Below are 56,060 nucleotides of genomic sequence, written 5' to 3'. Positions count from 1 at the left end.
CATGCCACGGAATTTGCGGACCAGGGCGTCGGCGGCCGCGGGGTTGCCCCACAGGCCCGCCGGGGAGATCGCGGTGACGGTGCGGGCGCGGCCGCGGGCGGCGAGTTCCAGGGCTATCCAGCCACCGAGCGAGTTGCCGACGATATGTGCTGTGGGCCAACCGGTTTCGTCGAGGAGTGCCTCGGCCCAGTCGGCCAGTCCGGCGACCGTGGTGGGGTGGGCGGCGGCGGGGCCGCCGTAATGGCCGGGGAGGGTGGGGGCCAGGATGTCGTGGTCGGCGCGCAGGTCGTCGATGACGGGGAGCCAGCACTGCCAGGTGAGCAGGACGCCGTGCAGGAGCAGCAGCGGGGCGCCACGGCCGGTGCGCAGTAGTGGTTTGGGAGTCGGGTCCACTGTGCTGCCTGCCGCCATGGGCGTGACGATACCTGCCGGAACCGCCGGTCGCCGCAATCGATTCGCGGACAGTGACGATGCCCATTCGGGCCCCGATCACGCCCCGTTGAGGAACTTCTTCCAGTGCGTGCCGAAGGGATGCTTGGCACTGACCGAGCCGAAACGCACCTTGCCGTGCACGACCAGGTGCAGTGGGCCGATGGGCGGGCCGGTGCGGACCTTGGTCTCGGCGCTGCCGCCGATCAGCTCCAGGCCGTTCAGGTCGACGGTGGCGTCGGGGGGAACGATCAGTTCGAGCGAGCTGAAATAGTCGTTGACCCGGATCTCCACCACCTGGGTGGACATGACGGCCTGGGTGAAGTCCAGTTTCACGCTGCCCGCGAAGGAGTCGATCAGAATGGTCTGCGGCACATGCCAATTGCCGTGCCGTTTGACGCCGGACAGGCGGCTGCGGATCACATTGCCGGGTGCGATCGAATGCGCCATGCGCGGCGCGTACTGCGGACGCGCGGTGTACCCGTACTGCGGCCGGGGCGCATAGGTGAATTGCGGCGCTTTGGGCGCGGGCTGCCCGGCGAGCCGGATACCCGGCAGGTCGACCAGTACCACATTGAGTTCACCGCGGGTTTTGGCGGCGAGCGCGGTATCCATGCGCTCGGTGAATTCCCCCAGTGACAGCATGCCGAGTCCGACCGCGCGCTGCAGTAGTCGTCCGACGTGTTCGCGTTCTACATCCGATACCCGCAGGTCGCGTTCGCCCACCACGGCGGCCTCGACGCTGGAAATCGATTCTGGACCTCCCATGTATTCGAGGCTACGAGCCGGTGGGCGGCCGCGCATCAGGGCAATCCCTGATCCCGCGCCCCTATTCGCCGTCCAGGCCCTGTTCGATGGCGTAGCGGGTGAGCTCCACGCGATTGCCGAGCTGCAGTTTGCGCAGCGTGGATTGCACATGGTTCTCGACGGTGCGATGGCTCAGGCTCAATCTGGTGGCGACCTGCTTGGCGGACAAGCCCTTCGCGACCATGCGCAGCACTTCGGTTTCACGATCGGTGAGGGCGGGGCGATGCGGTTCGTCGCGATCGGGCGGCGTATTGGCGATGCGCCGGTATTCGCCGAGCACCAGGCCCGCCAGGCCGGGGGTGAAGACCGCCTGACCCGCCGCGGTGGCATGGACGGCATCGACCAGTTCGGTGGCGGAGGCGCTTTTCACCAGGTAGCCGATGGCCCCGGCTTTGATGGCGTCGAGCACGTCATCGCGTTCGGCGGAGGCGGAGAGCACCAGGACGTGGGTGCGCGGGGAGACGCGCAGGACTTCGGCGGTGGCGTCCGCGCCATTGCCGTCGGGGAGTTGCATATCCATGAGGACGACATCGGGTTGGACGGCGGCGGCGCGGCGGCCCGCGGTGGCGACGCCGTCGGCGGTGGCGAGTACCTCGAATCCGGCTTCGGCGAGATCACGGGCCACGCCCTCGCGCCAGATCGGGTGATCGTCGACCACCATGATGGAGATCCGTTCGCCCGCGGCCTGTTCAGACACTCTCGCCTCCCGATTCGGACATGCTGCTGCGATGGGCTCCCATTATCGATCCTGCCGGGGTACCCGGAATTCCCATTCGGCTCCGGAGCCTTCCTCGCCCTCGAAGAGCAGTTGCGCGGTGCCGTTGAGAGCGGCGATGCGGCCGATAATGGAGCGTGAAACACCCATGCGGCCTTGCCCTTCGGCTTCCGAGAGTCGTCCGGGAAGGATGCCGGGGCCGTCGTCGCGCACGCTGACAATGAGTTCCTCGCCGGTATCCTCCAGCAGCACATAGGCTTTCGCACCGGATCCGGCGTGCTGGACGACATTGGCGAGGGCGGCGGCCACCGCGGCGGAGATCTCCCGGGCCTCGAATCGGCCGATGGGTACGGGTTCGCCGGGGGTGGAGATGAGTACGGATGGGGTGGCCTGCGCGGTGAGCAGTGGTCGCAGATCCTGTTCCACGCCACCGGTATCCGCGCGCCCGCCCTGTTCGGAGAGCAGCACCCGCAGGGCGACCTCCTGCTCCCCCGCGCGCTGCGCCAATTCCGCTGTGGGCCCGCCGATTTCCACGCCACGCCGCTTGATATAGCTGAGCACCTGCAGGACGCCGTCGTGCACTTCCCGTGCGAGTCGTTCGCGTTCCTGCGCGGCCGCGGTGAGTCGTACCGCGCGCTGTAATTGCTGCTGTGCACGGCGAGCGGTGTTGGAGGCCAAGCCGATTGCGAGTCCGACCGATACCAGCACGGGTGCGGTGGCATCGCGCCACAGGTCCATTTCCCACTGCGCCCGCGCGCTGACCATGGCGGTGGCGATCAGCAATCCGGAGCAGACGCCGCCGAACGGTCCCCACATGATCGCCGCGGACATCACGGCATTGGCGGCCCACAATGTGGTCGGCAGCGTCTGATGCCCGTGATACCAGTCGTATTCGGCCACCAGCCGGGTCGCGAAGATGAGTGCGATAACGACCAGGTGATCGCCGATCACCACCGCCGTGCGCACTTCACGGACATTGTGAATTCGCCACTGTGACAGCAGAATCGCGGATACACCCGACCACACCGCCATGAGTGCGATGAGCACCCAGCTCAGTCGCTGATCGGTGTAGTGCGGTACCGAGGCGAACTGCTGCCCGATGGCGTACAGCAGGGTGACGAGCCGAAAAGCCTGCGCGGCCCGCCACAGTGGCGCGGTCGCGGCGTCGGATGCGCCGGGTTCAGTCCGCGGAGTCACCGGTGGCACTCGCGGGAGGCTCGTCGGCTGCCGGCTTGTCATCCGATTTGCCTGTGGGAGCGGTTAATTGGAAGCGTCCCTCATCAGGCGAGTCCGGTTCGGCGCTGTACATGGGTTTGTGTGGGTCACCGGTGTGCAGTTCCTGATAGAGCTCGTCCGGGGAGTCCGCGAGCAGTGAGCGGATCGCGGTGTTCAGGACCGCCACGAACGGTACGGCGAGCAGACCACCCGCGATTCCGGCCAGCACCACACCCGCCGCGATGGCGAGCACGACGGCGAGCGGGTGGATGCGCACCGCGCGCCCCATCAGAAGTGGTTGCAGCACATGCCCTTCCAGCTGCATGACCGCGATGGTGATGCCGAGCACGATGAAGGCGGTGACGAAACCCTTGGTCATGAGCGCGATGAACACCGCCACCGAGCCCGCGATGAAGGAGCCGATAATCGGGATGAACGCGCCGATGAAGACCAGCGAGGCCAGCGGAAGTGCCAGCGGCACACTGAGAATCGCCAGACCGGAGCCGATGCCGATGGCGTCGACGGCCGCCACCAGGACGGTGGCGCGCACGAATCCGGTGAGGCTGCCGAAGCCGAGTCGCCCTGCGGTGCGGACGCGTTCGCGCTGCCGGGTGGGAATGATCTTGGTGACGAAGGTCCAGATCTGATCGCCGCCGTAGACGAAGAAGATCAGGATGAACAGCGTCAGGAAGGTCCCGGTGAAGAACTCGCCGATGACGGTCGCGGTGGTCAGCGCCCCATTGGTGAGCGTGTCCTGATTGGATTCGATGGTCTTGACAATGGTGTCGCCCGCATTGCGAATCTGCTCGTTGGACATGTGCAGTGGACCGTTGATCAGCCAGTCCTGGATCTGGTGCACCGAGGTCTTGAACTCGTCGGACAGCTGCGGCACACCGGTGACGAACTGTTCGACGACGAAGGTCATGATCCCGGCGAGCAGTCCGATCGATCCGACCAGCGCGACGAACACACCGAGCGAGCGTGGCACCCCGAGCCGCTGCATCCAATCCACCAGCGGCGAAAGCAATGCCGCCCCGAGCAGTGCGATGGACAAGGGAATCGTCACGGTGGAGAGCCGGTGCGCCATCCACGCCACCGCGTAGATCGCCGCGAGAATAATCAGCAGCCGCCAACACCATTCGGCACTCTCTCGAACCAGCGGGTGCACCGCATCAGCAGCGGGCCGCCGAGTCTTGCCCGGTCTACCGGATTGGCTGGACTCCGCCTGCACGTCACTCACGCCGCGAGCCTACTGCTCCTGCGCCTCTCCGCACCTTCGGCGCACGGCCTGGGAGCCGTTCACCGTTGGCGACGAGCGGCGGTCGGAGCCCAACCGATTCCGGACGTACCCCGGGAGTTACCCCAACCGCACGAGATCGGTTGTCACGTTCGGTCTTCAACCCGGGTTCGCTCGAAATCGGTCCGGTCCGAGCAGCTTCTACGCTTCCGCAATGGTCAGCGGATTTCCAGCCGTGCGCCAAGATCATGCGGGAGGCGGGGGAGCTAGATTGGTGATCGTGTCAGCGCCCCTGGAAGCGGTCAAACAGACCATGCGAACTCGCTGGCCGCTGTACCTCGCATCGATGCTCGCGGCCAATGCGTTCGGTGCCGTGCTGGTGTGGGCGTTCATCCAGTACGGGCTGCCCGTTCCGGAAGACGGCTCGAGTGCGACACGGCAGACGGGATTGCTGCTTCCGGCACTCGTATTCATTGTCGGTGGATTGCTGAGTTTGACCGCGTCGGCGCTGATGCTGCGGCCGGTGATGCGGTGGCAGGTGCGGGGTGGGCCGCCGAGTCGGCAGGAGCAGATGGCGGCGTTGCACGCTCCGCTGCGGCAGTCGATCGTGCATCTGGTGTTGTGGCTGGTGGGCGGTGCGGTGCTGGCGTCGGTGATCATTGTGCGCACACCGCAGCTGGCGGCGGCGGTAATCGTCACCGAATGTATGGCCGCCACCATTGTTTTCGGCTTCACGTACATGTTGGGTGAGCGCATTCTGCGGCCGGTGGCGGCGGAGGCGCTGACCGTCGGGGCGTTCGATCACACGCTCACCGCGGGCGTCGGCACCCGGATGGCCATGACGTGGGGTATGGGTACTTTCGCCCCGGTAATCGCGATTGTGCTGTTGTGTGTCACGCAGATTTCCTCGCGCGTTCAGTTTTCCGCGCAGTCGCTGGCGGTGTCGATTCTGCTGTTGTGCGGTGTGGTGATCATGCAGGCGCTGGCGCTTTCCATGCTCACCGCGGCGAGTATTTCCGATCCGATTCGCCAGCTCAGCCAGGCCATTGATCGCGTGCAGGAAGGCGCGCGCGATGTGCAGGTGGAGGTTTTCGACGGTTCGGAAATCGGGCTGCTACAGGTTGGCTTCAACCGAATGATGGGTGAAGCGGCGAAACGTCGCGAACTACAGGAACTGTTCGGCCGCCATGTCGGTGAGGACGTGGCGCGGCGCGCACTGGAGTACGGCACCGAACTCGGTGGTGAAACACGATTTGTGGCGGTGTTGTTCGTCGATATGGTGGGCTCCACCGCGACCGCCGCGGAACGTCCGCCGACCGAAGTGGTCAGCCTGCTCAATGAGTTCTTCCGCATCGTGGTGGATGTGATCGACCGGCACCACGGATTGATCAATAAATTCATGGGTGATGCCGCACTGGCCATCTTCGGCGCTCCGCTGGACCGCCCGGATGCGCCCACCGCGGCCCTGGCCGCCGCCCGTGAGCTGCGCGAAGCCCTGCGTGAGGTGCCCGGACTGGATATCGGTATGGGTGTTTCGGCGGGTCTGGCGGTGGCCGGGAATATCGGTGGCGCAAATCGTTTCGAGTACACCGTGATCGGCGACCCGGTCAATGAGGCTTCCCGCCTCACCGAACTCGCCAAGGACCGCCCGGAACGCGTGCTCACCTCCAGTAGCGCACTGTATTTCGCCGATGCGAACGAACAGCGCCATTGGGAAACGGGAGAAGAAGTTCAGTTGCGTGGCCGCCGCCGGAAAACACGTCTGGCCTGGCCTAAACAAACTGTCGACCCCACGGATGCAGACGAGGCCACCGCCGGTTCGTTAGGGTGAGGTTGTGACGGCCCATGGTGAGCTGGCCGGCGAACCTGCGCCGCCCGCGGAGAACTCGCGCCGCGGCAGGTTCTGGTGGGCCAAATGGGTTCTCGGTGCCGCGCTGCTGAGTCTGCTGATTTCCGAAGGTTTTTATCTATATCCGCGGCTGCACGAATCGTGGAAGAACCTCACCGAAATCCATTGGGGTTGGGTGGTGGCCTGCGTGTTTATGCAGGCGTTTTCCATGAGCGGATTCGGCCGTATCCAGAAGCAACTGCTGCACGCCGGCGGGGTGGAGGTGAGCCAGCGTAAATCGGTGACCGTGGTGTACGGGGCCACCGGTATGGCGCTGACGCTGCCCGCGGGACAGGTGTTCTCCACCGCGTTCACCTACCGGCAGATGCGCCGCTGGGGTGCGAGCCCGATTGTGGCGTCCTGGCAGCTGGTCATGTCCGGGGTGGTGGCGACCGCCGGGTTGACGCTGCTGGGCGTGTTCGGTGCGGTGCTGGGCGGGGATCGGATCGGTCCGACGAAGGTGATCCTGTCGCTCGGCGCGGTGGCGGGACTGGTCTGGGCGTTCAATTATGTGTCCCGGCATCCGGGGACCATCGAGTCGGTGCTGCATCGAATCCTGCATCTGATCAACAGGATTCGGCACAAGCCGGTGGATGCCGGCAAGGAGAAGGTCGGCGAGATCCTGGATCAGCTGGAGTCGGTGGATCTGGGCAAGAAGGATGGCGCGCTGGTCGCCGGGTGGGCGCTGGTGCATCGGCTCGCCGATGTGGCCTGCCTGGGCGCGGCCTGTTACGCGGTGGGCGCGGATCCCCGGCTGGCGGGGCTCATGCTGGCCTTCGCGGCCGGAAAAGCGGTGGGCACCATCCCCTTCGCGCCCGGCGGCATCGTGTACGTGGATGCCACCCTGATCTATTCGCTGACCGCGGCGGCGGGACTGCCCGCGGCGCAGGCGGTGGCGGCCGCGTTCCTGTATCGGCTGGTCAGCTTTATTCTGGTGGCGATTATCGGCTGGATCGTCTTCCTGTTCCTGTTCCGTAAGCCGCAGGCCGATGACGCCGAGTACGAGAAGGAATTCGAGCAGCGCGGTGGCACCCCGCTGATCACCGATCGCCGCCGCCCGAATACTCCGCCCGCCGAGTCCTGACCGCCGGGAGTGTCCCTGCGCGGGCGCGCCCGGGCGGCCCGTTAACCTGTGGCCCGTGAAGAAACTGGTGCCGTTCGGAGTCGATGCCGTGCTGGTGATCGTGTTCTGCGCGATCGGCCGGCGCAGTCATGACGAGGCGGTGCTCGCCGGCATGCTGCGTACGGTGTGGCCGTTCGGCACCGGCCTGGTGCTGGGCTGGGTGATCGCCATCGCGGTCGCCGGGCGCGAAGGTGCCGGTGCCGCAAAACCTTTCGACGGTCGCGCGGTGTGGCCGACCGGTGTGATCGTCTGGCTCAGCACGCTGATCGTCGGCATGCTGCTGCGCGTGGTGAGCGGGCAGGGCATTGCCTTCAGCTTCATCATCGTGGCCGCGACCGCGCTGGCCCTGTTCCTGCTGGGCTGGCGGGTGGCCATGAAGGCGCTGCGCTAGTCCGGAGTCGCCAGTGCCTGCAGTAGCCGCGCCGCCATGCGCGAGGTGGCGTCCGCGCTGTCCACATCGTCGATGTGAATGGCGAAGGCCAGATCACCCATGGTGGCGATGAGCCAGCCGTTACTGCCCGCGGTGGCCGCGTACGCCTGCACACCCTGATACCGGTTGAGGCTGACCAACTCCGGCGCCCCGGCGCCCTCGCGGAGCATGGTGCGCAGCCGGTCGGTGACATCGCCGGGCAGTGCGGGCAGGTCGGCCTCGGTGGTGGCGGGCACGCCGATGGTGATCATCGGCTTGGGCACCTGGCCGTTGGCGATGGCGGCGGCCGCGATGGCCATCCCCCACGGACTGGCCAGCAGTGAGTCGGCGGCATTACCGCGCCCGACCTGTTCGGCGGCGTTCTTTCCGGAGGGCAGGCGACCGGTGGTCTCGTCCAGGCCGGGCACCTTGAAGTCGAGGCCGACGCCGAGCTGGCTCGCCGCCTCGGCCGCGTCGCCGACCGAAACATCCTGTGGCGCTTTCTTCTTGGTGAGCGCGGCCATGTTCTTGAAGAGTTCGATCATGCCGCCGACCGGGTACAGCCCGGTGAAGGCGACCGATCCGTGCTCACTGGCCTGACTGTTCTGCGCGACCGCGACGACCGCACCGCTGGACGGTTGAATCGCCACGATGGAGGACGGCGTGCCGACGCTCACCACGGCGTCCTCGGCGGCGCGCTGCAGCCGCTGATCCATGGTGCCCGGAATATCGGGTCCGGGTGGGCCCTGTTCACCGGCGAGCTGGGTGACGAGAGTGCCGTCGGGTTCGAAGAGTTGGACGCCCCAGCCGGCGCGCTGATCATTGTTGTCCTGCCACACCTTGCGCATGGAGTCCAGCAGCGGCGACCAGACGCGGCGGTCGGCGGAGATGAGCCGGGGCTGCTTCTCCAGCACCACACCCGGGATGGCGGCCATCCTGGGTTCGAGGATCGCGAAGTCACCGTCGCGCAGGTTGACCGCCACGATGGGCTTGCCCTGTGAGGCCGACAGTTGTTGCAGCAGTACCGGTCCGGTGATCAGTGGGGCAACCGGTTCGATGGCGGCAGCCAGGGCATTGCTGGAGCCGACCACATCACCGGTCTTGGTGGGATCGAGTTTGACGACATTGATGGTCTGCTCGGTCATGAGCGGCGTGCCGACAATATCGTTCACGTGCGGGGCCGGTGCGGCGTAGGTGCGCACGAGTTTGACGCTGCGTTTGCTGTCGAGCTGCGGAACGATCAGGGTCGGGTCCCACGAAATGCGCCAGCCCACGCTGAGTTTGCGGATGGTGCCCGGTATGTCGTACTTCCAGTCGCGTTTGTCGCCGAAGTTCCAGGCCGCGGTCATGCTGAACATGCCGGTATTGGCGTCGAGCGCGATGAACTGGGTCACGTGGTAGTCAGATTTGCCCGGTTGGAGTCCGCTGAAAACTTGCTTCAGCGTTGCCGTGGCACCGTTCGGGTAGGACGTCAGCCGTGCCGCGCCCTCATAGTCCTGTTTGTCGAGCAAGGTGGTGAATCGCTCGACTACCGCCTCCGCACCCGTCGATCGCTCCCGGAAAGCGCACGACCCCATCGCAATCGCGACGGCCAGCACCACCGCGAGCACGATCGCGCCACGAATCCGGAAGCGGCGGGATCCCCACACATCCATATCGCCCACTCTTCACTCTTGCCACATCAGCAACAGGACCACGGTACCGCGTTCAAAACACTCGCGGTGCCACCTTTCCACGAGGCGTATACGCATTGAGCACCACCATAGTGCCGATTTCGGTCAGCAGGGACCAGTTACATGATCACCGGTCGGTTACGACGCCCGGCATATTCGCGCCTTCGATGACTACCCCGTGACGCGGTTGCGCAACCGCGCTGGGCATTGTCCCGAAGCCTGTTCTCCGAGAGCGGAATCCAATCCGACGGAATGAACGTAACGTTGTAATCAGTATTACAAACACCGGACAGCAAGTGAGAGTGACCGATATGAAGTACGGACACCGCGGCCGCGAATTCGGCCGCCCCGGCGGCTGGCAGCAGGCCGATCTCCCCGATGCCGCGGACGCCGCGGACTGGTTCGCCGGAAGATTGCCAGCCGACTGGTTCACCGGACCCGCAACCCTGGAAATCGATCGCGACGAAATCGTCGTGGTCGGCGAACTCCCCCTTCCCACCGCCGAAACCGCCGACGCCGACGCCCCTGCCGAGGCTCCCGCCGAAGTACCCAGGGCCACCCGCGAGGGCCTGGTCTCCCGCTTCCGGGAATCCACCCGCCCCGCCCGCATGCAGATCGCCCAGGAGGCGCAGGCCCGCTACGGCCGCAGCGTCGCCTGGGGTGTGCGGGTCGGCGATGAACGAATCCTCTTCACCCACCTGGCCGTTCCGGTCATGACCCGGCTCCGCCAGCCCGAGCGCAAGGTGCTGGACACCCTCATCGACGCGGGCGTGGCCCGCTCCCGCTCCGACGCGCTGGCCTGGACGGTCAAGCTCGCCGGCAAGCACGCCGAGGAGTGGCTCGAAGAACTCCGCGGCGCCATGCGCAAGGTCGACGACCTGCGCTCGGAGGGCCCGCGCGGGCTCTGAGCCGCAATGCGGTGGCAAGGCAATAGGATCGGACCCATGGCTGACACCGTGGGTCCGATCCTGGTTTTGAACGGTCCTAACCTCAACATGCTCGGCATTCGGCAGCCTGAGGTGTATGGATCGGACACGCTCGAAGACATTGTCGAGTTGTGCAACAGGACGGCCGCCCGGTTCGGCCGCGAGGTCAATACGTTCCAGTCGAATTCCGAAGGCGCACTGATCGACCGGATCCACGCCGCCCGGCGCGAGGAATCCGGAATCGTCATCAACCCCGGCGGCCTCACCCACACCTCGGTCGCCCTACGCGACGCCCTGGTCATCCCCGAGGTGCCGATCGTGGAGGTGCACATCAGCAATGTGCACGCCCGCGAGGAGTTCCGCCACCACTCCTACGTCTCCCCCATCGCCACCGCCGTCATCGCCGGCATGGGCATCCAGGGTTACGCCGCGGCGATCGAATTCCTCGCCACCCGCTGACCGCACTCAGCTCTGGTTCACGCGCTGCACCATACGAATCGCGACGAACCCGGACCCGAGAATCGCGATCACGCCGAACCCGAGCTTGAACCACCCGTGCCGTGCCGAACTCGCGCGGCATGCTTTCCGCCGGGGTCCGCACCTCAGTCGCGCCCGCGCAGCACCCGGTACACCGGTACGGCCTCGCCCTTCGCATCGGTGGCGGCAATTGCTTTGCGCCACAACGACTGTGCGGAACGCGAGAGCGTCGCGTCCACGCCTGCCTCTTCGCTGGCGTCGATAATGTGTTGTGCGCCCGCGTCCATCATGACCAGCTGGGAGCGTTCGCCCCAGCCACCGGCCTTGGCGGCGGCGGAGAAATCGGCCATGAAGTAGGGGAACGCCTCATTGGAGCGCAGCGCGAACGGCAGGAAGTGGTCGATGTCGTTGCCGGAGTTGGCGATCAGTGCCAGTGCCTGGTCGAAGGCCAGCATCCACGGATGGAAGATGATCAGGAGCGCCTGGTAGAAGACCTGTGCCAGACCGTCATCCGCGCCCAGGTACTCCTGGGGGCTGAGCGGGCGTAGCAGTTCGGCGTGCGTGTCGAAGACCGTGCGCGGGCCGCTGTAGAAGATGTACGAGGCCGGGTGCTCGATATTGTCGCCCGCCGACATGACGCCGCCGGAGAGGAATTGCGCGCCGTGCGAGCGCACCCAGGCCGCGCCCTTGCGGGTGATCTCGGGGGAGTCCGAGGACAGGTTGGCGATCACCTTGCCCGCCAAATGGGCTGTGGCCGAACCGAGTACGTCGTACATGGCGGCATAGTGGGTGAGGCTGAGCACAGTGAGCTCGTTGGCGTCCAGGGCCTCGGCGACAGTGGCGGCCGGCTTCGCGCCGAGCTCGACCATGGCATCGACCCTGGCGGGGCTGCGATTCCAGACGGTCACCTCGACACCGGCCTGCAGGAAGGCACGGACCATCGCCTGGCCCATGGGCCCCAGGCCGATGACGGAGACGGAATCGCGCTGATCAGACATGATGTGTCCCTTCGAATTCCCGCCGGATCGGTTTCGGCGGCGGATTCGATGGTGGCCACGATCGGTAGCCTCGGGAAGACCGCACGTTCGGGTGGGGTTGCTTACCTGAAGGTTGGAAATACGGTCGGGAGGGGCGCATTGAACGAGTCCGGTGACGCGGATCACGCGGTCTGTGGCATGTCCATCGCCATTGATGTGGTCGGCGGGAAATGGAGGTTGCACCTGATGTGGGTGCTGGGTGATGGCCCGGTGCGCTTCGGCGAAATCCGGCGACTGCTCACCGGCGTGAGCGAGAAGGTGCTCGCCGAGAACCTGCGCCACCTCGAGGCATCCGGGGTGGTGCATCGCGAGATCTACCCGGAAGTCCCACCGCGCGTGGAGTACTCGCTCACACCGCTCGGCGAGCGGCTGAATCTGGCGCTGCGGCCGCTCGAGCAGTGGGGCGATGAGCATCGCGGCGAGATCCTGGGCCGCCCGCTCACCGCGACGGCATGAGAGCTGGAGCCTCCACAATCCAACGGCGAGTGTGCAATCGGGGCGCGGGCCTGCGGCGTGTCACCGCCGTGAGTGCACACTCGCGCGAGAGCTACCGGGTGAGGCGCTCGCCGATGCACTCCAGGAGGGCGGCGGCATCGCTCATGCAGCGGGCGGGGTCGGGTTCCAGGTCGGTGAGGGCATAGGCGGCGGCAAAACCGTTGTCGCGCAGTTGCTCCGGCGTGAGCTGGAGCCGCCCGGACACGGCCACGACCGGGATTCCGGCGCGGTGCGCGGCCTGAGCGACGCCCATCGGGGCCTTGCCGTGCAGGCTTTGCGCGTCGAGTGAACCTTCGCCGGTGACCACCAGATCGGCTCCCGCGAGCTGTGCCGGGAAGTCCACCAGGTCGAGTACCACGTCGATACCCGAGCGCGGGACCGCGCCGAGCACGGCCATGGCCCCGAAACCGGTGCCACCCGCCGCACCGGCACCGGGCTTGTCCGCCCATTCGTGGCCGATGAGTATCGCCCAATTCGCCAGGGCCGCTTCGAGAATCGCGACCTGTTCGGGGCTCGCGCCTTTCTGCGGGCCGTACACCGCCGCGGCACCGTTCGGACCGAGCAGCGGGTTGTCCACATCGCTGGCGAGGGTGATGCGGGTATCGGCCAGTCCCGGATGCAGTCCGCTGCGATCCACTCGATCGTCGTCGCCGAGAAACGTTCCATTGCAAGGTAATTCGGTGCCGAATGCATCCCTGATACGCAGTCCGAGTGCCTGCAGCATGCCCGCGCCGCCGTCGGTGGACGCGCTGCCGCCGAGGCCGAGCACGATATCGCGTACGCCGTTGTCCAGCGCGTGCGCAATGACCACGCCGAGTCCGTACGTGCTCGCGCCCAGCGGATCAGGTTGTCCACCGGGCAGTTTCACCAGACCGACCACGGCCGCCAACTCGATTACGGCGGTGTCGCCGCGCCTGGCGTAGGCCGTGTATACCGGTTCGCCGGTCGGACCGGGGGCCTCCAGCGGCACCCGCTCCCACCCCGCCGCGAGAAAGGCGTCGACCGTCCCGTCCCCGCCGTCGGCGACCGGCAACTGTCGCACCAGCGTGCCGGGCGCGGCGCGTTCGATGCCCGCCGCCAGGGCAGCCGCCACCTGAGCAGCGGTGAGTGAGCCTTTGAATTTGTCCGGGGCGAGGATCACCCGGCGCGGTCCGGCATGTGTCACCCCCACAGTGTGATCACTATTCGCCGTAGTGGCAGGTCCAGCCGCGACACGCCGGAGCACCGGATTACAGATACGGACAAATAGCCTGGGCAAACGGGTTAGCGTCGCACCATGTCGAGTGAGTCGAACGCGTCCGTCGAGGTCCGCAAGAATGCCGCACTTGATCGCTTCGAGCTGTATGTCGATGGCATGCTCGCGGGTGTGGCGGCGTATCAGGACACCGCCAATGAGCGCGCCTTCATACACACCGAGATCTATCCACAGCATGAGGGCCTGGGATTCGGCCGCAAGCTCGTGCAGGGTGCGCTCGATCAGACCCGCGATACCGGCTACGGCATTCTGCCCATGTGCCCGATGGTGCACCATTTCGTGGAATCCCGGCCGGAGTACCTCACGCTGGTGCCGCACTGGTCGAGGGAGCGGCTGAATCTGCCTCAGTAGGCCGTGACCGCCCCGTCCAATGCGCTCTGCAAGTCGTCGTGGACCAGGCGGGTGATCTCGGCGGGCTTACTCGGGAGCGCGGGTACCGGCATGCCGAAGTAGAAGCTCGCCGATTTGGCCTCCTCTTTGGTGGGCTCGACCGTGGGGTCGGGGCGTGGCCCGTAGCTGAGTCCGAGGCTCACCAGTACCGGGTCGGCCCCGAGCTTCTTGGCGCGGAAGGCGATGTGCCCGATACCGCTTCCCACCGTCTGCACCCGGGTGGGATCGACGTCATTGCAGGTGCCTTCGGGGAAGACCGCGATCCCGTCCCCGCGCGCCATCCGCTCGGCGCAGATATCGATCATGCGCTGTCCGGCGGCGTTCACCGCGCGCAGTCCGTGGTCCTTACCGCGGAATACCGGTATGCCACCCATCATGTCGATGCGCGATCGCAGCTCGGCGTCCAGGAACAGTTCGTCCTTGGCGAGCACCCTGGTCCGCCCGATCACCGGCCGCAGCGCACTGCGCCACGCGGCCGCCGCGACCGTGTACGGATCCAACTGGGAGAGGTGATTGACCGCGATCAGCAATGGCCGCTTCTGGGAGATCAACTCGCGCAGCCGTTCCCGAGCCCCCGGCGCGTACGAGATCCGCGGCCGATACCTGCGCCCCAGCAACCAGTACGCCGCCTTGGCCTTCAACAGGTTCTGCTGATGATCCCGATAGAAGTCGTACACCGCATCGCTGTTCTCGAGGACGACCTCCGGAGCTCCCATGCCGCCAGCTAACCATCAACGATCAGATACAACCAGCCGATGGTTCGCGGCCCGTCCGGGTTCTGGACTGAGTGGAGCGGGGGAGCGCAGCGGAGGAGCGGAGGGAGGGAGGGAAGGTTCCGGACTCTCACGGCATCCACCTCCCTGCGCCTGCCCGCGAACCCGCCCGCAGCGCAGCGGAGGGCAAATTAAACACAGCAATTGTGCTGTGCCGGTGCGATGATGGCTTGGTGGCACGCGCAGAGGAACACGGTGACCGTTCTCGACGCGAATTCCGGCATGAGGACCAGGTGGTTCGCCCTGGCACTCTGCTGGTGTCGGCGACGGACCTGGTGGAACCATCCTTCCGGCGCACCATTGTGTACATAATCGAACACAATGACGCGGGCAGTCTGGGTGTGGTGCTGAACCGCCCCAGCGATACCGCGGTGCACGATGTCCTACCGAATTGGGCGGATCTGGCCGCGTCCCCGCGCGCATTGTTTCTCGGCGGCCCGGTGAAACGCGATGCGGCCCTGTGCCTGGCGACGGTGAAGGTGGGCACCTCGTTCGCCGGAACTCCGGGCCTGCGCCGAGTGGACGGCCGGGTGGCCCTGGTCGACCTGGATTCGGATCCGGACACCATCGCCCCACTCGTGGAGGGCCTGCGTATCTTCGCCGGCTATGCCGGCTGGACCTTCGGGCAACTCGAAGGCGAATTGGATCGTGGCGACTGGATCGTGCTTTCGGCGCTCCCGACCGACCCACTCGCGGGCCGCGTCGATCTCTGGGCGCAGGTGCTGCGCCGCCAGCCGATGCCGTTATCGCTGCTCGCGACGCACCCTATCGAATTGGAACGAAACTGATCTGAACCGCGGCACGGTCTGTGTCGTGAAGGGTGCGGAGGTGACCGATGCCCGACGATCAGGCGGCGCTACTCCGTGTTCTCTACGAGGAGCACGCGGCCGCACTGTGGCGGTACACGTTCGGCCTGGTAGGTGATGCCGGGCGAGCCGAGGACATCGTTCAGGAAACGCTGCTGCGGGCTTGGCAGCGCCCGAATGTGCTGGATCAGTCCACCACCTCGGCGCGGGCCTGGCTCTTCACGGTGGCCCGTAACCTGGCGGTGGACGAGCATCGCAGTGCGCGCAGTCGGCGCGAGTTCCGGACGGACCATCCGCCGGAGGTGCCGACACCGGATCAGTCGGATCGTGCCCTGGACGGCTGGCTGGTCGCCGACGCCCTGGCGCGATTGAGCATCGATCACCGTGATGTCATCGTCCGCGCCTACTACCGGGGTCTGTCCACCGCTCAGATAGCGGGGGAGCTGGAGATTCCGGAGGGAACGGTGAAATCCCGTATGCACTACGGCATGCGGGCATTGCGATTGGTACTGCAGGAGATGGGGGTGACGAGATGACTGAGGGCCACGACCTCTGCGACGGCTACACCACGTGGGATGGGGCATACGTACTCGGCGCTCTCGCCCGGGACGAACGCCGTGAATACGAGGATCATCTGGCGAGCTGCGAGCACTGCCGCGCGGCGACGGCGAAACTGGCCGGACTGCCCGGACTGCTCGCGCTGGTCGATACCGAGACCGCGCTTTCCATTGCGGCACAGCAGGATCCGGCGACCGAGGTACCGCCTCCGCCGGAGCGCATGCTGCCCATCCTGGCCGAGCGGGCCGCGAAAAGGCAACGGCGGCGGCGATTTCTGTCCGTCGGCGGTGCGGTGGCGGCGGCCGCGGCGGCGGCCCTGATCGCGATACCGGTGACGGCCTCGGTGGTCGATCACGATCACCGCGGCACGTCGCAGGTGGTGGCGCAGGGACCGTTGCAGGCGCAGGTGGACACCCCGATCGTGGCGACCTTCAAACTGCTGTCGGTGAACGGTCAGACCCGCGTGGACATGTGGTGCAACTACCCGCGGTCCAATGAGATCTACGCCTGGCAGTTGTCGCTGTGGGTGGTGCGCGAGGACGGGACGCAGTCCAAACTCGCGGAGTGGACGGCGAAACCGGGTCAGGAGTTCACCCCGGACGGCACCACCTCGGCCGCACCCGGTCAGGTGAAGAATGTGCAGATCCGCAATGCCGCCGGCAAGGTGCTGCTGGCCGCCGGACTCTGAACGCACGAGGACGGCGCACCCGTGCCGGGTACGCCGTCTTCGCTTCGCGCAGTGTCGATTTCAGCTGGTCTTACGCTTGAAGGCCGAGGTGGACCAGAGGTATCCGACACCACCGAGCACCAGGCACCAGCCGACGGCGAGAATGCCGTTGTGGCCGATCTCGGAGCCCATCAACAGTCCGCGCAGGGTTTCGGTGATGGGGGTGAAGGGCTGGTATTCGGCGAACTGCTTCACACCGGCGGGCATGGTGTCGGTGGGTACCAGACCACTGCCGAAGAAGGGCAGCAGCAGGATCGGGGTCGGCATATTGCTGGCGCTCTCCGGGTTCGGCGCGATCACACCGAAGCCCGCACCGAGCCAGTTCAGCGCGAACAGGGTCAGGCCGATGAGTCCGAAGGCGGCCAGCCACTCCAGCACGTTCGCATGCGACCGGAAGCCGATCAGTACGGCCACCCCGGTCATGACGACGGTGCCCAGCAGACCCTGGATCAGGCTGCCCAGCACCGATCCGGTCAGGATCGAGGGCTGCGAGATGTGCATGGTGCGAAAGCGATTCACGATCCCCTTGGTCATATCGGTGGAGATGCCCACCGCGATGCCCGCGACCATGTACGCCGGAATGATCAGCATCATGCCGGGCGTGAGGTACTGGATGTACTTCTCGCCGCCGGTCGCGCCCTTGAGCGCACCACCGAAAATGTAGTTGAACATAAGCAGCATGACGATCGGCATCACCAGCATGCTGATGGTCATTGCCGGATACCGCTTGGCGTGCACCAGGTTTCGGCGCAGCATGGTCTTGGAATCGGTGAAAGTCATTGCGAGCGAGCTCATCGCGCGTTCTCCTTGTCGTTCTGGTGGCCGCCGGTGAGGGCGAGGAAGACGTCATCCAGGTCGGGGGTGTGCACGGACAGCCCCGCCGCTTCGATACGGGCGACGTCGAGGCGGTCGAGCACCTCACGCACCGAACGCACACCGCCGTCACTCGGGATGGCGAGGGTGAGATCACCGTTGACCTGCGTCGCATTGCCGAAAGCCTGTGCGGCGGCGGCGAGTTCGTCGCGATCGTGGAAATCGAGCTTGATGTACCCGCCCGGGACCATGCGCTTGAGCTGATCGGCCGTCCCCTCGGCGACCAGTCGGCCCTGATGCAGTACCGCGATACGGTCGGCCAGCTGATCGGCCTCGTCCAGGTACTGGGTGGTCAGGAAGATGGTGACCCCGCCCGCGACCAGATCGCGAATGATGTCCCACATGGCGCGGCGGCTGCGCGGATCCAGGCCGACGGTGGGCTCGTCCAGGAAGATGATGCGCGGATCGCCGACCAGGGTCATGGCCAGATCCAGGCGGCGGGTCATACCGCCGGAGTAGCTGGAGGCGACCTTGTCGGCGGCGTCCACCAGGTCGAACTTCTCCAGCAGATCCGCTGCGATACGGCGGCTTTCACCGCGCGGCAGCCGATGCAGGTCACCCATGAGTATGAGGTTCTCGCGGCCGGTGAGCAGTTCGTCCACGGCCGAGAACTGTCCGGTCACCCCGATGATCGAGCGCACGTTCTCGGGCTGGGTGGCGAGATCGTAACCGCCGACACCGATTTCGCCGCCGTCGGACTTGATCAGGGTGGACAGGATCTGCACGGTGGTGGTCTTGCCCGCGCCGTTCGGGCCGAGCAGGGAGAAGATGCTGCCCTGCGGGACGCTGAAGTCGATGCGGTCGAGCACGATGTGCTCACCGAAGGATTTGCACAGGCCCGCGACCTGTATCGCGGCCGGGGGGTAGGGGGTGTTCATGGGTGTCCCTCTCATCAATGGGTATGCATGAATGCATGGTTCGGCTGAGCCGTGTCCGCCGAGGCTTGCGGACAAAGCGGTTATTCAGTTGTGTGACAGTACTTTTGGGTTGAGGAATGATCAGATGTCGAGCTCTTCGATACTCGAGTGGTCGGCGGCATCGAGCACCCGGGCGTACAGGCGATCCGGGATCTTGTCCTTCATGTCCTCGATATTGTCGAAGACCTCGAAGTCGTAATCACCCCAATCCTGTTCGCCCAGACCGAGAAAGCGCCGCCACTGCTTCCAATCCTTGAGGGGATTGGTGTCGGCCGGGAATTCACTCCAGTTGGAGAAGTGGCTGTGCACCGCGAACGCGCCTTTGCGGGTGCGGTACACCCGAATGTCTTCGACGCGATGGTCGCCGACCTGGTGCCAGTGGCTCAGTAGGGCGCCGGAGAAACGAATCTGCCGGGTGCCCTCCTTCCCCACTTTGAGGACCACCTCTTCGTAGCCCTCGATGCGGCCTTCCTCGAGCTCGATGAAACGCCGCAGCGCCGTCACGATCGCGCCCGACAGATTTCCCCCCACCAGCTCTTGTGCTCGCTGAAACAGCTTGAGGTCCTCATCGGATACGTAGATCGTCTTGTTCGGCATGAGGCCAACTATACGTAGACGTATACATACATGGCAAGAGGTAGGCTGAAAACTCTCCGGACTTTCGGGGCCTCGTCCCCGAACCCCCGGTATGGAAGGCACGACCCGCCGGGGATTGAACCGGCCATAGCTCGCATACGTATCTCGGGTGACAGAGTCGGTGTCGGGCACCGAAGGGAGCCGCCCCATGCACAACGGAACACGGGTCATGGATCACCTGGTCAGAGCGGTCTCCGGCATGGGCGTGCGGCATATCTTCGGGGTGGACGGCGCGAATATCGAGGATCTCTACGACGCGGCCTTCGACCACCGGCACGCGGTGACCGCGGTGGTGGCCAAGCACGAGTTCGCCGCGGCCACCATGGCGGACGGGTACGCGCGATCCACCTCCGGATTCGGGGTGGTGTGCGCGACCTCCGGCGGCGGGGCCGTGAACCTGGTGGCCGGGCTGGCCGAATCCTTCGCCTCGCGGGTTCCGGTGCTCGCGCTGGTCGGGCAGCCACCGACCGTATTGGAGGGCAAGGGAGCGTTCCAGGACACCAGCGGGCAGGCCGGAGCATTCGACGCGGTCCGGTTGTTCAAGCCGATCTCGCACTACTGTGCGCGCGTCGACGCGCCCGCCGACCTGCCCGCGCATCTCACCCGCGCGGTCGCCGCCATGCGATATGGCGGACCGGCGGTGTTGTTGCTGCCCAAGGATATTCAGCAGGCCGAGCTGATCGCGCCGAACTTCACCCCACCCGCGCCCATGTACCGCCGCGATACCGAGAGCCTGCGCCGGGTACTGCACACCCTGCGCGCCGCGCGCGCCCTCGGGAAAGTGGTGATCATCGCCGGTGACCAGGTCGCGCGCGATGCCGCCCGCGCGGAGCTGGCGCAATTGGCCGCGATCCTGGATGCCGCCGTCGGCGTCGCACCGGACGCCAAGGACGTCTACCACTACGCCGACCCCGGATTCTGCGGTATCGCGGGCAGTATGGGCCATCCCGAACTCACCGACGCCCTGCATGGGGCGACGCTGTGCCTGCTGGTCGGCACCCGCATGCCGGTCACCGCGCGGGCCGGACTGGAGGGGCCCCTGGACGAGGTGCCGCTCGCCAGCATCGGGGCGGGCATCCCATTCCTCACCGCCGTACACGCGCACAGCACCGATCTCGCGCTGACCCTGACCGAGCTGATCGGCGAATTCACCGCTGCCACACCGCTTCACCTGCACAACGCACGAGGTGAGACGGTGCACAGCGAACCGGTGCGCACCGAAACCTCGCTCACCGCACTGCGAGTGCCGTCATCCGACGGTCCCGGACTGCGGTATCGGGAGGTGGTCGAGACCATCAACGAGGTGCTGCCCGAGGGGTCGGACGTCTTCGCCGATGCGGGCAATACCGGTGCGGCGGTGGTGCATCACCTGCGGCTGCCGCGCGACGGCCGGTTCACGGTCGCCCTGGGGATGGGCGGTATGGGTTATGCGTTCGGCGCCGGAATCGGGTCGGCCTTCGCCCGGCACCGGCGCGCGGACGGAACCATCCGCCGTACCTTCGTCATAGCCGGTGACGGCGCTTTCTACATGCACGGCATGGAGATTCACACCGCCATCGAACACTGTCTGCCGATCACCTTCATCGTCTTCAACAACAACGCACATGCCATGTGCATAACTCGCGAACAGCTGTTCTACGGGGATCGATACAGCTTCAACAGGTTTCGGCCGGCGTATCCGGGCGCCGGTCTGGCGGCCATGTTCCCGGATCTGTGCACGCACGCACCCATCACCCGAGCCGAGCTCGCCGAATCACTTCGGCACTGCGTCGGCAGTCCGGGACCGTCGTTCATCGCCGTCGACTGCGATCCCGACGAAATCCCGCCCTTCACGCCGTTTTTGACGGCACCGAGGAGGTCATCGTGACCATCAGCGCCCTGCCCGCACTCAGCGACATTCCCGAGGGGGTGGTGCCCGGACTCCTGCGTATCGAGAACTCCGATCGCGAGGCCACCACACCCGTCATTCTGGAGATGCTCCGCTCGGTATATCCGCACGACCAGATATTCGGCGACTACTGCCCGGTACAGGGGTATATCGACTGCCCGCCCCGGGAGCTGTACGAATATCTCTCGGACACAAGGTCATTGGAGGAGTGGACGTACAGTCTGCGCGGCTTCACCGAGACCGGGAAGCCGGGCCTGTGGGAATCGTATGACCTGCTGGGCCCCAATACCCGTATCTACACCCGCACGGTCGCCAATCCCGATGCCATGACGGTGGATTACCACTGCGCCTGGGATCAGAGCGACCACCTGTGGATGATCTACCTGATGCGCGTGGTCGACGCGCAACTGGTGTTCGACAAGCCCGGCTCTGTGGTGCTGTGGACCAATTGCCATCACCCGTTCTACGACCGTAATCCCTACCAGGACACCGCACCCGAGGGCCGCAAGGTGTGGGTGGGCGACTTCTGGGAGATGTTCTCCGCGGGGCATCAGCTGGAGCTGGACAATCTCCGGGCGATTGCCGAGTACCGCGCCTCGAACGGATTGCCCATCACCCCCGACTGGATGAAATAGGTAGGTGCGCCATGGATTTCACGGACCCTCGTCTCACCTCCCCGCCCCAGGTCAGCCTGGTCGATGTGGCCAGTTATCTGCCGGGCGAGCCGGTCGGGACCGAATACTTCACCCAGTTCTCGCGTTCGGAACGGATGGCCAAGAACGTCATGTTCCGCGCGCCCAAGGCGCGTCATCACGTCGGCCGCGACGAGACCGTGGTCGATATGGTGGAGCAGGCCACCGCGCCACTTGTCGAACGCCATGGGACACAACTACTTCCGCAGATCGACATTCTGCTCACCCACACCCAGCTGCCGAACAATCCGGTACTGGGCGCGGGCGGTGAGGTGGCGCGGCGGCTGAATATGAACCCCCGATATGTCTTCGATGTGCACAATGGCGGCTGTGCGGCCTTCGTGCACATGATGTGGCTGGCGCGCACCATCATGCAGACCACCGATGCGCGCACCGCGTTGATCGTCGCCACCCAGAACTGCGCGGGGCCGGTCTTCACCCAGACCGAGATCCGCAAGCTCGCCCAGGCCCCGGTCCCGGGCGACGGCTGCGGTGTAGGGTTGCTCGTAAAGAACAGCAGCGCACCGATTCTCGATATCGAATGCCGTACCTATCCCGAATTCGCCGGGGATATGGACTTCAGCACCGGCTCGGACCGCAAATACTGGGAACCGGGCGAGGGCCAGGGGTGTGTGAGCTTCAGCGAATCCAAGGTGGCCAAGGTGTTCGCGCGCGGCAACCGCCTCGTTCCGGAGGTGGCGCACGAGGTGTGCAAGCGCATCGGGGTGAAGAGTCAGGACATCGACACCCTGGTCACCAATCAGCCGAATCGGCTGTTCCTGCGCAATTGGCATGATGCGCTGGAACTGCCCGCCGAACGGCATCCGGACACCTTCGATCAATGCGGAAACCTGTTCGCCGCCGGCATTCCCGTCACCCTCGATACCGAGAATCGGGCGGGCCGGCTGCGCAATGGATCGGTGGTGCTCATGTCAGCTTTCGCGCACGCGGGCGACTTCGCGGGCGCGGCCGCGGTGCGCTGGGGCGCGGCGTGATGAGTGCGCCGCTGGAGACCTACCGCTTCGAAACGGTGCGATTCGATCTGAGCCTGAGCGAAAACCCGTTCGCGCCATTGCCTTCCGTGCTGGACGCACTGGATGACTCCCTGGCGCAGGCTAATCGGTATCCGGAGTTCCTGCCTCGGCAACTACCGCTGCTCATTGCCGAGCACCTCGGCGTGGATGTCGAACAGGTGGTGGTCGGGGCGGGGGCGACCGGGGTGGCCATGCAGATCATGCAGACGCTGCCCGCGCCCGGAGCCCGATTCGTCTTCGCCACACCGACTTTCGACGGCTATCCGATCATGAGCGGTATGGTCGGGCTGCGCTCGCAGGCGATACCCCTGGATGGCAATGGCCGCCAGGACCTGTGGGCCATGGCACGGGCAGTGGACGAGCGCACCGGACTGGTGGCGGTATGCCGCCCGCACAATCCGACCGGGACCGTGGTTCCGGCCAGTGAATTGAAGGCGTTCCTGTGCACCGTTCCGGCGAGCGTGCCGGTCATCCTGGATGAGGCGTATATCGAATTCCTCGGTGCGGCGGACACTCTCGACGCCGTGGAGTTGGTGCGGCGGCACCCGAATGTGCTGGTGATACGCACCTTCTCGAAGGCGTACGGGCTGGCCGGCCTGCGTATCGGCTACGCGTTCGGCTCACCCGAGCTGGTGCGGCGGGTGCGGCGGCTGCAACTACCGTTCGGCGTGCAGGCCACCGCCGCCGCCGCGGTGCGCGCCTCCTACACGGCCGAGGCTGAACTCGGCGAACGCATCCTGCGCATTACCACCGAGCGGGAAATGCTGCGTACCGCGCTGCGGCGCAATGGCATTCGGGTGCCACGTAGTAGCGCGAACTTCCTGTACCTGCCCGGGCGCGAGGTGGCCCCGGCGCTGGCGCGCGCCGGAATCGTGGCCAAACGCTATCCCGACGGCAGTGCCCGCATAGCCGTCGGCGATCCGGTCGCCGGGCACGCGGTGTTGCGCGCCCTCGCCGCCCGGCCTACCACCGGCGCGCGACCATTACGCCGCGACGACAGCCGGGTGCTCTCGCTCACGGTGCGGTCCGAGCCCAGCGTTGTGCGAGCGCCGCGCAGGTGATCAGCTGTATCTGATGGAAGATCATGAGCGGCAATACGATCAGGCCGATCGGATGACCGGCGAACAGCACCGTCGCCATCGGTAGACCCGTCGCCAGGGACTTCTTCGAACCACAGAACACCACCACGATCCGATCGCCGCGATCGAAATGCCGGGCCCGGCCCAGCGCCGAGGTCGCGGCGAGCACGATCGCCAGCAGTACACAGCAGACCAGGACCAGCAGCAGAATCCGCCACGGGGACATGGCATGCCAGATGCCCTCCACCATGCCCGCGCTGAAGGCGCTGTACACCACCAGCAGGATGGAGCCGCGGTCCACCAGTTTGGTCGGCTCGGCATAGCGGGTCAGGAAACCCTTCACCTTCGGGCGGATCAGCTGGCCCAGGAAGAACGGGACCAGCAGCTGGAACACGATGTCGGCGACCGAGGACAGATCGACCTTGGCCTGTCCGGTGGTGTTCATCAACAGGATCACCAGGGCCGGAGTCAGGAAGACGCCCAGCAGATTCGAGAGTGTCGCGCTCACGATCGCGCCCGCCACATTGCCTTTGGCGATCGAGGTGAAGGCGATCGACGACTGCACCGTGGACGGGACCAGGCACAGGAACAGCAGGCCGGTGTACAGATCCTCGGTCAGGATGTGCGGCACCAGCACCCGCGCGGCCACCCCGAGAATCGGGAAGAGCACGAACGTGCAGGCGAGCACGGTGGCATGCAGCCGCCAGTGCTTGAGACCGGTGACCGCCTCATGCGTGGACAGGCGCGCGCCGTACAACAGGAAGAGCAATGCGATGGCAATCTTCGTCAGCCAGCTCACTATGTCGGCGGCCTCGCCCCGGGCCGGGAAGACGCTGGCCAAGCCGACCACGGCGAGGATCGACAGAATGAATCCGTCGATGTAGAACTTGCTGAGAAATCGCACCGAACCAGGCTAATCACCCAATATCCGCAGTATTAACACCGCACCCGCGGGACGGCGATACTGGTGGTGATCGATTGTCCGGACTCCTGAGAGTGGAATCGCCATGGTCCCTCGGACCACACTGGCCGCGGCGCACAGCCCGGCCACCGCCGATACGTGGGGCATCCCCGGCCCCACCTTCCTGATCGCGTACGTGCTGCTGGGCTTGGTGGCGGCACTGTTCGGATTCGTTCAGCGCGCCAGGATCATTCGCGCCGACACCTCGCGCGCACATCTCGAGGCCGCACTCTCCCCCACCGAAACCGCCATGCTCTTCGACGATCGGCGGCCCGTACTCGCCGGACTCGCCCAATTGCGCGGGTACCAGCTGGTCGACTCCACCGGGGCGGCCACTCGCTCGCCCACCGATACCGAAGAGCGCCAGCTGGATCCGGTGTCGCGGACCATGCACCGGTATCTGCGCGACTCCTACCAGCGGCGTATGCCGCAGCTGGTGGTGGCGACCCGCGAACCACTCACCGCACTGCGGCACACACTCACCGATCGCGGCTACCTGATCGGCCCCGAACAGCGGAAGTCCCTGCTACTGGCCGCACTTCCGCTCATCGCCGTACTGGTGCTCGGGTTGGTGCGCATTATCGCGGGCATCGCCAACAGTCACAGCGTCGGATATCTGATCCTCTGCGTCCTCGTCGTCATCATCTGCACCCTCGTGCTGCTGCGCCCGGCGCGACTCACCCGGCGCGGGCGCGTCGCCCGGCGCGAAGCGGTGCAGCGCAATGGTCACCTGCGCCCCGCTCACGCGCCCGCCTACGCCGCCTACGGCCCCGACAGCGCGGCCCTGGCCGCCGCGCTCTTCGGCGCGACGGTGCTGTGGAGCCTGGACCCCGGATTGGCCGGGGCCACCGGCACTCTCGCGGGCACCGGAATCGGCAGCACCGGCAACAGCTGCTCCAGCTCCAGCGGCGACAGCGGCAGCAGCGACAGCGGCAGCAGCGACAGCGGGGGTGGAAGCAGCTGCGGCGGTAGCAGCTGCGGCGGCGGAGGCTGCGGCGGATGACGCCGCTACCGGCGGGGGCGATCGGGATCGGGTGGCGGCGCGAAATCTGCGGAATGATCGCGGCCCTGGAGGGGATCGGATTCTGCGAGGTCATCGCGGAATCACTATTGCCGCAGCCTACTTCGTGGCGCGCACTGGGCCGCCTCGGGTCCGGGTTGGCGCGGCGACGCGCCGAGGTCGCGGTGCCGGAGGAGCTGGCCGAGCTGATCCGGCGGGGTATACCCGCTGTGCCACATGGGATTTCACTGTCGCTGGGCGGAGCGGAGGCAGTGGATGAGCGGCGGGTCCGGCATTTGTCCGAGTGCGCGCGGGCGCTGGGTGCACCACTGGTGAGTGAGCACATCGCCTTCGTACGGGCCGACGGGGTGGAGGCCGGGCATCTGCTGCCGGTACCGCGCAGCCGCGAAGCACTGGATGCGCTGGCACGCAATATTTCCCGGACCCAGGCGGAGCTGGACGTGCCGCTGGCGGTGGAGAATATCGCCGCACTGTTCGAGTGGCCGGACGCGGAGTTCACCGAGGCCGAATTCCTGCAGGAGCTGGTGGAGCGTACCGGGGTACACCTGTTGATCGATATCGCGAATCTGTATGCCAACGCGCGCAACAGATCTCGTGATCCATTGACCGAACTACTGCGGCTACCCACCGAGCGTCTCGCCTACTGCCATATCGCGGGCGGTCATGAGGTGGGCGGGCGTTATCACGACACCCATACCCATCCGGTGCCCGGCGAGGTGCTGGCCCTGGTCGCCGAATTCAGCGTCGACCGCCGGGTGCCGCTCATGCTGGAGCGGGACGGAAACTACCCTCCCGCAACCGAACTCGCCGCCGAACTGAACTCGATCGCCACCGCCTCGGACCGCCCCGCCATCTCCCTGCGCACCGCGCTCCCGGCACGAGCGCGCGTATGACCGAACCCGGCCCCGGCACGACCGCATCACTCGCCGAACAACAGGCGGCGCTGGTGCGTGCCCTCGTCGCCGGCGCACAGGTCCCCGCCGGGTTCGATACCGCCGATATCTCCGCGACCGCGCACGCCCTGCTGCACAAGCGCGCAGGCGAAGTGGCACAACGCTTTCCACTACTGGCGCACACCTGCGGCCCGGATTTCACCGCACGGTTCATGACCTGGGCGCGCACCCGGCCCAAGATCAGCACCGCCGCGGACGCCGCCGCCTTCGCGACCGAACTCGGCCTGCCACCCCCGCGCAGCGGTCGGCGGGACCGGCTGCGCCGATGACCCACACCGCCGGGCTGAGGCATGCTGACTGCATGATCGAGGTAGTCACTGTCAGCACGGAGCAGGAGCTAGCCGACGCCTACGCCATTCGCATGAAGGTGTTCGTCGCGGAGCAGGGTGTGCCGGAGGAGATGGAACTCGACGAGCTCGATGCCGTCGCCGATCATTTCCTGGCCCGCCTGGACGGGCAGCCGATGGGTGCGGGACGGTTGCTCGTTCGTGCGGATGTGGGCGTGCTCGGCCGCCTGGCGGTGCTGCGGGAATCGCGCGGGACGGGATTGGGTGTGGCGCTGGTGCTGGCCATCGAGGAGCGTGCGCGCGAGCGCGGACTGGTCGCGGTGGAATTGCACTCGCAGACCCACGCACAGGGCTTCTACGAAAAGCTCGGGTACGAGGCTTACGGCGAGATCGGCGATGACGCGGGCATCCCGCACATCTGGATGCGCAAGAAGCTCGGCTAGAACCGAATCACTTCGCGGTCAGTTCGCGGCCGGCGCGCAGGTATCGCGCAGCGAGCACGAACCGCAGGCGCTGCCACAACCGCCGACCTCTTCGGCGGGTGCCGCGGCCTCGAGGGCCTTCTCCGCGGCGAGTGCGCCCGCGCCGAGGGTGAAGAACGCGATCACCACGGCCAGCACCGGAATCAGGATCCCGGCGATACCGCCGCCGACCAGCGCGACACCGCCACCGGCGGCGAGCAGCAGCCCGGCCACCAGGGTGGTGGGCGCGGCCACGCGATTGGCGAGCTTGAAGTTCTCCTCGGACTTCACCGCGGCCTCGGAGTGCACCCCGAAGTAGCGGTTGCCGGGCAGCGTGCCGGTCAGTCCGAGCACTCCGGTGACCACGGCAACAGCCGACAGAACAAACAGAATAAGCGCGACTACGACCACGGTGCTCAATTTACCTCCGCTCCGCTCCGGTAGGGCTCGCGGCCCCGGGAGTCCTGAACCTTCCCTCCCTCCGCTCAGTCCAGAACCGGGACGGGCCGCGAACCTTGAAGGTTTCTCTCCGCGTGTTGGTGCGCGAGGTTGTTACCCCTTTTGGGTGGAGCGGTGTGCACGCTTTACCCTGGTGAGCGACCTTATCGGGGATCGGCTAGGAAATAAGAAGGCAGGACCGTGCAGGACACTCGTGCAACCGACACACCCACCGCGACGGCGGCGGGGGCCAGCGATGTGCCCGCACACCGTTACAACGCCGAGCTGGCGGGCCGGGTAGAGCAGAAGTGGCAGCAGGCTTGGCAGGAGCGTGGCACCTTCTACGCGCCCAACCCGACCGGGCCACTGCGGGGTGAGACTCCCGCCGACAAACTGTTCGTGCAGGACATGTTCCCGTACCCGTCGGGCGCGGGCCTGCATGTGGGCCATCCGCTGGGCTATATCGCCACCGATGTGTTCGCGCGCTTCCATCGCATGCGTGGCCGGAATGTGCTGCACGCCCTGGGTTATGACGCCTTCGGCCTGCCCGCCGAGCAGTACGCCGTGCAGACCGGTGCGCATCCGCGGGTGACCACCGAATCCAATATCGCGAATATGCAGCGTCAGCTGGATCGACTGGGCCTGGGCCACGATCGCCGCCGCTCCTTCGCGACCACCGATCCCGAGTACTACAGGTGGACGCAGTGGATCTTCCTGCGCATCTACAACGCCTGGTACGACGCGGGTCAGGGCAAGGCGCGCCCGATCGCCGAGCTGATCACCGAATTCGAGGACGGTAAGCGGGTCGGCAATGGCGATGATCGCGCCTGGAGCGAGCTGAGCCGGGCCGAGCGCAATGCCCTGATCGACTCGTATCGCCTGGTGTACCAGACCGATTCGATGGTCAACTGGTGCCCTGGTCTGGGCACGGTGCTGTCCAATGAGGAGGTCACCGCCGACGGCCGCAGTGAGCGCGGCAATTTCCCGGTGTTCCGTAAGCGCCTGTGGCAGTGGATGATGCGCATTACCGCCTACTCCGATCGCCTGGTCGACGACCTGGACAATCTGGATTGGCCGGACAATGTGAAGTCCATGCAGCGCAACTGGATCGGGCGCTCGCGTGGCGCGCAGGTCAAGTTCGAGGCGGGCTCGGACATTATCGAGGTGTTCACCACCCGTCCGGACACGCTGTTCGGTGCCACGTATGTGGTGCTGGCCCCCGAGCACGAACTGGTCGACCGGCTGATCGAGGCTTCCTGGCCGTCCGGCACCGATGCCCGCTGGACCTTCGGCGGCACCGATACCCCGGCGGAAGCCGTTGCGGCATACCGTAAGTCGATCGCCGCCAAATCGGATCTGGAGCGGCAGGAGAGCAAGGAGAAGACCGGCGTCTTCCTGGGCTCGTACGCCACCAATCCGGTGAACGGCGCGCGCGTGCCGATCTTCATCGCCGACTATGTGCTGAGCGGTTACGGCACCGGCGCCATCATGGCCGTCCCCGGTCACGATCCGCGCGACTGGGAATTCGCCTCCGCCTTCGGCCTGCCGATCGTGGAAGTCGTTGCGGGCGGCGATATCTCGGAGGCCGCGCACTCGGGCGAGGGTGTGCTGGTGAACTCCGGATACCTGGACGGCCTGGAGATCGACGCCGCCAAGGCCACCGTGATCGAGGCCCTGGAAGCCAATGGCCACGGCCGCGGCACCATCCAGTACAAGCTGCGCGACTGGCTGTTCGCGCGCCAGCGCTACTGGGGCGAGCCCTTCCCGATCGTCTACGACGAGGACGGCGCGGCGCACGCCCTGCCGGAATCCATGCTGCCGGTGAAGCTGCCGGAGATGGAGGACTTCGCCCCGGTCACCTTCGATCCGGATGACGCGAACTCCGAGCCGTCCCCGCCGCTGGCCAAGGCCACCGACTGGGTGCATGTCACGCTGGATCTGGGTGACGGTCCCAAGCGGTACCGCCGCGATACCAACGTCATGCCCAACTGGGCGGGCAGCTCCTGGTATCAGCTGCGCTACGCCGATCCCACCAACTCGGAGGCGTTCTGCGCCGAGGAGAACGAGCAGTACTGGCTGGGCCCGCGTACCGCCGAACACGGTCCGAAGGATCCGGGCGGCGTCGACCTGTACATCGGTGGTGTGGAGCACGCGGTGCTGCACCTGCTGTACTCGCGCTTCTGGCAGAAGGTGCTGTTCGATCTGGGCGATGTGTCCTCGAGCGAGCCGTACCGTCGCCTGTTCAACCAGGGCTATATCCAGGGCTTCGCCTACACCGATGAGCGCGGCGCTTACGTGCCCGCCGCGGAGATCGTGGAGCGGGACGGAAAGTTCTTCTGGACCAACGCTTCCGGTGTGGAGATCGAGGTCTTCCAGGAGTACGGCAAGATCGGCAAATCGCTGAAGAACGCCGTCTCCCCGGACGAGATGTACGAGGCGTACGGCGCGGACACCTTCCGCTTCTACGAGATGTCCATGGGTCCGCTGGATGCCTCACGCCCCTGGTCCACCAAGGATGTGGTGGGCGCGCAGCGCTTCCTGCAGCGCGTGTGGCGGCTGGTGGTGGATGAGGAGACCGGCGGTATCCGCGTCACCGACGCCGAACCCTCGGGCGAGGCACTGCGCCTGGTGCACAAGACGATTGCCGGTGTGGACGACGACTACGCCAACCTGCGGGACAACACCGCGGGCGCGAAGCTGATCGAGCTGACCAATTATCTGACCAAGAACTTCGGCGACGGCGCACCCCGCGCCCTGGTCGAGCCCCTGGTCCTGATGCTGGCGCCCATGTCCCCGCATATCGCCGAGGAGTTGTGGGAACGCCTGGGCCACACCGCATCCCTGGCGCACGGCCCCTTCCCGGCCGCCGATCCCGCACTGCTGGTGCAGGATTCGGTCGAGTACCCAATCCAGGTCAACGGCAAGGTTCGCAGTCGTGTCAGCGTCCCCGCCGACGCCGATCAGGCCGCGGTCCAGGCCGCCGCCCTGGCCGACGAGAAGATCGCGGAACTGCTGGGCGGCAAGGACCCTCGCAAGATCATCGTGGTCCCCGGCCGCCTGGTGAATATCGTTGCCTGACACCCCCGTCATTCCGGCGTGCGGGGTTAGGTGAGCACCAGGACGTCGTTCAGCGTGACGGTCGTGAGGTTGCGCTCGCGGATGATGTCGGCCAGCTGATCGAAGACGTGGGTGACGGTCGGCCGGTTGGCGTGGCCGATCACGATGGACTGCGCCCGGAACCACTGCCGGGCGGCGTTGAGCACCATGTCCTCGTTGATCACCGTCATGGTGTCGTTGAGATTGCCGTACCACATGGTGGGCACCACATAGCCGGAGTCGGCCGCCACCTGGTCGACCAGACCATTGTGGTGGCCGAACGGTGGACGGTAGAACGGGGTGCCGTCGGTGCCGAAGTTGTTCCACAGGAACGCTTTCGCGCCGTCGATCTGATCGGCGATCGCGCCGGCCGAGAGCCGGGTCAGGTCCGGGTGGTTCCAGGTGTGGTTGCCCAGTTGGATCTGGCCGGAGTCGACGAGGGGGCGCAGGGCGTCGCGGTGCACCGTCCAGGAGTCGTAGTAGGCGGTCACGAAGAAGGTCATGCGAATACCGGTGCGGCGGGCGAATTCGATGAAAGCGCCGACGGTTTCGATGCTCGCGCCGTCATCGATGGTGAGCGCCATATTGTTTCCGTCGCCGGGTAGCGCGCTGATGGTGCCGGGGCCGATGGCGGTGCGCGGGGATACCGGTGGAAGCGTCAGTCCGGGAAGTAGATTCGGCGGAATGATGCCGCCGGACGATCCGGTGTCGAAGGGGAAGTCGGCGTGCGCCTCACCCGTTCCGAGCAGGGTGGCAGCGGTGCCCGCCGCGAGCAGCGTCAGCAGCCGTCGTCTGTCCATCGTCGAACCTCTTCACTAGCACCCGGTCGCCGGGCAGGCGTCCGGAAATTCCACTGCGCCTGGGGATTACGCATTCACCGGGGCGGCGCCAAAACATCGTTCAGAGTGACCATGGCGAGATTGCGCTCGCGGACCAGGTCGGCCAATCGGTCGTAGCAGTGCGTGACGGCGGGGTGATTGGCGTGGCCGATGACAATGGTCTGCGGGTTGAAATACTTTCGCGCGCAGTCCATCAGATAGTCCTCGGTGATCACGCCGGAGTCCGAGAGCGAGCCGTACCACATGGTGGGCACGACATAGCCGAGATCGGCGGCCACCCGGTCGACGGTGCCATTGTGGCGGCCGAACGGCGGTCGATAGAAGGGGGTGCCGTCGACGCCGAAGGTATTGCGCAGGAACGTCTTCGCCTGATCCAACTGGGCGGCCACCGCACCCGCGGAGAGCGTGGTCAGATCCGGATGATTCCAGGTGTGATTGCCCAACTGGATCTGACCGGAATCCACCAGCGGCCGCAGGGCATCCCGGTGAATGTTCCAGGAGTCGTAATAGGCGGTGACGAAGAAGGTGAAGCGCGCGCCGGTGCGCTTGGCGAATTCGATATACGCGCCGACCACTTCCGCGCTCGCGCCGTCATCGACGGTGAGCGCCATGGAATTTCCGCCACCGGGCAGCGCGGTGATGGTGCCCGCGCCGATCGGCGTCTTGGGCCCACCGGGCGGGGCGGGCAGCAGCCGCGGGGTGCCTCCCGGCAGCTGACCACCGGCGGATCCCGTATCCAGGGGATCACCGTACGCCGGGGTGCAGCCCGTGAGGGCGGCCGCCGTGCCCGCCGCGAGCAGCGTGAGCAGCCGTCTTCTGTCCATCGTGTTCGATCGCTCCGAAATTCGGTTCCGCATACGGAACTTCAGTACCGCGCCAGTTCCGGACGGCTCATCCGGTTATATCCACCCGCGATGAACTCGACACCAATTCCGCGCGAAACGATCGAAATTCAAGAGAAACGTTAAGGCTGCTCTCAGCGTGGGATCGGCCGCAGCACGATTTCGGTGGGATGCGCGTCCCGCGGCGTCTCGATGGCATTGCGTACCGTCCACGCCACCGTCTCCGGGGTGAGGAATTCGCTCGGCTCGTATTCGCGCTGCTCCCCCGCGACCAGCGCCCGCTGCATATCGGTGTCGATGCGCCCGGGATGCACCGAAGTCACCCGCAGATCCGGTTCCTCCAGTCGCAGTGCGTCACCGAAGGCGCGCAGCGCGAACTTGCTCGCCGCGTACACGCCCCAGCCGGGATTGACGCGCAGCCCCGCGCCGGAGTTGATCAGCACCACATGCCCGTGCGCGGCGCGCAGTGCGGGCAGTAGCACCCGGGTCAGCTCCGATACCGCTATCAGGTTGGCTTCCAACGTATTCCGCCACTGCGCAACGGACGAATCGGCTATTGTTCCCAGGTCGGCGATGCCGGCATTGTGCACCAGAACGTCCAGCCGCTCGATCGACTCGGCCGCGGCGGCCACGGCCGCATAGTCGGTCAGCTGCACCGGCCACCCGGTGGCATCCGGCAATTCCCGCAGCATCGGTTCCAGGGCCTCCGGCGTGCGCGCACCCAGCAGCAGGCGGTGCGTGGGCGCGAGCGCCCGGGCGATGGCGGCGCCGAGGCCACGGCTCGCTCCGGTGATCAACGCGGTAGGACGGTCACTGCCGGTCTTCGCGGAATTCGCCATGCGATCACCGTAACCGGGGGCGCGGCACGAGCGATGCGTTGGCTAGGCATTACAGGGGTTCGGAACACCCGGCGTTCGAACATGTGAAAAGGCGAACAGAGTGCAACTCGGCGAACCGGGGGATACCCATCGCGCATACCTGCCAGTTCCGTCGCAGAATAGGGCGATGACACATGCGGGTTTCACGCCCACCCAGCTCGCGGCGCGCGCGGCCTACCTACTGCGCGGCAACGATCTGGGCACCATGACCAGTGCGGCGCCCAGACTGTATCCACACATGTGGAGCTGGGACGCGGCCTTCGTCGCGGTCGGACTGGCACCGCTGAGCGTGGAACGCGCGGCACTCGAACTGGACACACTGCTATCGGCGCAGTGGCGCAACGGCATGATCCCGCACATCGTCTTCGCCAACGGCGTGGACGGTTACTTCCCGGGGCCCAGTCGCTGGGAATGCCGCCGCCTCGCCGCCGACGCCCCGGACGGACCGGATACCTCCGGCATCACCCAGCCACCCGTGCATGCCATTGCGGTGCAACGGATTCTGGATCATTCGCGCCGGCACGGGCGCAGTACCCGCGCGGTCGCCGAGGAGTTCCTGCAACGGCGCTGGCCCGATCTCATGCGCTGGCATCGCTGGCTGGCGTACGCGCGAGATCCCAAGCAGCACGGGCGAATCACGCTCTACCACGGCTGGGAATCCGGGATGGACAACTCCCCGCGCTGGGATCGCGCCTACGCCAACGTGATTCCCGGACCGGACCTGCCGCCGTACGAGCGAGCCGACCTGCAGGTGGTGGGTGATCCGACGCAGCGGCCCAGCGATCGCGAATACGACCGGTACATGTGGCTGGTCGAGCAGATGCGGCGGGCCGGCTACGACGACTATCAACTGGCCTCGACAATGAGTTTCGCCGTCGAGGATGTGTTCGTCACCGCCATTTTCGCGCTCGCCTGCGATGTGCTGGCCAATATCGGCGAGGACTACAAACAGCCGCACGCCGATGTGCGCGAACTGTACGAGTGGGCCGACTACTTCCGGGCGGGCGTGGTCGCCACCACCGACGCGCGCACCGGGGTGGCCCGCGATTTCGATGTACGCGCGGACAAGTGGATCGAGACCGAGACCCTGGCCTCCTTCGCACCGCTGCTCTGCGGCGGACTGCCCCGCGATGCCGAGCGGCGCCTGCTGCGCCTGTTCGAAGGCCCGCGCTGGTGCGGGCATCCGGATCTGCGGTACGCGCTGCCGCCGTCGACCTCACCGGTATCCAAGGACTTCCGGCCGCGCGAATACTGGCGCGGACCGGTATGGCCGGTGATGAGCTGGCTGTTCTCCTGGGTGTTCGCGCGGCGCGGCTGGGCCGAACGCTCGTTCATGCTGCGCGCCGAGGGACTGCGCCAAGCCAGTGACGGCAGCTTCGCCGAGTACTACGAACCGTTCACCGGTGAGCCGCTGGGCAGTATGCAGCAATCCTGGACGGCGGCCTCGGTACTCGACTGGCTGGGCTGAGCCGCCACCGATCCGGCGATTCAGCTAACATTTGGACAACGTACGGGCGCGCCCGTGGCCAAGGTGCGTAAGCCCACCTAGCGTCCATTCGTATGGTTCGACGAAAGAAGCTGGGCCTGGCCACTTTCGCGGTGGCCGGCATTCTCGCGGCAATGTCGGCCGCCCCCGCGGCGGCCGATGCGGGCGGGCCCGATGTCTCGTCCTGGCAGCACCTCGACGGTCGCATGATCAACTGGTTCGAGGTGCGCGCCTCCGGCAATCACTTCGCCATGGTGAAGGCCACCGAGGGCGTCAACTATGTGAACCCGTATTTCATCCCGGACAGCCTGCTCATGCGGGCGGCGGGCGTGGCACGCGGCACCTACCACTACGCGCGGCCGAATCTGCTGCCCGAGGCGCAGGCGGCGCTGTACGCCACCACCGTGCTCGGTCAGAACGGGCCGCTCGACCTGCCGCCGGTCCTGGATCTGGAGGATTCGGGCGGCCTGCCCGCACCGGCGCTCATCGACTGGACACACCGGTATCTGAATACGGTGCAGGCGTTGACCGGTCGCGTACCGATCATCTACACGTATCCGCGCTTCTGGCAGACGGCCATGGCCGATACCAATGAATTCACCAGGTACCCACTGTGGATCGCCGATTACCGTGGAAACGACGGACCCGAGGTGCCCGGCGGCTGGCCCACCTGGACGTTCTGGCAATACACCGATTCCGGGAATGTGCCGGGAATCGCCGGGGGCACCGATCTGAACGTATACAGCGGTGCCCAAGGCGATTTCGGCCGATTCGCGAATATGCCCAGCTTCGGCAGCAGCGGCGGCAGCTAGGTCACAGAACCTGCGAGAGGAACTGTTGCAGGCGCGGGGTTTCGGGGTTGTCGAAAAGTGCCTCCGGCGTACCGGTTTCGACAACCTTGCCGTGATCCATGAACACCACTCGATCCGATACCGAACGGGCGAAACCCATTTCGTGCGTCACCACGATCATGGACATGCCGCCCTTCGCCAATTCGGCCATGAGCGCGAGCACGCCCTTCACCAACTCCGGGTCCAGCGCCGAGGTGGCCTCGTCGAAGAACATTAGCTGCGGCTTCATCGCCAGTGCACGGGCGATGGCGACCCGCTGCTGTTGACCGCCGGACAGGTTCGCGGGCCGGGCATCGGCCTTGCCCGCCAGGCCGACCGCCTCCAACTGCTCCAAAGCCAGGGTGCGCGACTGTTCCTTGGAGAGCCCGTGCAGCTTCTGCGGGCCGAGCGCCACATTCTCCGCGACGGTCTTGTGCGGGAACAGGTTGAAGTGCTGGAACACCATGCCGATCCGGCGGCGCAACTGGTCCGGATCATCCTTCAGCACCGACTTACCGTCGAGGAGGATGTCGCCCCTACTCGGTTCGTGCAGCCGGTTCAGTACGCGCAGCAGCGTCGACTTGCCCGAACCCGACGGCCCGATAACCGTGGTGGTCTTGCCCGCGTCCACATGAATGTCGACCCCGCGCAGCACCTCATTGCCGCCCAGCGTCACATGCAGTCCGGTACCGGTGAGAGAGGCACTCATGCTCCACGCCCTTCCGTGATCACGGCCTGCTCGACCGGTTCGATCGTCTGCTCGGCGCGGCCGGTACGCAGGCGGCCGTCGATGTAGTTCACCAGGTGCGTCAGCGGCACCGTCAAGACCAGGTACATCAGACCCGCCGCGACCAGCGGTGAGAGACTTCCGGTCTGCGCGTTCAGGTCTCGGCCCACCGCGAACAATTCCCGTTGCGTGGCAAGCAGTCCCAGGAAGTAGATGAGCGAGGAATCCTTGATGAGCGCGATGAACTGATTCATCAGCGCGGGCAGTACCCGGCGCACACCCTGCGGAATCACCACCAGGGTCATGGCCTGCCGGTAACCGAAACCGATGGCGCGGGCCGCCTCCAACTGGCCCGGCTCCACCGATTGGATACCGGAGCGGAAGATCTCACCGATATAGGCCGAGGACAGCAGTGCCAGCGCCACCACGCCCAGCCAGTACGGGTTGTTGCCGGTCACGTTCTTCACCACCGGGCCGACACCCAAACCGATGATCAGAATGATCACCACGGCGGGCAGGCCACGGAAGATATCGGTGTAGACCCGGGCCGGCCAGCGCAGCCAGCGGGTACGGGAGATACCCGCCACCGCGAGCAGCATGCCCAGCACGGTGCCGAGTGCACCCGAAACCAGCGCCAGGATAAGGGTATTGGGCAGACCAGTCTTGATCAGATCGGGAAAAGCTTTGCGGTACAACGACCAGTCGAAGAACGTGTCCTGCAACTGGGCGAGCGTGGATTTCGGCTGCGCGGCAGGTTGACCGGCGTTGTCGTTCGCATGCTCGGCCACGATCTTGTCGAAATCGGGAAGCTGCGGCGGCGCAACGGCTTTGGAACCCGGCTTCCAACCCGGCGGCAGCTCGCGCGGCACCCAGTCCTCATAGAGTTTCGCGTAGGTGCCGTCGGCGATCACCGCGTCCAGACCCGCATTGAGCGCATCGGTGAGCGGCTGATTGTCCTTGCGCACCGCCCAGCCGGTGAAGTTGTTGAGGCTGAACGTGTTCTGCACGATCGAGGCCGCGTCACCGGGCTTGATAATGCCGATGGCCTGCTGCGACGGGGCCACCCAGGCATCGATCTGCCCGGTCTTCAGATTTGCGTACGCGGTGTTGTAATCCGGGAACTTCACCGGATCCAGGTGCAGCTCGTTCACCACGTACTCGTCCTGCACGGTGCCCTGCACCACGCCGATCCGGGTACCGCGATTCAGATCCGAGAAGCCTTTGATCGCACTGCCATTCGGCGCGACCAGGGAGAAGTAGCCGAAATCGTAGCCATTGGTGAAGCCGACCAGTTTGCGGCGCGCATCGGTGGTGGTGATGCTCGACGACGCGGCATCGAAACGGCCATTGGCCACCTGCGCCAGCAGACCCGCGAAATCGGTGCCGGTGAACTCCACCTGCACACCGATCTTGGCGGCGGCGGCCCGCAGCAGCTCATTGTCGAAACCGGTGAAGGTGCCCTTGGAATTGAGGCAGATGCTCGGCGGGGCATCCGAGAGCGTGCCCACGCTGAGCTTGCCCGGGGTGAGCAAACCCAGCTTGGTCACATCGATGCGATCCAGCGGTTCGGTGGTCGCCGTGGTGTACCTGTCCGAGGACGGGGACTGCTGCCCCGCCGCCAGATTCGTCGGCGCGGCACTGGCTGCCGCCGGCCCCGGCGGTGAGCAGAGATCACCGCTGTTCGGTGCGGCCGAGCCCGGCCCGGTCCCGAGGGTGACCGCACCCAGCGTGACCAGCAACACCCCCGCCATCGACAGCATGCGAGGTCGGCGGCCGTACCGCCGGGACCTGGCCATTCGCAAGCAAACCATGACAAAACACCCTAGTGGGGCCGGCCCGCTACACCAGAGTTGCCATCAGCTCGAGTCCAGCAACCGCATCGCTCCCCCGTCATCCCGGCATGCTTTCGGCCGGGATCCACACCTATGCGGAGAACTTGTCCCGCCAGGCAACCGCCTGCTGCACACCCTCGAGGTTGTAATCCGGCCCACCGACCCCCACCGTGAACAATGTCGCCCCCGCGGCCACGAAAGCGGCGGCCTTGTCCGCGCCCGGCCAATCCACCGACTTCTCGATGGCCACCGGATCGGTACCCACGGCCGCACAATGGTCGGCCAGAATCCCCGACTTGCGCTGCAGCACTTCCAGATCCGCGAAGCTGTGCCAGATATCGGCATACTGCGCGGCCAGCCGCAGCGTCTTCTTCTCGCCACCACCGCCGATGAGAATCGGAATATCGCGCACCGGCTGCGGATTCAGCTTGGCCAGGCGATCGGTGATCCGCGCCAGATAATCCTTGAGCAGATCCAAACGGCTTCCGGCGGTGCCGAATTCGTAGCCGTACCGCTCATAGTCCTTCTCGAACCAGCCCGCGCCGATACCGAGAATGAAACGCCCGCCACTGATGTGATCCACCGTGCGCGCCATATCGGCGAGCAGATCCGGATTGCGGTAGCCGCCGCCGGTGACCAGCGCACCCAGCTCCACCCGCTCGGTCTGCTCCGCGATCGCGGCCAGCATGGTCCAGCATTCGAAGTGCGCGCCCTCGGGATCGCCGTACAGCGGGTAGAAGTGATCCCAGTTGAAGACGATATCCACCCCGGCATCCTCGGAGCGGCGCACCGCATCCCGGATCAACCCGTAGTCGGGCGCGTGCTGTGGTTGCAGTTGAACACCGATACGAACCGGTCGGCTCATGGGCACTCCTGGTCTCGGGAAATATCCGGTAGCCTGCGCAGCGCAGGCGAAGTCCGCGTTCGAGGCGCATGCCTCGCTCTTCGACAACCCGGGCATCCTGCGGCGCATTCCCCCGCTTGGTATCGTCCCCGGGACCCGGGCCCATGCCCGGGAACAACCCCTCTACTCGGATCGTCCGGCACGTTCCTGCCGGTGAAGGGATGTGCACCGTGGCAACGGTGACTTTCGACAAGGCCACCCGGCTGTACCAGGGCTCGGCCAAACCCGCTGTGGATGAACTGAATCTGGAGATCGCCGACGGCGAATTCCTGGTGCTCGTCGGCCCGTCCGGCTGCGGCAAATCCACCTCGCTGCGCATGCTCGCGGGCCTCGAGGAGGTGAGCGAAGGCCGCATTCTCATCGGCGACCGGGACGTCACCCATGCCGAGCCCAAGGAACGCGATATCGCGATGGTGTTCCAGAACTACGCGCTCTACCCGCATATGAGCGTCGCCGAGAATATGGGCTTCGCACTCAAGATGGCCAAGGTCGCCAAGGAAGAGCGGCAGCAGCGCGTGCTGGAGGCCGCCAAACTGCTGGACCTGGAGCCGTACCTGGACCGGAAACCCAAGGCGCTCTCCGGTGGTCAGCGCCAGCGCGTCGCCATGGGCCGCGCCATCGTGCGCCAGCCGCAGGTGTTCCTGATGGATGAGCCGCTGTCGAATCTGGACGCCAAACTGCGTGTACAGACCCGCACCCAGATCGCGCAGCTGCAACGCCGGCTCGGCACCACCACCGTGTATGTCACGCACGACCAGGTCGAGGCGATGACCATGGGCGACCGGGTCGCCGTGCTCAAGGACGGACTGCTGCAGCAGTGCGCGTCACCGCGCGATCTGTACCGGAATCCGGCGAATCTCTTCGTGGCCGGATTCATGGGATCGCCCGCCATGAACCTGTTCACGCTGCCGGTCGAGAGCGGAGCGGTATTCCTCGGCGGGCATCGAATCGTATTGCCGCGCACGGTGACCGAGGCCGCGGGGCCGCGTGTCGTGGTCGGTGTGCGGCCCGAGCATCTCGAGCCGGTGAGCGAGGGTCAGGGCATCGGTATGGAGGTCGATGTGGTGGAGGAGCTCGGCTCCGACGCGTACATCTACGGCCGGACCCTCGGCGATGGGGAAACCATTGTGGCGCGGGCGGATTGGCGTAACCCGCCGACCAAGGGCGCGCGGTTGAGCCTGGCCACCGATGCGGAGCACATCTACTTCTTCGGGCCGGAAGACGGACGTCGGCTGAACTGATGTTCCGGTAGACCGATGGCGTCGTCTCGTATTACGCGGGGCGACGCCATTTCTTATTGACGCGAACGCGCAGATTCTCCAGGGGCACTTCATTTCCCGAAGCCGAGCGGACTTCCACGCGCACCGGCTCACCTGTGGCGTCCTCGACTCGCTCCAGTGGGGGCCTGCCGTCCTGTAGGTACTCGTCACCCCACTGCCAGAGTGCGAGTACGGCGGGAAGCAAGCCCAAACCCATTGGGGTGAGGACGTATTCGTGCCGGGTGCGCTTGCCCTCCTCCTGATACGGGCGCTTCTGCAGCAGTCCGGCCTCGGTGAGTTTGCGCAGCGCGCTCGACGCCGCGGCATCGGTAATGCCGACGCGGGTGACGAAGCCGTCGAACCGGGTGGTGCCGTAGTAGCACTCGCGCAGGATGAGGATGGCCGAGCGGGTGCCGACGATATCGATGGCCTTGGCTATGGAGCAGCCCTCCGGCTTCCACGCACTCAGGTCCGCGAGCTTTCCTTCCAATACGACGGGCATGGCGTACATCATACACATGCTGACTTGCCTCAACTATGGCCAGCTCGTAACCTGGCATTAGGGCAATGAAGCCAGCTACTCCGAAAAGGACAAGCCATGAGAGACGCAGTCATCGTCGAAGCCGTACGCACCCCCGTCGGCAAGGGCAAGGCCAATGGCGCACTGCACGGACAGCACCCCGCCGACCTCTTCGCACACAGCCTGCGCGAGGTGGTGCGGCGCACCGGCATCGATCCCGAACTCATCGACGATGTCATCGGCGGCGTCGTCACCGCGGTCGGCGAACAGGGCAGCAACCTCACCCGGCGCGCCGCACTCGCCGCCGGATACCCAGAATCCGTACCCGCCACCACCGTCGACCGGCAGTGCGGCAGCAGCCAGCAGGCCATCCACTTCGCGGCACAGGGCGTCATCGCCGGGGCATACGACATTGTCGTGGCCGGTGGCGTGGAATCCATGAGCCGAGTACCCATGGGCGCGAACATGATCGGCGCGGATGACATCGCCGGAGTCGGATTCGCCGAACGGTACCCGGAAGGACTTGTCTCACAGGGCATCAGCGCGGAACTCATCGCCGCGAAATGGGGATTGACCCGCACCCAGCTGGACGAGTTCGCACTCTCCAGCCACGAAAAGGCCGCCCGCGCAACCAAAGACGGTGCGTTCGAGGCCCAGCTCGCACCCCTGGCCGGCCTCACCACCGACGAGGGCATCCGGGTGGGCAGCACCTTGGAAACCCTCGGCGGCCTGCGCCCGGCCTATTACAGCGAGGAGATGGCGGCCCGCTTCCCGCAGATCGGCTGGCGTATCACCGCCGCCAATGCCAGCCAGATCAATGACGGCAGCTCCGCTGTACTCATCATGACCAGCGAGCGCGCCGCCCAACTCGGCCTCACGCCGCTGGCCCGCCTGCACAGCTTCGCCGTCGCGGGCGACGACCCGCTGCTCATGCTGACCGCCGTCATCCCCGCGACCCGAAAGGTGCTGGCGCGCAGCGGACTCCAGCTCTCGGACATCGACCTGTTCGAGGTCAACGAGGCATTCTCCTCGGTGGTCCTGGCCTGGGCACACGACACCGGAGCCGACCTGTCCAAGGTGAACGTCAACGGCGGAGCCATCGCCATCGGCCACCCCCTCGGCGCCTCCGGCTCCCGCCTGGCCACCACCCTGGTCCATGCCATGCACGACCGAGGTGCCCGCTACGGCCTGCAAACCATGTGCGAGGCAGGCGGATTGGCCAACGCCACCATCTACGAACGCCTCTGATAATCGAAGGAGGGTGCTCAGAACGACACCACGACATTCGCGGTGAGCAATCCGAGCACCCACGCCTCCACCAGCAGCGGAAACGCCACCAGGGCGGTGGTCCAGGCGCGCTGCCGCGATTGCACGGCCCGCAGTACCCACAACGGAATCACCATGAGCGTCAAAGCGATTCCGAACCACCCCACGAAATACGCGAACGGCAGATCACGCGTCTGGCCGGTATCCCGTGCCAGCACTTCGTAATCCGGCACGAATCCCGCCAGCACCCAGGCGAAAACCACCGCCGCGAGGTAAATCACCCCTGCGACAGCAAGATCCACCGAACGTATCGGCGGCCGACACTCCGCCATCCCCCCAGCATGCCCCGCAGGACCGCCGCGCGCCGTCACCCAGGCGGAAGCCCGCCGATTCCCGAGCAGCTCAGCGAGCTCGCGAATACCCAGACGCCCCAGCGACACCCGGTGGTTGCGACAGACCCTCCAAAGCGATCGCGGGTCAGCTCACGGGGTTGCCGACCAGCACGTGACCGAGCGCACCGCAGATCGCGATGATCGGCAGCGCCGCCGCCGTCCACCACCAGGCCCGGCGACCGGTCATAGCCGCCACCGCCGCCAGCACCAGCCCCGCGACCAAAGCGAGCGACATACCGCCGCCGCCAATCAGCAAGCCCCACAACGCCGAAGCGCCCGGCCGCACCACCGAGCACTGCACCGAGAAATCCTTCTTGGCAGTACACCGGTTGTGTATCAGCCCGAAAGCCTTCCCGAACAGGTCATAGGACCACAGCGCCATAATCGCGATATCCACCGCGAACAGCGCAGCCGCAAGCAACACATCCTTCCGACCCACGCGCGCCCGCCCGGCTCCCGACTTCACCTCCGCCGCACCCGACTTCGCCCCGGAATCCCCAGCCGAGTCCGCACTCGACCTCGCCCGCCGCACCGTCTCCTCGTCGACCTCGGGCAGATACGGCTGTCCCGGACCACCCGATGCGAGACCAACCGGCCCCTGCGAATGCCCCGAACCGCCCGCACCCGGTGGATATCCAGGACCACCCGAGCCCTGCGGCGGCCCCGGAACCGGTTGCGATGCAGGCCCTTCCGGCCCCCACGGCACGAACTGCCCCGACCCCTGCGGCGACCCGGGACCACCGGGCGGCTGCACACGCCCGGGATTACGCTGCGATGCGGGATCGCCAGGGCCCCGGACAGGCGCAGGCCCCGGTGGACGCCCCGAACCACCGGTATTCCGTTGCGCCCCAACCTCACCCGGACCCTGCCATGGTCCCGGACCACCGGGGCCGCCCTGCCCACCGGGCTCGGGCGAACCACCAGGTCCACCCGGCCGACCGCCCGGATTCCGCTGTGGCGCCGGACCACCCGGACCGGGTGGCGGCACCGGACCGCCGGGCCCGCGCGGCGGGACACGCCCACCCGGCCCCTGCCCGCCCTGCTGCCACGCCTGCGCCGGATCGCCGGGCGGGCGGGCGGGGCCGGAATGTGGTGGTGCACTGTCCGAACCGGGCCTACGCGGTTCATTGGGTGGGTACATATTTACTGGGCTCCCCCGGTCGATCGTCTACTCCGGCATTCTCGCCGTGTCGCGACCCGGACGCCAGTCCGTTAGCGGCGCGCCACCCGAAACCGGCCGCACCACACCGCACCAGCGTTTGCGTTGAATGCAGATACCGACACCACTCAGGGCCTTCGTAGCAGACTCGGGTGGTTACCTTGGGTCCCAGCGGGGTTCGGATGATGGCCACGATTCTTCGGAGTGGTCACCTCGTCTGCCGTACCCGGCTTTCGCTCCCCCCTCAGGCGCGAATACTCGCGCCCAGCCTGGCCGGGTTGCCGTGGTCACCTTCAGAACCACAACGAAAAGACAAAACACCCCACCCGTCACCGGGACAATCGATCACCGGGAACTGACCGGGGCGACACGCCGGAAATGCCCCCGCTCAGTTCCCGTTGATCACACGTCCAGGTCTTCGAAGGTTCTTGTCTCTTCTCGTCCTGGCGTCTTTGTCTTGTTTGTTCTTGTTTTGGTTCTGAAAGTTCCCACGGCCAGGGCAGTAGAGGCGGTCGTGGGTAGGCTCGGCGGGGATGAGCGATCATGCCTCTCGGGCCTTCAGCGCGGCAGCCGACTTCGATGCCGCGATCGTTTACGCCATTCCCATGCGGACACGCTTTCGTGGGATCACCGTGCGGGAGGGGATGTTGATTCCCGGACCGCGTGGGTGGGGCGAGTTCTGCGCGTTCGCCGAATACGACGATCGGGAAGCGGCGAGCTGGCTGGCCACTGCTGTCGAACAGGCGACGGTGGGGTGGCCCGTACCGGTGCGGGATCGGATACCGGTGAATTGCATTGTGCCGGCGGTGGGTCCCGAGCGGGCGCGGGAGATCGTGGTGGCGTCCGGGTGCCGGACCGCCAAGGTGAAGGTGGCCGACCATCCGGATTCGCTTGCGGAAGATCTGGAGCGGGTGGCCGCTACTCGCGAGGCGCTGGGGCCGGGTGGGGCGGTGCGGATCGATGCCAATGCGGTGTGGGATGTGGAGACGGCCGTCGAGCGAATCAAGCTGATCGACAGGGCCGCAGGGGGATTGGAGTACGTCGAGCAGCCGTGCCGGACCATCGAGGAACTGGCGGCGGTGCGGCGGCGAGTGGATGTACGGATCGCCGCGGATGAATCCATCAGGCGCGCAGAGGATCCGATGCGGGTCGCGGTCGCGGGTGCCGCCGATGTGGCCGTACTGAAGTGCACTCCATTGGGTGGCGTGCGGCGCGCATTACAGGTCGCCGAGGCGGCGGGCCTACCGTGCATCGTGTCGTCGGCACTCGAGACCAGCGTGGGACTGTCAGCCCAGATCGCCTTGGCGGCAGCACTTCCCGAGCTGGACTTCGCCTGCGGACTCGACACGCTATCGCTGTTCACCGGCGACCTGGTCGCCGACTCGCTGCGCCCGGTGGACGGATACCTCGCGGTCCCTGCCACTCCACCGACCCCGGACCCGGAACTGCTGGAGCGCTACCGCCACCCCGACCCGCAGCGGGTCATCTGGTGGCGGCAGCGCTTGGAGCAAGTCGCGGCGCTACTGCCATAGCCGAGCTGCAGGGCACCCCGACGGAACCGTCGACAGCGTGGACGTCAGTCCATGATCAACGCGCTGCGCCGGATTTGCGGGCGGGCGGTTTGTGGGCGGTCGCCTGCGCGAATACCTGTGCGCCATCGGAGAATTCGATCACCGGTCCGTCGGGGCAATGCAATCGCACCTCCCCGTGGACGGCATGCGCCCTGGGTCTGGTGCGCAGGACGGTCGGCCGCTCGGCCATGACGCAGCGTCGCAATCCGGGCCACCACCAGCCAGTACTGCGGGCCAGCGTCACCCATTGATCCAATTGGTGGGCGTCGTCCGGCCGGTATTCGGCGAATCCGGCTGTCCGGCACAGCTGATGGAAGGCGACGGTCCAGGTGTCGTACTGTTCGTATCCGAGGGCCTCCGGACGGCGGTCGCCCGGCCCCAGAAATTCGGCGCGCATCGGGTGATACAGGTTGTCGCGCAAGGATTCCTGCAATGGACGATGCACCATCGAATCGATGATCCGCCGAACCGTTGCACCGGCCGCGAGTAATTCGCGCGGTGTCTTGGTCGCCCATTCCTGTTCGGTTATTCGGGATCGGGTGTTCCAGGATTCGGGCTCGTACCCGGTCAATGCGGTTAATCGTGTCCGCATACTGTATTTCGCACCGGAGAGACGTTGCGGGAAAGGCCAGTTCCGGAATGGGATATTGGTCGGCGGGTATACGAAACCCGGTGGTCCGTTCGGGTCGGACCGTAGCATCGCCACCGCAGCCGTGGGTGAAGGCGCCCAGACGAATTCGGGTGGTAGCGCGCCGACCAGGCGATATAGCTCGGTGACGGCGTACTCGGCGGCGTCTCGATCCGCGGGTTCGGGGGACAGGCCCACCCGCAACCAGTCATCGCGTAATCGGCACGCGTATTCCACGCGCTCGAGCTGTTCTTGCAGAGAATTCCCGCTGGCTCGCTGCCGACGCGGGGAGGCGACCGGGGTCACCGCTTCGAGGCGGTGGCCGCCTTTCCGTTGAAGGAGATCATGAATTCGATAATGGCATCGAAATCCGATCTGCGCAACTGCATTTCAGGAGATGCGTACGCCACACGAGTACATGGTGGTGCGCAGCAACAGTGCGGCTTCCGGGCCGATGATGCCGTCGACGAGTTCGATATAGCGGCCGCAGAATTCGGGTCCGTGTGGCGCGGTGCCCGCGTGATCGGGGTCGAGGTGATGCGCGAGTTCGTGCAGGATCACCAACTCCCTTAGCGCCCAAGCCTTTCCGTGTACGTGCAGCGGCACGGCCAGCACCGCGTCATCGGCTTCGTAGTGCGCCGCCTTCGCTCCTGACCGGGCCCGGACCGTGACCGGTACATCGGCCCGCTTCCATTGGGCGGCAACCCAATTCAAGGCGAGTACGCGATCGACGTAGCTCTGCGTCGACTCCACCGAGGCGAACTTCCGCTCCACCGGCAGGGTCACATGCGAGCCGAGCACCTCCACCGTGCGTGCCCCGAATTCGTCGGCACGCTCGAATACCCCGCGCACCAGCGTTTCCGCGTCGTACACCTGCGACCGCTGCGAATCCCGCAGGCCGGACATCAGCCCACGCTGCCCGGCAGTCGCCCGCGGCCGCTCGCGCCGAACATCACCCCTCGCCTCGGGGTAATTGTCCACGCGGGCCACCCAATTCGGGTGCGGTGCCCAGTCGCGCGGAGCGCCCGGCGCGATCACCGGCGCGGCGGGCAGCGGCGGAGTAGCCCGCCGATGCCTGCGGCCCACGCCAGGTCCCGCGCGCCTCGGAGGTGCTGGAGTAGAAATCCGTCAGCTCCAGCTCCTTGTTGCGCAAAGCCAAAGCCGTTCCGGTGGAGATGGTTTCGGTGCGCACCGCTTCGGCTTCGACCTCGGTCTTGACCTCGGCGAGGCGACGGCCGATGCGCGCGGCGAAGGCCATCTGAAAGTTCAGGCGGGCGGTCACGGCCGCGACAGGGGCCTGGACACGACGTTGGATCGTACGGCCCCAGCGGGTTTCGGCGACGACCTTCTCGGTGGTAGCGCTCTTGTACGCCCCGGACTTGATGTACTGATCCGACGCCCGCACCATCTGCACCAGCAGACTGCCGTACAGCGCCTCACAGGTGTCGATATCGGAGTCGAAACCGTACGCGTAGACCGTGGTCGAGGAGCGCGCCACATCGCAGCGCACATCATTGGCAGCCGCGATCGCCACGAACAACTGCACGTAGGTGCGCAACCCCTTCTTGCCCGGCTCACCGATCGGAATCACCCGCTGGATCGGCGTGGGCCGCCGCTCCCGACTCGCGATATGCGCCCGTGCCACAGTCAGATCCACCGAGGACCGGGTGGCGAGTTTCTGTGCGGCGGCGAGGAAAGCCTCGGCCTCATGCTCGTTGTCGGTCGATTCGGCCTGGCGCAGCAGCCCGCCGATACGCGTGAGTAATTTGTCCTGAGAAGACATCGGCACCCAGCCTAGCTGGGCCGATGATCGTGCGCCCCGGGACCGGGTCCTACCGTGCGGGGGTGCGAAGTCCGAGGTAGTACGGGCACGGGGAACATCCACCATGTATCTTCCTGTGTGCAACCGGCTGAGTGTGCCGCCGCTCACGCCTCGACCCTGGAGTACTCGCGATGGTTTTGAAGAAGGTGTCGTCCCTACGATCGTCGCTCGTCCCGCGGGCCGCGGTGGCTGTCACCTCGGCAGCGTTGCTGACCGCGACATTCGCCGCGGGGTGCTCCAGCGATTCGGGGAGCAACGCCACCTCGCAGAACCTCACCGGGCGTGGGCCGATCACCTACGTCGAGGGCAAGGACACCACCGAAACCGGTGCGGTCAAGCAGCTCGTCGAGCGCTGGAACTCCGCGCACCCGGATGAGAAGGTGACGTTCAAGGAGCAGTCCAACGACGCCTCCCAGCAGTACGACGACCTGAAGCAGCATCTGCAGGCCAAGTCCACCGACTACGACGTGGTCGCGCTCGATGTGCCGTGGACCGCGGAGTTCGCCGCCAAGGGCTGGATCCAGCCGTTGAAGGACTCGTACGCCATCGACACCGCGACGCTGCTGTCGCCGCCGGTCGAATCGGCCCGCTACAACGGCACCCTGTACGCCGTGCCGCGAAACACCAACGGCGGCCTGCTGTTCTACCGCAAGGACCTCGCGCCCGAGCCGCCCAAGACCTGGACCGAACTGCTGGCCCAGTGCCCGAAGGCCAAGGAAGCCGGAATCGGCTGCTACGCCGGTCAATTCGCACCCTACGAGGGTCTGACCGTGAACGCGGCCGAGGTCATCAATGCCTTCGGCGGCAGCTTCGTCGGCGCGGACGGCAAGTCCCCCACCGTGAACAGCGCCCAGGCCCGCCAGGGTCTGCAGACCCTGGTCGACGCGTACAAGAACGGCGATATCCCGAAGGAAGCCATCTCCTTCAAGGAGCCGGAGTCGCAGAACGCGTTCGTCACCGGCAAGCTCATGTTCATGCGCGGCTGGCCGTCGTCCTTCGGCGACGCGGGCTCGGACGCCTCCGCGGTGAAGGACAAGTTCGGTGTCGCCCCGCTGCCCGGCAAGGACGGCGTCGGCGCCTCCACGCTCGGTGGTTACAACGCGGCCATCAGCTCGTACTCCAAGAACAAGGCCACCGCACTGGACTTCCTTCGCTTCCTGATCAGCGAGGACGCCCAGCACATCGTCGCCCAGGGCGCGCTGCCGTCGGTGCGCGCCTCGGTCTACGACGATCCGGCTCTGATCGCCAAGATGCCGTACCTGCCCGCGCTGAAGGAGTCCATCGCCTCCGCCGTGCCGCGTCCGGTCACCCCGTTCTACCCGGCGGTGTCGAAGGCCATCCAGGACAACGCATATGCTGCGCTGACCGGTACGAAGTCCGTCGACGACGCCATTGTCGGAATGCAGAAGGGCATCGAGACCGCCGGTTCGTAGTCCGACGAGTCCGTCCCGTAGGAGAAGAGAAACGGTGTCACGTCCTTCGGGAGCGACCGATGTCGCGACGCCCGACCTGACCAAGTCGCCCAATTCCGATCAGCCGCAACCGGTCTCCCGTATGGGCCGGTTGCGCGCGGGGTTCGCCGAATCCAGGCGTGCCTGGTTGTTCGTCACGCCGGTGCTGCTCGCACTGGCCGTGGTGGTCGGTTATCCGGTGGTCCGCGCGGTGTGGATGTCCTTCCAGAAGGACGCCGGAATCGACAAGGCCACCGGCATGTTCGTCGAGGGCGGCGGCGCCGGCATCGACAATTACAAGCACTGGCTGCTGCAGCAGTGCACCGATTCACTGGGCGCGACCGTCGACTGCCCCACCGGCAATCTCGGTTCCCAGTTCTGGATGGCCATCGGCGTCACCCTGCTGTTCACGGTGGTGACCGTGACCCTGGAGGCCACCATCGGCCTGGGCATGGCCGTCATCATGGGCAAGACGTTCAAGGGCCGCGCCCTGCTGCGCGCCGCCGTGCTCATCCCGTGGGCCATCCCCACCGCCGTCACCGCACGCCTGTGGGAGTTCATGTTCCAGTACGACGGCGTGGTGAACCGGGTCTTCGGCACCCACATTCTGTGGACCGCGGACGCCTGGCCCGCCCGCTTCGCGGTCATCATCGCCGATGTGTGGAAGACCACTCCGTTCATGGCGCTGCTGATTCTCGCCGGCCTGCAGGTCATTCCGGAGGACGTGTACGAGGCGGCCCGGGTCGACGGCGCGTCCGCGTGGCAGCGATTCACCCAGATCACCCTGCCGCTACTGAAACCCGCACTGCTGGTGGCGGTGCTGTTCCGGACCATGGACGCGTTGCGTATGTACGACCTGCCCGCCATCCTGACCCAGTCCAATCCGAACACCCGCACCATCTCCATGCTGGTGGTCGATCAGGTACGGCAGGGCGCGAACAGCGCGTCGGCACTGTCGGTGATCACCTTCTTCCTCATCTTCACGGTGGCGTTCCTGCTGGTGAAGGTCTTGGGGGCCAACGCCGTTCGCACCCAGGAAGAGCAGCGGGAGGCGCACTGATGAGCATCGATACGAGCAAGACACCCGTCGCCGCCGCGAAAGAGCGCGCGCCGCAAGCGGTTCCGTGGACCAAGCGGCTGGCATCCGGCCGCGTCTACCTCGGCGCGCTGATCGTGCTGGTGTGGGGCCTGGGCCCGTTCTACTGGATGGTCGTCACCGCGCTGCGCGATCCGGCCTACACCTTCGACAACACGCCGTGGCCGACACACGTCACCCTCGACAACTTCCGCGACGCCTTCGACACCAGCCGCGGTAACGACTTCGGACGGGCGCTGCTGAACAGCGTCGTCATCGGCGCGGCCACCACCGTGGTCGCACTCGTGCTCGGCGTACTGGCCGCGTATGCCCTGGCGCGCTTGACCTTCCGCGGCAAGTACGTGGTCTCCGGACTCATTCTGAGCGCGTCCATGTTCCCGGTCGTAGTGCTGGTGACCCCGCTGTTCCAGCTCTTCACCGACCTGGGCTGGATCGGGCACTACCAGGCCATGATCATTCCGAACATCTCGTTCGTGCTGCCCATGACCGTGTACATCCTGGCATCGTTCTTCACCGAATTGCCGTGGGAGCTCGAAGAAGCCGCGCGTATCGACGGTGCGTCGCGATTCCAGGCCTTCCGGTTGATCATGCTGCCGCTGGCCGCGCCCGCCGTATTCACCACGGCCATCCTGGCTTTCATCGCCGCGGTGAACGAATACCTGCTGGCGCGACTGCTTTCGAGCGACAAGACCGAACCGGTCACCGTCGCGGTGGCGCGTTTCTCCGGAAACAATCCGCTCGTACAGCCCTATGCCGCCATTATGGCGGCGGGCACCATTGTCACGATTCCGCTGGTGATCATGGTGCTGTTGTTCCAGCGCCGCATCATTTCCGGTCTGACGGCGGGCGGCGTGAAGTCCTGATCCTGACGGTCGGGTCGATTAGCATGGGTCGCGCCGCTCCTGCGGCGCTCTGACGTACACAAGCTTTTTCGACGCTCCGGAAGGAGATGATCGTGAGCTCGTCCCGTAAACGGCGCCGCAGCCAACCGGCGCCGTACGCCACCATGGCGGGGTGGAACGAGCTCGCGGCGACTCCACAGCGCAAGCAACCCGCACCCGGCAAACCGCGCCGGCGCGCGAAACCGGCACCGCCGCCGGACGCCGCGACCCGCCCGCCGCGCTCGCGCAGGCAGCGCGTCCTGCGAGTGGTCGGCGCGCTCTTCGTCATCCTCCTGGTGTTTCCGGCCATGCTGCTCGGACTCGCCTACTGGAGCGCGGAGATTCCCGCTCCGTCCGCGGTACAGGCCGATCAGATCGCCACCATCCTCACCTCGGACGGCAATACGGTGATCGCGAAGGTCGTTCCGCCGAAGGGCAATCGAATTCCGGTGCCCATCGGCGATGTTCCCGAACCGGTGCGCCAGGCGGTGCTCTCTGCCGAGGACCGCAATTTCTACACCAATCCCGGCTACTCGACCACGGCGTTCATCCGCGCCGCCCGCGACAATTTCCTCGGCAGAGAGGATGCGGGCGGCGGCTCCACCATTACCCAGCAGTATGTGAAGAACGCCTTCCTGAGCTCCGAGCGCACCCTGAGCCGCAAAATGCGCGAACTCATCATCGCCGCCAAGATGTCCCGGGAATGGAGTAAGGACGACATTCTCGAGGCATACCTGAACACCATCTATTACGGCCGCGGCGCGTACGGCATCTCCGCCGCCGCCAAAGCCTATTTCGCCAAACCGGCACCGGAACTGACCCCTGCCGAGGGCGCGGTACTGGCCGCGGTCATCCGCACCCCGTCCATCCTCGATCCGGAGACCCATCTGCCGCAGCTGCGCGCCCGCTGGGCGTATGTACTGGACGGCATGGTGGAGATGGGCGCGCTGAACCGAAATGACCGCGCCGCCATCCAATTTCCCGATATCGTCCCCGCCACCGAGGTGGGCGACAGCATTCCGCGCGGCCCCGAGGGACTGATCCGCGCCCAGGTACTGCGCGAACTGCGCGCCTCCGGCATCAGCGAGCAGGAGCTGAATACCGGTGCGCTGCAAATCTTCACGACCATCGACGCGCGCGCCCAGCAGGCCGCGCTCGGCGCGGTCGGCAATGCGATGGGCGGGCAACCAGGCGAACTGCGCACCGCGGTCGTCTCCATCGATCCACGCACCGGTGCGGTGCGCGCCTACTACGGCGGACCCGACGGTATCGGCTTCGACTTCGCCCAGGCCCCACTGCAAACCGGCTCCGCGTTCAAGACCTTCGCGGTGCTGGCCGCGCTGCAACAGGGAATTCCGCTGTCCTACAAGCTGGAGAGCCAGCCGCTGACCGTGAACGGCGAGAAGATCCAGAATGTCGGCGGTGAGTCCTGCGGCACCTGCTCGCTGAGCGAAGCCTTCAAACGCTCACTCAACACCAGCTTCTACCGGCTCACCCAGGCTCTGTTCGAAGGCCCGAAAGCCATTGCGAACGCGGCACATCAGGCCGGTATCCCCGAGCAGATCCCGGGCGTCGCGGGCAAGACACTGACCGAGGAGAACGGGCCGCCGCTGCCGTCCATCGTGCTCGGCACGTATTCGGTGCGGCCCATCGATATGGCTTCGGCGTACGCGACACTCGCGGCCTCGGGGGCGTATCGCGCACCCTATTTCGTGCAGAAGGTGGTGACCGGCGACGGCCGGGTACTGCTGGATCGCGGGGCCGATCCGCAGCGCGGCGAACAGCGCATCCAAACCACCGTCGCCGATACCGTTTCGCAGGCCATGCTGCCGATCGCCGGGTACTCGAACAATCACAATCTCGCCGGGCGGCCCTCCGCGGCCAAGACCGGCACCACTCAACTGGGTGACACCGGGCAGAACAAAGATGCCTGGATGGTCGGCTTCACCCCGTCGCTCTGCACCGCGGTGTGGGTGGGAACCGAACAGTCGCAACCGATTCTGACCGCGCGCGGGGCCGCCATCTACGGTTCCGGGCTGCCGTCCGATATCTGGAAGCAGACCATGGACGGCGCGCTGGACGGCACACCGGTGGAGCAGTTCCCGAATCCGGGCGAACTGCCCGCCGCCCAGCCGGGGGCCGGTAATTACGACATACTCAATCCGGGTCCGAGCGCACCGCAGGCACCGGCGGTCATCGTCCCGCCCGCCCCGCCGCCACGCCAGGTGGAGATCTTCCCCGGCCTCAGCCTCCCGGTTCCGGGATAGTTGATCATGAATCGCGACTACCGAACCCATCCGCCCCCGGCCGCGGATATTGTAGAAACGGCCACCGGTGCCATCGACTCCGGACGTCGGTGGCAGGATGCGGGTTGGGAGCAGGGTGGGGTCGGAGACAGCACGAGACTTAGGGGCGACGCCGGTGGATTTCAATGTTGTTGAACGCCCGGAGACGCTGGTGGCCGGAACGGTGCTACGCAGCCCGGCACTCGCGGTCGAAGGACCGCGCCGCGCGAAGGTCGAGGAAGCCTGGAAACAGAACCTCGCCCGCAGCCTGCCCGGACCACCCGCGACCGCGTATGTCGATCACGCACCCGAGATCGGCTCCTATCTGACCCACATCGTCGGCTACCGCTGCGAAACCCTGGACGATCTGCTGCCCGGTGATGTCATGGCCAGGATCCCGGCCGGCACCTTCGCGATGTTCACGCGCACCGGCGAGAATCTGGGCGACACCATCGCCTCCATCTGGCGCACGGTGTGGGATCTGGAAGCCTCGGGCACGCTGAACCGCGCGTATACCGGGGATTTCGAACGGTATCCGGACTCCCGGACCGTGGAGGTTTTCGTCGCGCTGTATCCCGGCGCGGAGGGGTAGGGGCTGTGGATTTCGAAATCATCACTCTCGATGCGTTCCTCGTCGGCGGGCTGACCATCCCGCTGGCGGGGCGCGAGGTCACCGCACGCGACCTCGACCTGGTCAATTTCACCTGGGACCGCTATCTCGCCCGCGAGAAGAAGGTCGAACGCGTCGCCGCCTACATCGGCCAGAACGACCACGCCGTAGCCGTTCTCGGCTATGAACTCCCCGACCTCGGCCAACTCGACACCGGCGATGTGGTCACCCGCATCCCCACCGGTCGCTACGCCAAATTCGTGGTCTCCGACAAGCCCTACGACCTGCTCCGCACCGCCTGGGCCAAGGTCGCCAAGGCCGAAAACGCCGGAACCATCACCCGATCCCACACCGCCGAGATCGAGCGCTACACCGGCCCGACCTCCGTCGAGGTCTACGTCTCGCTCGACTGACTCGCACCGAGGGAAAAACGAAGGGCTGCCCCGCGATTGGATCGCGGGGCAGCCCCGTTTCGGTGTAGTAGGGTGACGCCCGCACTGGGCCGATGCGCCGTATGTGCTCGACGCGGCAGAGCTCCGCGAGCCGGGTCGCGTTGCCCGCGCCGCTCACAGCCGGGCCGAAGGCCGTGTGTCCGAACCTCACTCGTGACGGGCAGGGGACACGTTTTCGTAGTCCGGGAGCGGCGGGGTCGGGGCGGGTGCCATGATGCGCTCCATTCCGGCCAGGGACTCGAGTAGCGGCAGACGGGTGATCGTATTGCGCACGACCATGCCCAGCCGCGACTTCGGCACCATCAGGCGTAGGTTCGGGCCGATCTGCTGTTTGCGGTCGACCAGTTCCCGGTGTCCGGTCTGGTAGCGGCGGAACGCTGTTTCATGGTCACCCCCGGCCATCGCCAGCTCGCCCGCGAGCCGGTACGCGCCCGTCAGCGACAGCTCCGCCCCGGCCCCCGACACCGGTGACGCGCAGTAGGCGGCATCGCCGACCAGGGCGATCCGGCCGGTCGACCAAGAGTCCATTCGGACCTGGCCGAGAGCGTCGAAGTACAGGTCCGGGTCCGCGAGTGCGCCGGCGAGCAATTCCGGTACGTGCCAATCGGATTCACGACCGAAGGCGGTGGCCAACATGCGCCGGGCGGCGTCCGGATCACGATGATCCCAGTCGAGCCGATCGCTGCGAAACATGAAGTACGCCTTGGCCTGCGGTGAGGTACCGGAGCGATACAACCCGGCCAGCCTGCCCGGCGTATTGAAGACCGTCATCGAGCGGTCGGGTCCGAGCGCCGCATCGGCATTGCCGAAGGCGAAGTAGTGATCCATATGGCGTACGAACCACTCCTCCGGGCCGAAGGCCAGGCGGCGCACCGCCGAGTGCAGCCCCTCCGCGCCGATGACCAGGTCGAACCGGCGCGCCGGAGCATGCTCGAAGGTGACATCCACCCCGTCGGCGGCCTGGGCGAGGGTCTGGATGGAGTCACCGAAGATGCACTCGACCTCGGCGGGCACGGCATCGCGCAGAATATGGACGAGATCCCCGCGCATGATC

General features: G+C 66.2%; 57 protein-coding genes (2 of these 57 only partly in view). 30 read left to right on the top strand and 27 right to left on the bottom strand.

What is annotated here, in order from left to right:
* From GFY24_RS03375 to GFY24_RS03355, 5 genes are all read right to left on the bottom strand, one after another.
* A protein-coding gene (locus tag GFY24_RS03375) for an alpha/beta fold hydrolase (RefSeq protein ID WP_153803397.1) crosses the window boundary here: on the bottom strand, window positions 1–411 show its start. It extends 411 nt beyond the left edge of the window; the window shows 411 of its 822 coding nt (coding positions 1–411); its start codon is at window positions 409–411; its stop codon lies off the left edge, out of view.
* 78 nt (window positions 412–489) lie between these two features.
* Window positions 490–1,155 (bottom strand): DUF1707 domain-containing protein, encoded by a 666-nt coding sequence (locus GFY24_RS03370; RefSeq protein ID WP_309230423.1) that lies wholly within the window; start codon window positions 1,153–1,155, stop codon window positions 490–492.
* Window positions 1,156–1,258: 103 nt separating this feature from the next.
* Complete coding sequence (locus tag GFY24_RS03365; RefSeq protein WP_153803564.1) at window positions 1,259–1,897, bottom strand: response regulator transcription factor; 639 nt, start codon at window positions 1,895–1,897, stop codon at window positions 1,259–1,261.
* 78 nt (window positions 1,898–1,975) lie between these two features.
* Window positions 1,976–3,190 carry a MacS family sensor histidine kinase gene (gene macS / locus GFY24_RS03360; RefSeq protein ID WP_153803395.1) on the bottom strand — a complete coding sequence of 405 codons (1,215 nt, stop codon included), beginning with the start codon at window positions 3,188–3,190 and terminating at the stop codon, window positions 1,976–1,978.
* Window positions 3,132–4,397, bottom strand: coding sequence for an AI-2E family transporter (locus GFY24_RS03355; RefSeq protein ID WP_375335995.1), 1,266 nt, complete (start codon window positions 4,395–4,397; stop codon window positions 3,132–3,134). Before GFY24_RS03355 ends, macS begins: the two co-directional genes overlap by 59 nt.
* Before the next feature lie 319 nt (window positions 4,398–4,716).
* Between GFY24_RS03355 and GFY24_RS03350 the strand changes: the two genes are divergently transcribed.
* Genes GFY24_RS03350 through GFY24_RS03340 form a run of 3 tightly spaced genes read left to right on the top strand, consistent with a single transcriptional unit; the run spans window position 4,717 to window position 7,805 of the window.
* Window positions 4,717–6,234, top strand: a complete 1,518-nt coding sequence (locus GFY24_RS03350) for an adenylate/guanylate cyclase domain-containing protein (protein ID WP_153803562.1) — start codon at window positions 4,717–4,719, stop codon at window positions 6,232–6,234.
* 4 nt (window positions 6,235–6,238) lie between these two features.
* Complete coding sequence (locus GFY24_RS03345) at window positions 6,239–7,375, top strand: YbhN family protein (RefSeq protein WP_309230385.1); 1,137 nt, start codon at window positions 6,239–6,241, stop codon at window positions 7,373–7,375.
* Between the two features lie 55 nt (window positions 7,376–7,430).
* On the top strand, window positions 7,431–7,805 hold the full coding sequence (locus tag GFY24_RS03340; protein WP_309230384.1) for a DUF3054 domain-containing protein: 375 nt from the start codon (window positions 7,431–7,433) through the stop codon (window positions 7,803–7,805).
* Here GFY24_RS03340 and GFY24_RS03335 read toward each other — a convergent pair.
* Window positions 7,802–9,478: an NTF2-like N-terminal transpeptidase domain-containing protein gene (locus GFY24_RS03335; protein WP_153803394.1), complete on the bottom strand. Its 1,677-nt coding sequence runs from the start codon at window positions 9,476–9,478 to the stop codon at window positions 7,802–7,804. The two genes, GFY24_RS03340 and GFY24_RS03335, sit on opposite strands and share 4 nt — an antisense overlap.
* Window positions 9,479–9,807: 329 nt before the next feature.
* On the opposite strand from GFY24_RS03335, the gene GFY24_RS03330 reads away from it, so the two are divergent.
* On the top strand, window positions 9,808–10,404 hold the full coding sequence (locus GFY24_RS03330; protein ID WP_153803393.1) for a hypothetical protein: 597 nt from the start codon (window positions 9,808–9,810) through the stop codon (window positions 10,402–10,404).
* A 36-nt stretch (window positions 10,405–10,440) separates the two neighbouring features.
* The gene (gene aroQ, locus GFY24_RS03325) at window positions 10,441–10,881 is read left to right on the top strand and encodes a type II 3-dehydroquinate dehydratase (protein ID WP_153803392.1); all 441 of its coding nucleotides are present in this window, start codon (window positions 10,441–10,443) and stop codon (window positions 10,879–10,881) included.
* A gap of 143 nt (window positions 10,882–11,024) precedes the next feature.
* Here aroQ and GFY24_RS03320 read toward each other — a convergent pair whose 3' ends face one another.
* Complete coding sequence (locus GFY24_RS03320; protein ID WP_153803391.1) at window positions 11,025–11,897, bottom strand: NAD(P)-dependent oxidoreductase; 873 nt, start codon at window positions 11,895–11,897, stop codon at window positions 11,025–11,027.
* Window positions 11,898–12,074: 177 nt separating this feature from the next.
* On the opposite strand from GFY24_RS03320, the gene GFY24_RS03315 reads away from it, so the two are divergent.
* Complete coding sequence (locus tag GFY24_RS03315) at window positions 12,075–12,392, top strand: helix-turn-helix domain-containing protein (protein ID WP_153803559.1); 318 nt, start codon at window positions 12,075–12,077, stop codon at window positions 12,390–12,392.
* Between the two features lie 91 nt (window positions 12,393–12,483).
* Here GFY24_RS03315 and GFY24_RS03310 read toward each other — a convergent pair whose 3' ends face one another.
* Window positions 12,484–13,596: a glycerate kinase gene (locus GFY24_RS03310; protein WP_309230383.1), complete on the bottom strand. Its 1,113-nt coding sequence runs from the start codon at window positions 13,594–13,596 to the stop codon at window positions 12,484–12,486.
* Window positions 13,597–13,707: 111 nt separating this feature from the next.
* Between GFY24_RS03310 and GFY24_RS03305 the strand changes: the two genes are divergently transcribed.
* Window positions 13,708–14,037, top strand: coding sequence for a GNAT family N-acetyltransferase (locus GFY24_RS03305; RefSeq protein WP_153803389.1), 330 nt, complete (start codon window positions 13,708–13,710; stop codon window positions 14,035–14,037).
* Here GFY24_RS03305 and GFY24_RS03300 read toward each other — a convergent pair.
* Entirely contained in the window at window positions 14,031–14,792 is a 762-nt protein-coding gene (locus GFY24_RS03300) for a 1-acyl-sn-glycerol-3-phosphate acyltransferase (RefSeq protein ID WP_153803388.1), read from the bottom strand. The genes GFY24_RS03305 and GFY24_RS03300 overlap by 7 nt on opposite strands.
* Before the next feature lie 230 nt (window positions 14,793–15,022).
* On the opposite strand from GFY24_RS03300, the gene GFY24_RS03295 reads away from it, so the two are divergent.
* Genes GFY24_RS03295 through GFY24_RS03285 form a run of 3 tightly spaced genes read left to right on the top strand, consistent with a single transcriptional unit; the run spans window position 15,023 to window position 16,901 of the window.
* A complete protein-coding gene (locus tag GFY24_RS03295) occupies window positions 15,023–15,637 on the top strand; it encodes a YqgE/AlgH family protein (RefSeq protein WP_309230382.1) in 615 nt (204 codons plus the stop codon).
* A 47-nt stretch (window positions 15,638–15,684) separates the two neighbouring features.
* On the top strand, window positions 15,685–16,191 hold the full coding sequence (locus GFY24_RS03290; protein WP_153803386.1) for a sigma-70 family RNA polymerase sigma factor: 507 nt from the start codon (window positions 15,685–15,687) through the stop codon (window positions 16,189–16,191).
* Entirely contained in the window at window positions 16,188–16,901 is a 714-nt protein-coding gene (locus GFY24_RS03285; protein ID WP_153803385.1) for an anti-sigma factor, read from the top strand. The genes GFY24_RS03290 and GFY24_RS03285 overlap by 4 nt, the downstream gene beginning before the upstream one ends.
* Window positions 16,902–16,961: 60 nt before the next feature.
* Here the strand turns inward: GFY24_RS03285 and GFY24_RS03280 are convergent, their stop codons facing one another.
* The 3 genes from GFY24_RS03280 to GFY24_RS03270 all read right to left on the bottom strand — a co-directional run bounded on the left by GFY24_RS03280 (window position 16,962) and on the right by GFY24_RS03270 (window position 19,327).
* On the bottom strand, window positions 16,962–17,735 hold the full coding sequence (locus GFY24_RS03280) for an ABC transporter permease (RefSeq protein ID WP_153803384.1): 774 nt from the start codon (window positions 17,733–17,735) through the stop codon (window positions 16,962–16,964).
* Complete coding sequence (locus GFY24_RS03275) at window positions 17,732–18,691, bottom strand: ATP-binding cassette domain-containing protein (RefSeq protein WP_153803383.1); 960 nt, start codon at window positions 18,689–18,691, stop codon at window positions 17,732–17,734. The genes GFY24_RS03280 and GFY24_RS03275 overlap by 4 nt, the downstream gene beginning before the upstream one ends.
* A gap of 120 nt (window positions 18,692–18,811) precedes the next feature.
* Complete coding sequence (locus GFY24_RS03270; RefSeq protein ID WP_153803382.1) at window positions 18,812–19,327, bottom strand: EXLDI protein; 516 nt, start codon at window positions 19,325–19,327, stop codon at window positions 18,812–18,814.
* 187 nt (window positions 19,328–19,514) lie between these two features.
* Between GFY24_RS03270 and GFY24_RS03265 the strand changes: the two genes are divergently transcribed.
* From GFY24_RS03265 to GFY24_RS03250, 4 genes are read left to right on the top strand one after another with little or no spacing between them, the layout of a single operon-like run.
* Window positions 19,515–21,233, top strand: coding sequence for a thiamine pyrophosphate-binding protein (locus GFY24_RS03265; protein ID WP_153803381.1), 1,719 nt, complete (start codon window positions 19,515–19,517; stop codon window positions 21,231–21,233).
* The gene (locus tag GFY24_RS03260) at window positions 21,230–21,889 is read left to right on the top strand and encodes an SRPBCC family protein (protein WP_309230381.1); all 660 of its coding nucleotides are present in this window, start codon (window positions 21,230–21,232) and stop codon (window positions 21,887–21,889) included. The genes GFY24_RS03265 and GFY24_RS03260 overlap by 4 nt, the downstream gene beginning before the upstream one ends.
* An 11-nt stretch (window positions 21,890–21,900) precedes the next feature.
* Entirely contained in the window at window positions 21,901–22,941 is a 1,041-nt protein-coding gene (locus tag GFY24_RS03255) for a 3-oxoacyl-ACP synthase III family protein (protein ID WP_153803380.1), read from the top strand.
* The gene (locus GFY24_RS03250) at window positions 22,941–24,041 is read left to right on the top strand and encodes an aminotransferase class I/II-fold pyridoxal phosphate-dependent enzyme (RefSeq protein ID WP_153803379.1); all 1,101 of its coding nucleotides are present in this window, start codon (window positions 22,941–22,943) and stop codon (window positions 24,039–24,041) included. Before GFY24_RS03255 ends, GFY24_RS03250 begins: the two co-directional genes overlap by 1 nt.
* Here the strand turns inward: GFY24_RS03250 and GFY24_RS03245 are convergent.
* Complete coding sequence (locus GFY24_RS03245; RefSeq protein WP_309230380.1) at window positions 23,995–24,963, bottom strand: bile acid:sodium symporter family protein; 969 nt, start codon at window positions 24,961–24,963, stop codon at window positions 23,995–23,997. The two genes, GFY24_RS03250 and GFY24_RS03245, sit on opposite strands and share 47 nt — an antisense overlap.
* Before the next feature lie 103 nt (window positions 24,964–25,066).
* Here GFY24_RS03245 and GFY24_RS03240 point away from each other — a divergent pair, with 103 nt between their 5' ends.
* The 4 genes from GFY24_RS03240 to GFY24_RS03225 are packed head-to-tail and all read left to right on the top strand — an operon-like array spanning window position 25,067 to window position 27,724.
* Window positions 25,067–26,023 (top strand): TIGR04222 domain-containing membrane protein, encoded by a 957-nt coding sequence (locus GFY24_RS03240; protein WP_153803378.1) that lies wholly within the window; start codon window positions 25,067–25,069, stop codon window positions 26,021–26,023.
* On the top strand, window positions 26,020–26,934 hold the full coding sequence (locus GFY24_RS03235) for a DUF692 domain-containing protein (protein ID WP_153803377.1): 915 nt from the start codon (window positions 26,020–26,022) through the stop codon (window positions 26,932–26,934). Before GFY24_RS03240 ends, GFY24_RS03235 begins: the two co-directional genes overlap by 4 nt.
* Window positions 26,931–27,263: a hypothetical protein gene (locus tag GFY24_RS03230; protein WP_153803376.1), complete on the top strand. Its 333-nt coding sequence runs from the start codon at window positions 26,931–26,933 to the stop codon at window positions 27,261–27,263. The genes GFY24_RS03235 and GFY24_RS03230 overlap by 4 nt, the downstream gene beginning before the upstream one ends.
* A gap of 32 nt (window positions 27,264–27,295) precedes the next feature.
* Window positions 27,296–27,724, top strand: a complete 429-nt coding sequence (locus GFY24_RS03225) for a GNAT family N-acetyltransferase (protein ID WP_153803375.1) — start codon at window positions 27,296–27,298, stop codon at window positions 27,722–27,724.
* Between the two features lie 18 nt (window positions 27,725–27,742).
* Here GFY24_RS03225 and GFY24_RS03220 read toward each other — a convergent pair whose 3' ends face one another.
* The gene (locus tag GFY24_RS03220) at window positions 27,743–28,153 is read right to left on the bottom strand and encodes an SdpI family protein (RefSeq protein ID WP_309230421.1); all 411 of its coding nucleotides are present in this window, start codon (window positions 28,151–28,153) and stop codon (window positions 27,743–27,745) included.
* Between the two features lie 228 nt (window positions 28,154–28,381).
* Here GFY24_RS03220 and leuS point away from each other — a divergent pair, with 228 nt between their 5' ends.
* Entirely contained in the window at window positions 28,382–31,258 is a 2,877-nt protein-coding gene (gene leuS, locus GFY24_RS03215) for a leucine--tRNA ligase (protein ID WP_309230379.1), read from the top strand.
* A 26-nt stretch (window positions 31,259–31,284) separates the two neighbouring features.
* Here the strand turns inward: leuS and GFY24_RS03210 are convergent, their stop codons facing one another.
* The 3 genes from GFY24_RS03210 to GFY24_RS03200 all read right to left on the bottom strand — a co-directional run bounded on the left by GFY24_RS03210 (window position 31,285) and on the right by GFY24_RS03200 (window position 33,796).
* Complete coding sequence (locus GFY24_RS03210; protein WP_153803373.1) at window positions 31,285–32,076, bottom strand: polysaccharide deacetylase family protein; 792 nt, start codon at window positions 32,074–32,076, stop codon at window positions 31,285–31,287.
* A gap of 74 nt (window positions 32,077–32,150) precedes the next feature.
* Window positions 32,151–32,939 carry a polysaccharide deacetylase family protein gene (locus GFY24_RS03205; protein WP_153803372.1) on the bottom strand — a complete coding sequence of 263 codons (789 nt, stop codon included), beginning with the start codon at window positions 32,937–32,939 and terminating at the stop codon, window positions 32,151–32,153.
* A gap of 152 nt (window positions 32,940–33,091) precedes the next feature.
* The gene (locus GFY24_RS03200; RefSeq protein WP_153803371.1) at window positions 33,092–33,796 is read right to left on the bottom strand and encodes an SDR family oxidoreductase; all 705 of its coding nucleotides are present in this window, start codon (window positions 33,794–33,796) and stop codon (window positions 33,092–33,094) included.
* A gap of 166 nt (window positions 33,797–33,962) precedes the next feature.
* Here GFY24_RS03200 and GFY24_RS03195 point away from each other — a divergent pair, with 166 nt between their 5' ends.
* Both GFY24_RS03195 and GFY24_RS03190 read left to right on the top strand, forming a co-directional pair.
* Window positions 33,963–35,303, top strand: coding sequence for a glycogen debranching protein (locus tag GFY24_RS03195; protein ID WP_153803370.1), 1,341 nt, complete (start codon window positions 33,963–33,965; stop codon window positions 35,301–35,303).
* Window positions 35,304–35,395: 92 nt separating this feature from the next.
* Window positions 35,396–36,133, top strand: coding sequence for a glycoside hydrolase family 25 protein (locus GFY24_RS03190; protein WP_153803369.1), 738 nt, complete (start codon window positions 35,396–35,398; stop codon window positions 36,131–36,133).
* 1 nt (window position 36,134) lies between these two features.
* On the opposite strand, the gene GFY24_RS03185 is transcribed toward GFY24_RS03190, so the two are convergent.
* The 3 genes from GFY24_RS03185 to GFY24_RS03175 form a co-directional block, all read right to left on the bottom strand.
* Window positions 36,135–36,860, bottom strand: a complete 726-nt coding sequence (locus tag GFY24_RS03185) for an amino acid ABC transporter ATP-binding protein (protein WP_153803368.1) — start codon at window positions 36,858–36,860, stop codon at window positions 36,135–36,137.
* The gene (locus GFY24_RS03180) at window positions 36,857–38,629 is read right to left on the bottom strand and encodes an ABC transporter substrate-binding protein/permease (RefSeq protein WP_194852718.1); all 1,773 of its coding nucleotides are present in this window, start codon (window positions 38,627–38,629) and stop codon (window positions 36,857–36,859) included. Before GFY24_RS03180 ends, GFY24_RS03185 begins: the two co-directional genes overlap by 4 nt.
* A 172-nt stretch (window positions 38,630–38,801) precedes the next feature.
* Window positions 38,802–39,575, bottom strand: a complete 774-nt coding sequence (locus GFY24_RS03175; RefSeq protein WP_153803367.1) for an LLM class F420-dependent oxidoreductase — start codon at window positions 39,573–39,575, stop codon at window positions 38,802–38,804.
* 209 nt (window positions 39,576–39,784) lie between these two features.
* On the opposite strand from GFY24_RS03175, the gene GFY24_RS03170 reads away from it, so the two are divergent.
* On the top strand, window positions 39,785–40,855 hold the full coding sequence (locus GFY24_RS03170; RefSeq protein WP_309230378.1) for a sn-glycerol-3-phosphate ABC transporter ATP-binding protein UgpC: 1,071 nt from the start codon (window positions 39,785–39,787) through the stop codon (window positions 40,853–40,855).
* Window positions 40,856–40,886: 31 nt separating this feature from the next.
* Here GFY24_RS03170 and GFY24_RS03165 read toward each other — a convergent pair whose 3' ends face one another.
* Complete coding sequence (locus tag GFY24_RS03165; RefSeq protein ID WP_228565908.1) at window positions 40,887–41,375, bottom strand: helix-turn-helix domain-containing protein; 489 nt, start codon at window positions 41,373–41,375, stop codon at window positions 40,887–40,889.
* A gap of 96 nt (window positions 41,376–41,471) precedes the next feature.
* Between GFY24_RS03165 and GFY24_RS03160 the strand changes: the two genes are divergently transcribed.
* Window positions 41,472–42,641, top strand: coding sequence for a thiolase family protein (locus GFY24_RS03160; protein ID WP_153803365.1), 1,170 nt, complete (start codon window positions 41,472–41,474; stop codon window positions 42,639–42,641).
* Window positions 42,642–42,658: 17 nt separating this feature from the next.
* On the opposite strand, the gene GFY24_RS03155 is transcribed toward GFY24_RS03160, so the two are convergent.
* Window positions 42,659–42,940, bottom strand: a complete 282-nt coding sequence (locus GFY24_RS03155; protein ID WP_194852717.1) for a hypothetical protein — start codon at window positions 42,938–42,940, stop codon at window positions 42,659–42,661.
* Between the two features lie 196 nt (window positions 42,941–43,136).
* Entirely contained in the window at window positions 43,137–43,475 is a 339-nt protein-coding gene (locus GFY24_RS03150) for a hypothetical protein (protein ID WP_228565907.1), read from the bottom strand.
* Between the two features lie 1,268 nt (window positions 43,476–44,743).
* On the opposite strand from GFY24_RS03150, the gene GFY24_RS03145 reads away from it, so the two are divergent.
* Window positions 44,744–45,742, top strand: a complete 999-nt coding sequence (locus tag GFY24_RS03145; RefSeq protein WP_153803362.1) for an o-succinylbenzoate synthase — start codon at window positions 44,744–44,746, stop codon at window positions 45,740–45,742.
* Between the two features lie 55 nt (window positions 45,743–45,797).
* Here GFY24_RS03145 and GFY24_RS03140 read toward each other — a convergent pair whose 3' ends face one another.
* The 3 genes from GFY24_RS03140 to GFY24_RS03130 all read right to left on the bottom strand — a co-directional run bounded on the left by GFY24_RS03140 (window position 45,798) and on the right by GFY24_RS03130 (window position 48,192).
* On the bottom strand, window positions 45,798–46,646 hold the full coding sequence (locus GFY24_RS03140; protein WP_153803361.1) for a DUF6745 domain-containing protein: 849 nt from the start codon (window positions 46,644–46,646) through the stop codon (window positions 45,798–45,800).
* Between the two features lie 153 nt (window positions 46,647–46,799).
* Window positions 46,800–47,315, bottom strand: coding sequence for a TIGR04338 family metallohydrolase (locus tag GFY24_RS03135; RefSeq protein WP_153803360.1), 516 nt, complete (start codon window positions 47,313–47,315; stop codon window positions 46,800–46,802).
* A gap of 46 nt (window positions 47,316–47,361) precedes the next feature.
* Window positions 47,362–48,192, bottom strand: coding sequence for a DUF2786 domain-containing protein (locus GFY24_RS03130; protein ID WP_153803359.1), 831 nt, complete (start codon window positions 48,190–48,192; stop codon window positions 47,362–47,364).
* Between the two features lie 170 nt (window positions 48,193–48,362).
* Between GFY24_RS03130 and GFY24_RS03125 the strand changes: the two genes are divergently transcribed.
* The 6 genes from GFY24_RS03125 to GFY24_RS03100 all read left to right on the top strand — a co-directional run bounded on the left by GFY24_RS03125 (window position 48,363) and on the right by GFY24_RS03100 (window position 54,967).
* Window positions 48,363–49,664, top strand: a complete 1,302-nt coding sequence (locus tag GFY24_RS03125; protein ID WP_153803358.1) for an ABC transporter substrate-binding protein — start codon at window positions 48,363–48,365, stop codon at window positions 49,662–49,664.
* Window positions 49,665–49,785: 121 nt separating this feature from the next.
* Entirely contained in the window at window positions 49,786–50,742 is a 957-nt protein-coding gene (locus tag GFY24_RS03120) for a carbohydrate ABC transporter permease (RefSeq protein WP_153803553.1), read from the top strand.
* A complete protein-coding gene (locus GFY24_RS03115) occupies window positions 50,742–51,641 on the top strand; it encodes a carbohydrate ABC transporter permease (protein ID WP_153803357.1) in 900 nt (299 codons plus the stop codon). Before GFY24_RS03120 ends, GFY24_RS03115 begins: the two co-directional genes overlap by 1 nt.
* Window positions 51,642–51,727: 86 nt before the next feature.
* Window positions 51,728–53,926, top strand: coding sequence for a transglycosylase domain-containing protein (locus GFY24_RS03110; protein WP_153803356.1), 2,199 nt, complete (start codon window positions 51,728–51,730; stop codon window positions 53,924–53,926).
* A 154-nt stretch (window positions 53,927–54,080) separates the two neighbouring features.
* The gene (locus GFY24_RS03105) at window positions 54,081–54,536 is read left to right on the top strand and encodes a GyrI-like domain-containing protein (RefSeq protein ID WP_309230377.1); all 456 of its coding nucleotides are present in this window, start codon (window positions 54,081–54,083) and stop codon (window positions 54,534–54,536) included.
* A gap of 5 nt (window positions 54,537–54,541) precedes the next feature.
* Window positions 54,542–54,967 carry a GyrI-like domain-containing protein gene (locus GFY24_RS03100; protein WP_309230376.1) on the top strand — a complete coding sequence of 142 codons (426 nt, stop codon included), beginning with the start codon at window positions 54,542–54,544 and terminating at the stop codon, window positions 54,965–54,967.
* Window positions 54,968–55,153: 186 nt separating this feature from the next.
* On the opposite strand, the gene GFY24_RS03095 is transcribed toward GFY24_RS03100, so the two are convergent.
* A protein-coding gene (locus GFY24_RS03095; protein ID WP_153803354.1) for an FAD-dependent monooxygenase crosses the window boundary here: on the bottom strand, window positions 55,154–56,060 show its 3' portion. Its footprint extends 305 nt past the window's final position; 907 of the gene's 1,212 nt are visible here — the last part of the coding sequence; its start codon lies off the right edge, out of view; the stop codon is at window positions 55,154–55,156.

Source organism: Nocardia sp. SYP-A9097, assembly GCF_009649815.1.
Taxonomy (GTDB): domain Bacteria; phylum Actinomycetota; class Actinomycetes; order Mycobacteriales; family Mycobacteriaceae; genus Nocardia.
The sequence above is the reverse complement of the archived record's forward strand: the minus strand, read 5'-3'. Positions and strand labels throughout refer to the sequence as shown.

Bases quoted from the DNA above. Each gene is read 5' to 3' on its own strand.
- GFY24_RS03365 (WP_153803564.1), bottom strand. From the start codon at position 1,897: ATGGTGGTCGACGATCACCCGATCTGGCGCGAGGGCGTGGCCCGTGAT.
- macS (WP_153803395.1), bottom strand. From the start codon at position 3,190: ATGACAAGCCGGCAGCCGACGAGCCTCCCGCGAGTGCCACCGGTGACT.
- GFY24_RS03350 (WP_153803562.1), top strand. From the start codon at position 4,717: ATGCGAACTCGCTGGCCGCTGTACCTCGCATCGATGCTCGCGGCCAAT.
- GFY24_RS03335 (WP_153803394.1), bottom strand. From the start codon at position 9,478: ATGGATGTGTGGGGATCCCGCCGCTTCCGGATTCGTGGCGCGATCGTG.
- GFY24_RS03330 (WP_153803393.1), top strand. From the start codon at position 9,808: ATGAAGTACGGACACCGCGGCCGCGAATTCGGCCGCCCCGGCGGCTGG.
- aroQ (WP_153803392.1), top strand. From the start codon at position 10,441: ATGGCTGACACCGTGGGTCCGATCCTGGTTTTGAACGGTCCTAACCTC.
- GFY24_RS03320 (WP_153803391.1), bottom strand. From the start codon at position 11,897: ATGTCTGATCAGCGCGATTCCGTCTCCGTCATCGGCCTGGGGCCCATG.
- GFY24_RS03315 (WP_153803559.1), top strand. From the start codon at position 12,075: ATGTCCATCGCCATTGATGTGGTCGGCGGGAAATGGAGGTTGCACCTG.
- GFY24_RS03305 (WP_153803389.1), top strand. From the start codon at position 13,708: ATGTCGAGTGAGTCGAACGCGTCCGTCGAGGTCCGCAAGAATGCCGCA.
- GFY24_RS03300 (WP_153803388.1), bottom strand. From the start codon at position 14,792: ATGGGAGCTCCGGAGGTCGTCCTCGAGAACAGCGATGCGGTGTACGAC.
- GFY24_RS03290 (WP_153803386.1), top strand. From the start codon at position 15,685: ATGCCCGACGATCAGGCGGCGCTACTCCGTGTTCTCTACGAGGAGCAC.
- GFY24_RS03285 (WP_153803385.1), top strand. From the start codon at position 16,188: ATGACTGAGGGCCACGACCTCTGCGACGGCTACACCACGTGGGATGGG.
- GFY24_RS03280 (WP_153803384.1), bottom strand. From the start codon at position 17,735: ATGAGCTCGCTCGCAATGACTTTCACCGATTCCAAGACCATGCTGCGC.
- GFY24_RS03275 (WP_153803383.1), bottom strand. From the start codon at position 18,691: ATGAACACCCCCTACCCCCCGGCCGCGATACAGGTCGCGGGCCTGTGC.
- GFY24_RS03270 (WP_153803382.1), bottom strand. From the start codon at position 19,327: ATGCCGAACAAGACGATCTACGTATCCGATGAGGACCTCAAGCTGTTT.
- GFY24_RS03265 (WP_153803381.1), top strand. From the start codon at position 19,515: ATGCACAACGGAACACGGGTCATGGATCACCTGGTCAGAGCGGTCTCC.
- GFY24_RS03255 (WP_153803380.1), top strand. From the start codon at position 21,901: ATGGATTTCACGGACCCTCGTCTCACCTCCCCGCCCCAGGTCAGCCTG.
- GFY24_RS03250 (WP_153803379.1), top strand. From the start codon at position 22,941: ATGAGTGCGCCGCTGGAGACCTACCGCTTCGAAACGGTGCGATTCGAT.
- GFY24_RS03240 (WP_153803378.1), top strand. From the start codon at position 25,067: ATGGTCCCTCGGACCACACTGGCCGCGGCGCACAGCCCGGCCACCGCC.
- GFY24_RS03235 (WP_153803377.1), top strand. From the start codon at position 26,020: ATGACGCCGCTACCGGCGGGGGCGATCGGGATCGGGTGGCGGCGCGAA.
- GFY24_RS03230 (WP_153803376.1), top strand. From the start codon at position 26,931: ATGACCGAACCCGGCCCCGGCACGACCGCATCACTCGCCGAACAACAG.
- GFY24_RS03225 (WP_153803375.1), top strand. From the start codon at position 27,296: ATGATCGAGGTAGTCACTGTCAGCACGGAGCAGGAGCTAGCCGACGCC.
- GFY24_RS03210 (WP_153803373.1), bottom strand. From the start codon at position 32,076: ATGGACAGACGACGGCTGCTGACGCTGCTCGCGGCGGGCACCGCTGCC.
- GFY24_RS03205 (WP_153803372.1), bottom strand. From the start codon at position 32,939: ATGGACAGAAGACGGCTGCTCACGCTGCTCGCGGCGGGCACGGCGGCC.
- GFY24_RS03200 (WP_153803371.1), bottom strand. From the start codon at position 33,796: ATGGCGAATTCCGCGAAGACCGGCAGTGACCGTCCTACCGCGTTGATC.
- GFY24_RS03195 (WP_153803370.1), top strand. From the start codon at position 33,963: ATGACACATGCGGGTTTCACGCCCACCCAGCTCGCGGCGCGCGCGGCC.
- GFY24_RS03190 (WP_153803369.1), top strand. From the start codon at position 35,396: ATGGTTCGACGAAAGAAGCTGGGCCTGGCCACTTTCGCGGTGGCCGGC.
- GFY24_RS03185 (WP_153803368.1), bottom strand. From the start codon at position 36,860: ATGAGTGCCTCTCTCACCGGTACCGGACTGCATGTGACGCTGGGCGGC.
- GFY24_RS03180 (WP_194852718.1), bottom strand. From the start codon at position 38,629: ATGGCGGGGGTGTTGCTGGTCACGCTGGGTGCGGTCACCCTCGGGACC.
- GFY24_RS03175 (WP_153803367.1), bottom strand. From the start codon at position 39,575: ATGAGCCGACCGGTTCGTATCGGTGTTCAACTGCAACCACAGCACGCG.
- GFY24_RS03165 (WP_228565908.1), bottom strand. From the start codon at position 41,375: ATGCCCGTCGTATTGGAAGGAAAGCTCGCGGACCTGAGTGCGTGGAAG.
- GFY24_RS03160 (WP_153803365.1), top strand. From the start codon at position 41,472: ATGAGAGACGCAGTCATCGTCGAAGCCGTACGCACCCCCGTCGGCAAG.
- GFY24_RS03145 (WP_153803362.1), top strand. From the start codon at position 44,744: ATGAGCGATCATGCCTCTCGGGCCTTCAGCGCGGCAGCCGACTTCGAT.
- GFY24_RS03135 (WP_153803360.1), bottom strand. From the start codon at position 47,315: ATGTCCGGCCTGCGGGATTCGCAGCGGTCGCAGGTGTACGACGCGGAA.
- GFY24_RS03130 (WP_153803359.1), bottom strand. From the start codon at position 48,192: ATGTCTTCTCAGGACAAATTACTCACGCGTATCGGCGGGCTGCTGCGC.
- GFY24_RS03125 (WP_153803358.1), top strand. From the start codon at position 48,363: ATGGTTTTGAAGAAGGTGTCGTCCCTACGATCGTCGCTCGTCCCGCGG.
- GFY24_RS03120 (WP_153803553.1), top strand. From the start codon at position 49,786: ATGGGCCGGTTGCGCGCGGGGTTCGCCGAATCCAGGCGTGCCTGGTTG.
- GFY24_RS03115 (WP_153803357.1), top strand. From the start codon at position 50,742: ATGAGCATCGATACGAGCAAGACACCCGTCGCCGCCGCGAAAGAGCGC.
- GFY24_RS03110 (WP_153803356.1), top strand. From the start codon at position 51,728: ATGATCGTGAGCTCGTCCCGTAAACGGCGCCGCAGCCAACCGGCGCCG.